This is a genomic window from Blautia massiliensis (ex Liu et al. 2021) (assembly GCF_052064225.1).
Lineage (GTDB): Bacteria > Bacillota > Clostridia > Lachnospirales > Lachnospiraceae > Blautia_A > Blautia_A fusiformis.
On the sequence record NZ_JBQHWA010000002.1, the window covers coordinates 1 to 57671 of the forward strand.

At 44.8% G+C, this 57671-nt stretch carries 47 protein-coding genes and 1 other annotated feature (1 of these 48 running past the window's edge); of the genes, 9 read left to right on the plus strand and 38 right to left on the minus strand.

The window, feature by feature from the left end:
• The 12 genes from tnpA to ACTNDQ_RS00770 form a co-directional block, all read right to left on the minus strand.
• Positions 1 to 389 (minus strand): IS200/IS605 family transposase (gene tnpA, locus ACTNDQ_RS00715; RefSeq protein ID WP_441063229.1); only part of this gene is annotated, 389 nt, incomplete at its 3' end.
• 682 nt (positions 390 to 1071) lie between these two features.
• A complete protein-coding gene (locus ACTNDQ_RS00720) occupies positions 1072 to 2520 on the minus strand; it encodes a uracil-xanthine permease family protein (RefSeq protein WP_044962082.1) in 1449 nt (482 codons plus the stop codon).
• A 206-nt stretch (positions 2521 to 2726) separates the two neighbouring features.
• Positions 2727 to 4103, minus strand: coding sequence for a radical SAM protein (locus ACTNDQ_RS00725; protein WP_021652466.1), 1377 nt, complete (start codon positions 4101 to 4103; stop codon positions 2727 to 2729).
• 56 nt (positions 4104 to 4159) lie between these two features.
• Complete coding sequence (locus ACTNDQ_RS00730; RefSeq protein WP_015526279.1) at positions 4160 to 4714, minus strand: HdeD family acid-resistance protein; 555 nt, start codon at positions 4712 to 4714, stop codon at positions 4160 to 4162.
• Positions 4715 to 4914: 200 nt separating this feature from the next.
• The gene (locus ACTNDQ_RS00735) at positions 4915 to 5475 is read right to left on the minus strand and encodes a TetR/AcrR family transcriptional regulator C-terminal domain-containing protein (RefSeq protein ID WP_278795458.1); all 561 of its coding nucleotides are present in this window, start codon (positions 5473 to 5475) and stop codon (positions 4915 to 4917) included.
• 155 nt (positions 5476 to 5630) lie between these two features.
• On the minus strand, positions 5631 to 6959 hold the full coding sequence (locus ACTNDQ_RS00740; protein WP_278795459.1) for a hemolysin family protein: 1329 nt from the start codon (positions 6957 to 6959) through the stop codon (positions 5631 to 5633).
• A 262-nt stretch (positions 6960 to 7221) separates the two neighbouring features.
• Positions 7222 to 8904 (minus strand): sensor histidine kinase, encoded by a 1683-nt coding sequence (locus ACTNDQ_RS00745; RefSeq protein ID WP_330684099.1) that lies wholly within the window; start codon positions 8902 to 8904, stop codon positions 7222 to 7224.
• A 193-nt stretch (positions 8905 to 9097) separates the two neighbouring features.
• Positions 9098 to 9511, minus strand: coding sequence for a cupin (locus tag ACTNDQ_RS00750; protein WP_118608888.1), 414 nt, complete (start codon positions 9509 to 9511; stop codon positions 9098 to 9100).
• A 27-nt stretch (positions 9512 to 9538) separates the two neighbouring features.
• Positions 9539 to 10426, minus strand: coding sequence for a fructoselysine 6-kinase (locus ACTNDQ_RS00755; RefSeq protein WP_279198783.1), 888 nt, complete (start codon positions 10424 to 10426; stop codon positions 9539 to 9541).
• Between the two features lie 26 nt (positions 10427 to 10452).
• Positions 10453 to 11463, minus strand: a complete 1011-nt coding sequence (locus tag ACTNDQ_RS00760) for an SIS domain-containing protein (protein ID WP_118512701.1) — start codon at positions 11461 to 11463, stop codon at positions 10453 to 10455.
• A gap of 69 nt (positions 11464 to 11532) precedes the next feature.
• Positions 11533 to 12348 (minus strand): sugar phosphate isomerase/epimerase family protein, encoded by an 816-nt coding sequence (locus ACTNDQ_RS00765; protein WP_279198763.1) that lies wholly within the window; start codon positions 12346 to 12348, stop codon positions 11533 to 11535.
• Positions 12349 to 12477: 129 nt separating this feature from the next.
• Complete coding sequence (locus tag ACTNDQ_RS00770; protein WP_279198764.1) at positions 12478 to 13815, minus strand: anaerobic C4-dicarboxylate transporter family protein; 1338 nt, start codon at positions 13813 to 13815, stop codon at positions 12478 to 12480.
• Positions 13816 to 14335: 520 nt separating this feature from the next.
• On the opposite strand from ACTNDQ_RS00770, the gene ACTNDQ_RS00775 reads away from it, so the two are divergent.
• On the plus strand, positions 14336 to 15052 hold the full coding sequence (locus tag ACTNDQ_RS00775; protein ID WP_279198765.1) for a GntR family transcriptional regulator: 717 nt from the start codon (positions 14336 to 14338) through the stop codon (positions 15050 to 15052).
• Positions 15053 to 15136: 84 nt separating this feature from the next.
• Here the strand turns inward: ACTNDQ_RS00775 and ACTNDQ_RS00780 are convergent, their stop codons facing one another.
• The gene (locus ACTNDQ_RS00780; protein ID WP_279198767.1) at positions 15137 to 15784 is read right to left on the minus strand and encodes an HAD family hydrolase; all 648 of its coding nucleotides are present in this window, start codon (positions 15782 to 15784) and stop codon (positions 15137 to 15139) included.
• A 316-nt stretch (positions 15785 to 16100) separates the two neighbouring features.
• Between ACTNDQ_RS00780 and ACTNDQ_RS00785 the strand changes: the two genes are divergently transcribed.
• A complete protein-coding gene (locus ACTNDQ_RS00785; protein ID WP_441063237.1) occupies positions 16101 to 16244 on the plus strand; it encodes a hypothetical protein in 144 nt (47 codons plus the stop codon).
• Between the two features lie 94 nt (positions 16245 to 16338).
• Here ACTNDQ_RS00785 and phoU read toward each other — a convergent pair whose 3' ends face one another.
• From phoU to ACTNDQ_RS00835, 10 genes are all read right to left on the minus strand, one after another.
• Positions 16339 to 17022, minus strand: a complete 684-nt coding sequence (gene phoU, locus ACTNDQ_RS00790; RefSeq protein WP_022427023.1) for a phosphate signaling complex protein PhoU — start codon at positions 17020 to 17022, stop codon at positions 16339 to 16341.
• Positions 17023 to 17026: 4 nt separating this feature from the next.
• Entirely contained in the window at positions 17027 to 17785 is a 759-nt protein-coding gene (gene pstB, locus ACTNDQ_RS00795) for a phosphate ABC transporter ATP-binding protein PstB (protein WP_021652472.1), read from the minus strand.
• 9 nt (positions 17786 to 17794) lie between these two features.
• Entirely contained in the window at positions 17795 to 18709 is a 915-nt protein-coding gene (gene pstA, locus ACTNDQ_RS00800) for a phosphate ABC transporter permease PstA (protein WP_148446276.1), read from the minus strand.
• Positions 18699 to 19556, minus strand: a complete 858-nt coding sequence (pstC, locus tag ACTNDQ_RS00805; protein WP_119239474.1) for a phosphate ABC transporter permease subunit PstC — start codon at positions 19554 to 19556, stop codon at positions 18699 to 18701. Before pstC ends, pstA begins: the two co-directional genes overlap by 11 nt.
• A gap of 123 nt (positions 19557 to 19679) precedes the next feature.
• Positions 19680 to 20543, minus strand: coding sequence for a substrate-binding domain-containing protein (locus tag ACTNDQ_RS00810; RefSeq protein WP_278795460.1), 864 nt, complete (start codon positions 20541 to 20543; stop codon positions 19680 to 19682).
• A 153-nt stretch (positions 20544 to 20696) separates the two neighbouring features.
• Positions 20697 to 21131, minus strand: coding sequence for an RrF2 family transcriptional regulator (locus tag ACTNDQ_RS00815; protein ID WP_114001811.1), 435 nt, complete (start codon positions 21129 to 21131; stop codon positions 20697 to 20699).
• Between the two features lie 453 nt (positions 21132 to 21584).
• On the minus strand, positions 21585 to 22517 hold the full coding sequence (gene cysK, locus ACTNDQ_RS00820; RefSeq protein WP_015526291.1) for a cysteine synthase A: 933 nt from the start codon (positions 22515 to 22517) through the stop codon (positions 21585 to 21587).
• A 230-nt stretch (positions 22518 to 22747) separates the two neighbouring features.
• The gene (locus ACTNDQ_RS00825) at positions 22748 to 23758 is read right to left on the minus strand and encodes a DUF4097 family beta strand repeat-containing protein (protein WP_288788099.1); all 1011 of its coding nucleotides are present in this window, start codon (positions 23756 to 23758) and stop codon (positions 22748 to 22750) included.
• Positions 23751 to 24464 (minus strand): DUF1700 domain-containing protein, encoded by a 714-nt coding sequence (locus ACTNDQ_RS00830; RefSeq protein WP_173745849.1) that lies wholly within the window; start codon positions 24462 to 24464, stop codon positions 23751 to 23753. The genes ACTNDQ_RS00825 and ACTNDQ_RS00830 overlap by 8 nt, the downstream gene beginning before the upstream one ends.
• Positions 24461 to 24781: a PadR family transcriptional regulator gene (locus ACTNDQ_RS00835; protein WP_015526294.1), complete on the minus strand. Its 321-nt coding sequence runs from the start codon at positions 24779 to 24781 to the stop codon at positions 24461 to 24463. Before ACTNDQ_RS00835 ends, ACTNDQ_RS00830 begins: the two co-directional genes overlap by 4 nt.
• 176 nt (positions 24782 to 24957) lie before the next feature.
• Between ACTNDQ_RS00835 and ACTNDQ_RS00840 the strand changes: the two genes are divergently transcribed.
• From ACTNDQ_RS00840 to ACTNDQ_RS00855, 4 genes are read left to right on the plus strand one after another with little or no spacing between them, the layout of a single operon-like run.
• On the plus strand, positions 24958 to 25983 hold the full coding sequence (locus tag ACTNDQ_RS00840) for an N-acetylmuramoyl-L-alanine amidase family protein (RefSeq protein WP_279198771.1): 1026 nt from the start codon (positions 24958 to 24960) through the stop codon (positions 25981 to 25983).
• Between the two features lie 21 nt (positions 25984 to 26004).
• Entirely contained in the window at positions 26005 to 27159 is a 1155-nt protein-coding gene (locus ACTNDQ_RS00845; protein ID WP_279198772.1) for a class A beta-lactamase-related serine hydrolase, read from the plus strand.
• A 42-nt stretch (positions 27160 to 27201) separates the two neighbouring features.
• Positions 27202 to 28308, plus strand: coding sequence for a CAP domain-containing protein (locus tag ACTNDQ_RS00850; protein WP_441063243.1), 1107 nt, complete (start codon positions 27202 to 27204; stop codon positions 28306 to 28308).
• 28 nt (positions 28309 to 28336) lie between these two features.
• Complete coding sequence (locus ACTNDQ_RS00855; RefSeq protein WP_441063245.1) at positions 28337 to 29719, plus strand: hypothetical protein; 1383 nt, start codon at positions 28337 to 28339, stop codon at positions 29717 to 29719.
• A 60-nt stretch (positions 29720 to 29779) separates the two neighbouring features.
• On the opposite strand, the gene ACTNDQ_RS00860 is transcribed toward ACTNDQ_RS00855, so the two are convergent.
• The 11 genes from ACTNDQ_RS00860 to ACTNDQ_RS00910 all read right to left on the minus strand — a co-directional run bounded on the left by ACTNDQ_RS00860 (position 29780) and on the right by ACTNDQ_RS00910 (position 47108).
• On the minus strand, positions 29780 to 31006 hold the full coding sequence (locus tag ACTNDQ_RS00860) for a hypothetical protein (protein ID WP_015526296.1): 1227 nt from the start codon (positions 31004 to 31006) through the stop codon (positions 29780 to 29782).
• A gap of 42 nt (positions 31007 to 31048) precedes the next feature.
• Positions 31049 to 31864 (minus strand): PP2C family protein-serine/threonine phosphatase, encoded by an 816-nt coding sequence (locus ACTNDQ_RS00865; protein ID WP_178818220.1) that lies wholly within the window; start codon positions 31862 to 31864, stop codon positions 31049 to 31051.
• Positions 31865 to 31894: 30 nt separating this feature from the next.
• Positions 31895 to 33844, minus strand: a complete 1950-nt coding sequence (locus ACTNDQ_RS00870) for a serine/threonine protein kinase (protein WP_441063248.1) — start codon at positions 33842 to 33844, stop codon at positions 31895 to 31897.
• A 98-nt stretch (positions 33845 to 33942) separates the two neighbouring features.
• Positions 33943 to 37641, minus strand: a complete 3699-nt coding sequence (gene rpoC / locus ACTNDQ_RS00875) for a DNA-directed RNA polymerase subunit beta' (RefSeq protein WP_278795468.1) — start codon at positions 37639 to 37641, stop codon at positions 33943 to 33945.
• A 17-nt stretch (positions 37642 to 37658) separates the two neighbouring features.
• Positions 37659 to 41516, minus strand: coding sequence for a DNA-directed RNA polymerase subunit beta (rpoB, locus tag ACTNDQ_RS00880; protein WP_021652198.1), 3858 nt, complete (start codon positions 41514 to 41516; stop codon positions 37659 to 37661).
• A gap of 225 nt (positions 41517 to 41741) precedes the next feature.
• Positions 41742 to 43184 carry a right-handed parallel beta-helix repeat-containing protein gene (locus ACTNDQ_RS00885; RefSeq protein WP_441063251.1) on the minus strand — a complete coding sequence of 481 codons (1443 nt, stop codon included), beginning with the start codon at positions 43182 to 43184 and terminating at the stop codon, positions 41742 to 41744.
• Positions 43079 to 44095, minus strand: coding sequence for a hypothetical protein (locus ACTNDQ_RS00890; protein WP_441063253.1), 1017 nt, complete (start codon positions 44093 to 44095; stop codon positions 43079 to 43081). Before ACTNDQ_RS00890 ends, ACTNDQ_RS00885 begins: the two co-directional genes overlap by 106 nt.
• 149 nt (positions 44096 to 44244) lie before the next feature.
• Complete coding sequence (rplL, locus tag ACTNDQ_RS00895; RefSeq protein WP_015526302.1) at positions 44245 to 44619, minus strand: 50S ribosomal protein L7/L12; 375 nt, start codon at positions 44617 to 44619, stop codon at positions 44245 to 44247.
• Positions 44620 to 44694: 75 nt separating this feature from the next.
• Positions 44695 to 45204, minus strand: a complete 510-nt coding sequence (gene rplJ / locus ACTNDQ_RS00900) for a 50S ribosomal protein L10 (protein WP_021652200.1) — start codon at positions 45202 to 45204, stop codon at positions 44695 to 44697.
• A 51-nt stretch (positions 45205 to 45255) separates the two neighbouring features.
• Positions 45256 to 45392, minus strand: a sequence feature (ribosomal protein L10 leader region).
• Positions 45393 to 45442: 50 nt separating this feature from the next.
• Positions 45443 to 46072 (minus strand): uracil phosphoribosyltransferase, encoded by a 630-nt coding sequence (gene upp, locus ACTNDQ_RS00905; RefSeq protein WP_278795501.1) that lies wholly within the window; start codon positions 46070 to 46072, stop codon positions 45443 to 45445.
• Positions 46073 to 46229: 157 nt separating this feature from the next.
• Positions 46230 to 47108, minus strand: coding sequence for a Cof-type HAD-IIB family hydrolase (locus tag ACTNDQ_RS00910; RefSeq protein WP_021652201.1), 879 nt, complete (start codon positions 47106 to 47108; stop codon positions 46230 to 46232).
• 331 nt (positions 47109 to 47439) lie between these two features.
• On the opposite strand from ACTNDQ_RS00910, the gene ACTNDQ_RS00915 reads away from it, so the two are divergent.
• The gene (locus ACTNDQ_RS00915) at positions 47440 to 48576 is read left to right on the plus strand and encodes an FAD:protein FMN transferase (RefSeq protein ID WP_278795470.1); all 1137 of its coding nucleotides are present in this window, start codon (positions 47440 to 47442) and stop codon (positions 48574 to 48576) included.
• A 5-nt stretch (positions 48577 to 48581) separates the two neighbouring features.
• Here ACTNDQ_RS00915 and ACTNDQ_RS00920 read toward each other — a convergent pair whose 3' ends face one another.
• A complete protein-coding gene (locus ACTNDQ_RS00920; RefSeq protein WP_044961921.1) occupies positions 48582 to 48833 on the minus strand; it encodes a hypothetical protein in 252 nt (83 codons plus the stop codon).
• Positions 48834 to 49391: 558 nt separating this feature from the next.
• Between ACTNDQ_RS00920 and ACTNDQ_RS00925 the strand changes: the two genes are divergently transcribed.
• Positions 49392 to 50765, plus strand: a complete 1374-nt coding sequence (locus tag ACTNDQ_RS00925) for a sodium-dependent transporter (RefSeq protein WP_320810461.1) — start codon at positions 49392 to 49394, stop codon at positions 50763 to 50765.
• A gap of 191 nt (positions 50766 to 50956) precedes the next feature.
• On the opposite strand, the gene ACTNDQ_RS00930 is transcribed toward ACTNDQ_RS00925, so the two are convergent.
• On the minus strand, positions 50957 to 54349 hold the full coding sequence (locus ACTNDQ_RS00930; RefSeq protein WP_441063257.1) for a DEAD/DEAH box helicase: 3393 nt from the start codon (positions 54347 to 54349) through the stop codon (positions 50957 to 50959).
• A gap of 202 nt (positions 54350 to 54551) precedes the next feature.
• Complete coding sequence (locus tag ACTNDQ_RS00935; RefSeq protein ID WP_441063259.1) at positions 54552 to 55982, minus strand: aspartate ammonia-lyase; 1431 nt, start codon at positions 55980 to 55982, stop codon at positions 54552 to 54554.
• 396 nt (positions 55983 to 56378) lie between these two features.
• Between ACTNDQ_RS00935 and ACTNDQ_RS00940 the strand changes: the two genes are divergently transcribed.
• Positions 56379 to 56825: an Lrp/AsnC family transcriptional regulator gene (locus ACTNDQ_RS00940; protein WP_021652217.1), complete on the plus strand. Its 447-nt coding sequence runs from the start codon at positions 56379 to 56381 to the stop codon at positions 56823 to 56825.
• A 313-nt stretch (positions 56826 to 57138) separates the two neighbouring features.
• Here the strand turns inward: ACTNDQ_RS00940 and thiE are convergent, their stop codons facing one another.
• Positions 57139 to 57671 carry the 3' portion of a thiamine phosphate synthase gene (thiE, locus tag ACTNDQ_RS00945; protein WP_015526321.1) on the minus strand. 109 nt of this gene lie beyond the right edge of the window, so the window shows 533 of its 642 coding nt (coding positions 110–642); its start codon lies off the right edge, out of view; its stop codon occupies positions 57139 to 57141.

Here is a 57671-nt window from a genome sequence, read left to right on the forward strand (position 1 = left end):
TCAATATAACGGCGGATATTTTCCTCCGATACAGATCCGATCGTTTCCACATAATAGGAATGGTTCCACAGCTCTCCCTTCCATAGCTGGTTTCTTATTTCCGGAAAACGTTCGAACAGTTTTCTGCCGGTGATTCCCTTCAGATACTTGACGATCGCTGTTATGGACAGTTTTGGTGGAGCTGATACAAAGCAGTGGACATGATCACCTTCACCACATTCAAATAAATGAACAGTAAAACCTTTATCCTCAGCGATCTGCTGCACCAGTTCCTTTAGGTATTCCTCAATTTCTGGGTTTAATATCTTCCGCCGGTATTTCACCGACCACACCATATGGTAATTAATATTACACACACAAGTCCTGTAATGTATTAGATTTTCTTTCATACATATAGTATAACATAACGAGTAAAAATGCGCAACAGAAATCGAACATATTTTCGAATGATTATATGCCGGTTACGGCATTAATATCAAGGGATTGGGAGATTATTATATTATTTCAATGTGCAGATATGCACAATCTTGCGCTTTCATCTCGGTAATTGAATTGCCGAGGATTCCCGCTTATTGTCCTAAAAATGTTGCTTCATCCATAGGTGTACGCATAAAATCACCTGCTTTCAATAGATATATATCATATTACTACAATCCAAGCTGAATTTCTATTATCTTTCTTATCCTTTACAAATAAATTATTTCAATCCTATTTGATGAATATAATTTCAGTCTAGCACAATATGGGCGAAATCACAAGAAGATTATTTCGACATTTTACCTCCCAACAGAGCGGCACAGCCTCCCCTCCTCAACACCCCCGAATCCCGCACCCTGTCAGAACATTCACGCCCACCATAACGTAGAACAGCGGCGTGGCCAGGAGGGGAAGAGTGCGAGAAGGGGAGACGGCCTTCGCAACTCCGAGTGCTTCCCCTTCTCGCAAATTACCGCCTTCCAAAAGGCCGAACCTTTATCCTAAAAATAAAAACATATAAAAAAAGAGACCGTCAGACCAATAAAGTCCAACAGTCTCAAAAAAGAAAAAAACTCTTTTTATTCTTACACTTTTTTATTTATTCTTAACTTTCTCCAGCATCTCCTCAGCTCTCTCAATCTCACTCTTCTCATCCTTCGGAAGAACAATATTAAGAATAATAGCAAATACCGCTGCCGGAACAATACCGGAACCGCCGAAGATCAGGCTGATCGCCTGTGGCAGATGCACCAGGATCGCTGTATTGGAGCCAAGTCCATAACCAAGACCAAGTGCTACGGAAACGATCGTAACATTTCTCGGTCCGATTGGCCACTTGGTGATTAACTGGATACCGCTGACAACAATGGATGAGAACATCATAACAGCAGCGCCGCCAAGAACGCTCTGCGGCATGATGGAGATCAGTGCAGCAAGCTTCGGGAACAGTCCGCATGCGATCAGGAAGATTCCTCCTGTAGCGATACAGAAACGGTTTACAACCTTATTCATTGCAACCAGACCAACGTTCTGGCTGAAGGATGTGTTCGGAAGCACACCGAACAGTGCTGCGAAGGAAGATCCAAGTCCGTCACACATAACACCACCGGAAAGCTCTTTGTCTGTAGCCTCTCTTCCAAGACCACCCTCTGTGATTCCGGAAATATCACCAACTGTTTCAACTGCAGTTACAATAAACATGATCAGGATCGGCACGATCGCACGTGCGTCAAACACCCATTTTACAGGCATCAGTGCCGGTACCGCAAACCATTTTGCCTGAGCAACCTTGTCCCAGTTGAGAACCCAGGCCTTTGTAGCCTCCACAGTAGCACCTGTGTCATCTACATATGTAAATGTTGTAGGAAGTACCATAGCCATGATACTTACCAGAACGTATCCCACGATAATACCGATGAGGATTGAAGAAAAGCTTGTGAAGCCTTTTGTTCCATGCTTCAGTACAATGATCACGATCAGAACTACAAAGCCTACGAAAAGGTTTTCAAGAGAACCGTAATCCTTTGCGGAGCTTCCGCCACCGAAAGAGCTGATTCCCACACCGATCAGTGAAAGACCGATTGAAAGTACAACCGTACCTGTTACAACAGATGGGAAAAATTTTCTCAAGGGCTTCAGAAAGCTTCCCAGAACAGTCTCAAAAAGACCGCCGATAAAGCAGGCTGCCATAATCGAACCATAGGCAACGACACCATTTCCCATGACTCCGGCAACACTCTGACATACGCCGATGAAGCCTGAACTTGTTCCCATAACGATAGGAAGCTTGCCACCGACCGGTCCGATCGTAAAGACCTGTACAAGTGTAACAATTCCTGCGATCAGCATTGCATTCTGAAGTAATGCAACCTGAAGATCCCCTCCTGCTTCGATCCCGCAGGCTGCCGTGATGATCAGAAGCGGGGTAAGGTTACCCACAAACATGGCAAGCACGTGCTGCAGTCCAAGGGGAATTGCCACCTTAAGAGGTGGGCGTCCATCCAGCTCATAAGGGCTGGCTGTGTTTTTCTCCTGTTTTTCCATAATGAATCCATCCTTTCTTTCCCTATGTCCTGACGATAACATAAAAAAGAAGGCAGTTATACCCACTGCTGAATATAACCGCCCTGTTATCTGTCAGTACACGTATCGTGTCTCTTCTGTTTCGACACTCTTATCTGAACTGTTATTTCAGACTCCTGAAAAACGGGTTCATTATACAGTATCCCAACATCTATATCAAGTGTTAATTAACAAGTTGTTGATTTTTTTGCAGCTTTTTTTGCCTGGCTCTCACTCCAGAGCTCATCGGCCTGTTTCTTCCATACCTCTGCATAGTGATCACATTTTGCACAGAGATGCTCCGCTGTTTCCGGAGACTGAAGATCTGTAGATTTCGCTCCTGCACGCTCAACCATCTTGCGGAGAAGCTCAGGATTTTCAAGCATCGGACATGGACGAAGCATGTTTTTGTTGAACGGCTGACCCTTGTGATACTCCATAAAGATCGGGCTCTTCAGCGCCTCAAGGAGTGTACATTCTTTAATGTTCGCATTGGAGAAATGAATGAATACGCAAGGATCCACGTCTCCGTTTGCATTGATATGGAGGTAACGACGGCCACCTGCGATACATCCGCCTACATACTCTGCATCGTTCTGGAAGTCCATAGTGAAGAGAGATTTTGTGGCACGGAATCTGCGGACGCTGTCGTACATTTTGATTCTCTGCTCCGGTGTGGGAAGGAGATCTGCTGCTGCATCATTTCCAACCGGCATATAGTGGAAGAACCATGCAAAATAAGCTCCGCACTCAATCAGATGATCAAAATACTCCTCACTGCTTACTGCATCTACGTTTGCGGATGTGTAGCATGTGGAAACACCGAACGGAAGGCCGTGACTCTTCAGAAGCTCCATGGCGTGCATAACCTTCTGATATACACCATCACCACGACGTCCGTCTGTAGTTGCCTCTGTTCCCTCAAGGCTGATAGCCGGAACGAAGTTTTTCACACGGAGCATTTCCTGACAGAATTCTTCGTCAATAAGAGTTCCGTTTGTGAAGGAAAGGAACTCGCAGTCCGGATTCATCTCACAGATCTTAATGAGATCCTTTTTGCGGACCAGTGGCTCACCGCCTGTGTAGATGTACATATAGGTTCCCAGTTCTTTACCCTGTTTTACGATAGAATCGATGGTCTCAAGATCCAGGTTCAGCTTGTGGCCATACTCTGCTGCCCAGCATCCTGTGCAATGAAGGTTACATGCGCTGGTAGGATCAAGAAGAATTGCCCACGGTACATTGCAGTCATTCTCTTCTGATACCTTTTCCTGCGTTGCGCTTCCCTTAAGACTGGCATTTACAATAAAGTTACGGAAAAATGTCTGGCGTACGCCGGCATCCAGCTGATACATACGAAGGATCAGCTGATACCAGTTGTCCTTTGCCTCGATGGAGTGACGGATCGCATTTCTCTGTCCTGCATACCAGCCATCCGGTGTTACTTTATCAACCATTTCCATGATCTTCGGTATGTTTGTCTCCGGATCCTTCTCAAGATAATCCAGTGCTTTTGTTACGGTAGCTGCGATCGCTGCCTGTTTTGCTTTGTCTACGATTCCCATACTCTATTTCCTCCTATGTTATTATCTAAAGTGATTGGTTATTTTTATGTTTATGTTTAAAGCCGACTCTTGATGATCTTGATCGTCAGGATCCCGACCCATAGATTGAGGATCCCTTCCAGTAAAATGGAAAATCCCACCAACACCATCATCATAGCTGCTGCTTCAAATGGTCTGATAAAAACCAGAACTCCGATCACTCCGGTGACCAGTGCGATCAGCAGGATCTGCCACCACAACGCCAGACCGAATCTCTTCGCATCTACAGACATCTGGATCTTAAACAGGGCATCTGCCAGGATCAGGATTCCGAACACGGAAAAAATAAGATCCACTGCGAAATTTTTTCTGGCTATCAGGATCACTCCCACTGCCATCAGCAGGATCCCGAAAGCCAGATCAAACTGAAATGCCAGACAGAAAGCATCTCGCGTGAAATATCCGCTGATCTTAATAGCTCCGTACAGGATCAGCATGATTCCCATGAGCACGCACAGCATTTTTACAGAGCTTTTGGGCCTTGCCATCAGAAAAATACCCAGCACACAGAACAGTAATGACATGACGATGTAGATGTTTTTTACAAGCTTCAGCTGTTTCAGGTCATCCATACGTTCCCTCCTTGATAATTTTTTCTCATTTATTGTACTGAATTATACATCACTGTGTCGTTTAAAAAAACAGACAAAAAAGAGCCAGTGCCTAAATTTCAGACACCAGCTCAAAATTAACCGTTTCTATACCTTAATAAAATTCGAGGACATTCCTGTTCTACAGTGAATGGATATTTTTAATCTTCATTTAGTTGAAATCATAGCTTTTCTTTCAGATTTTTGTACTGAATCTCAAGGCTCTTCTCGTAAATATACTCCAGCTTATGCATATCTGACAGGATATCATAATCCATATCATGCCGCAGCCAGTCCAGGATCACTCCCACAAATACACATTTATAATACCGGCTTATAAGATGCCTATCTTCCTGATCCATTTCAAAGTCTCCGACCGCCCTGTTGATCAGCTCCTCCACCACACGCTCTGCGGCATGATCCAGATAATCGGCAAATACATCCCTCTGGATCGAGCGGTACAGATGTATCATGGCTTTTTTGTTCTTCTGAACTGCATTGACAAGGATTTCCATACAGTCGCTGACTGATTCCGGTGCTTTCTGATCCTTCAGAATGTCATTCAGCTCTTCCCCTACCATTGCTTCCACCGCATCCGGAATATCCCTGAAATGATAGTAAAATGTATTTCTGTTTACTCCACAGCGTTCCACAATGTCCTTTACCGTAATCTTGGACAATGGTTTTTCGTTCATAAGTTCCGTCAGTGTATGCAGTATGATCTGTCTTGTAAAACCTGGCATTTTCTCTCCCCCATCACAAGCTTTCCTCGGGTTATTTCCTTATTATGTCATAAAAATAACATACTTTCAAGCAACAACATGTTCGAAAATGTCCATAAATCCCCGGAGATCTTTCTCCCGATAACTGTCCCATGACCTGGCTGAACAAGGTTTTGTCAGATCTCTTCTTTCTGTTCCTGCACTTTTTTCTCTGGCTGAACATGAACGATCCCCTCCACAACGGTATGGTTTCTGACCTGATTTACCACAATATCCAGGTTTTTCCAGCTGCATCGGAACTGTTCTCCGTCCTCCGGTACACGTTCCAGAACTCCGCAGACAAAGCCGCTGAAAGTATCATATTTTTCTACAGGAAGCTCCACATTTATGACCTCTGCCACATCATCCAGGATCGCTCCTCCCTGTATTTTCCAGATATGTTCTCCTGTCTTCTCAATATCATCCGGCTTCGGCAGATCTGTCCTGTCGTCAATATCTCCCACCAGCGTCTCCACAAGATCATGCAGAGTGACAATTCCTACAAAGCAGCCATATTCATCCAGCACTACTGCAAAATAATCCCGTTTCTCCCTCATTTCCCGGAAGATCAGGTTGGCACGCATGGATTCCGGTACAAAAAACGGTGAATAACAGGCATGATGCAGAACAGCTTCTCTGGATCTGTCATCCAGGCGGAAATAATCTCTGGTGTCCAGAATATGGATAATATCATCCTGATCTTCCCCGCATACCGGATAAAAGGTGTGACGGTTCTCTCTGATGATCCGTTCCCATTCCTCATCGGAGTCTTCCATATAGAGGACAACCACATCTCTTCTGTGTGTACAGATCTCATCTGCCGCAGTATCATCCAGGTCAAAAACATTCTGGATCATCTCGCTTTCTTCCTGCTGGATGCTGCCCTGTTCATTTCCCTCTGTAAGCAGCATACGGATCTCTTCCTCTGTGGCCTGCTCCTCTTTTTCTTCCGGTTTGATCCCCATCAGATACAGCACACCATTGGCAGTTACTGTCAGAAGTGCAGTAGCCGGCCAGACTGCGATCATCGCGATCTTAAGAAGTCCTGCCAGACGCAGAGACAGCTCATCCGGATTTTTCATTCCCAGACGTCTTGGCACCAGTTCTCCGAACAGAAGACTTACATAGGAAAGCAGTATGGTCACAATGATCATGCATACGATCTTCAGAACATTCTGTGGTACATCTATCCCTGTCTTTATCAGTGCCTCTGTCATCGGCTGTGCAAAATATTCTGCCGCAAAAGCGCTCTGCAGAAATCCTGCCGTAGTTACCGTTACACGGATCGCTGTCATAAAATGTGCCGGCTGTTCTGTAAGCTTTATCAAAATCTGCGCCCGGTGATCTCCCTCTTCTGCCAGCTCCCTCATCTTTGCTTCATTCATGGACAGAATCGCCATTTCCGCACCTGCAAAAACAGAGTTCAGAAAGATCAGTAACACCAGTAAAACAATTGCCTGTATCATATTTTTATTCCCCTCAGTATAGTCGTCCGGAATTATTCCGAACCAATTATAATACAGAAAGCGGACCGTTATCATCCGCTTTCCTGTTGCTTATTCTGATTATTATTACATAAGATAGCATAACCCTTCCGGTCTGTCAAACCATCAACCTCCAACCAGCAATATACTACGATATAAAAAACAGCAGATGCATACAACAGAACGGCCTTTCATCTTCCACTCTGCTGCATGCCTATGAACATCATCGCTGCACGACCTATGTTCACTCTGCTGCTTCCTCTTCCATATGATGTTTCGGAAATTCCATAATGATCTCGGTTCCCTGTCCCGGCTCACTGTTAAGCCACAGCCTGCCGTTCAGAGTTTTTACCCCGTGCTTCACAATGGAAAGGCCAAGACCGGTTCCGCCGATTTCCTTGGAATGGCTTTTGTCCACCCGATAAAAGCGTTCAAAAATGCGTTCCTGATTTTCCTTCGGAATACCGATCCCTGTATCCCGCACATTCACGCGAACTGCATCCTCGCCATCCTTCAGTCTCACAAAGACCTCTCCACCCCGGCGGTTATATTTGACAGCATTATCGCAGACATTATAGAGAACCTCTTCCATGATCGTCGGCACTGTATCCAGCACTGTACTTCCGCCTTCCATATACATATGCACTTCCTGCTTTTCGGCAGCTTCATGTAAGGTAGAAAAAATATCATGAGTCAGGCTGTAAAGATCCAGTTTTTCCCACTGATACGGCAATCCGCCCTCATCCAGACGGGAGATCCGGATCACATCCCCAACCAGACGAATCAGTCTCTGCGCTTCCTTATAGATGCGTCCTGCAAAAACCTTCACATCCTCATCCTTCACAAATCCGTCCTGCATGATCTCAGCAAATCCGGAAATGGAAGTCAGCGGCGTTTTCAGTTCATGGGAAACATTGGCGGAAAATTCTCTTCGCAGCTGTTCCCTTTCTACTTTTTCGGTCACATCCACCAGAAGGATCACCGCACCCTCTGTCTTATTTTCTCTTGTGACAGGATTGGCGATCACCTGAATCTCACTGCCATCCAGACGAAGGATCTTGTTCTCATGCTTTCCTTCAAGGACCTGCCCAACGACACCTCGAAACTCCTCCGAGCGGTTCAGAAGATATACACTTTCTCCTGTTTTGATCTCCTTTACCTTAAGAAGCTTTCCCACACTGGAGTTGACAGAAAGTACCATGGTATAACGGTCGATCACAAGAAGTCCCTCCTGCATGTTCTCCGTGATAATAGAAAATTCTTTCTGCTGTCTTCTGGCTGCCTCAAGCTGCAGACGGATCTGCCGGCTCTGTCTGCCGATCTTGCTGAGAAGCGGCTGTACCTCATCATAGGCATCATTCTCATCCGGATGCTCCAGATCAAGCCTATTAAGAGGTTCCACAACCTTCCCGGAAAGCCTGGATGCAAATACGCCAGACAGGAGCAGCATAAGTATCAGAACTGCAGCAAAAGGCGGAAGCAGCTGCAGGAGCAGCATCCATACAGAAGCCTGGTTACTGGAAACTCTCAGCACATTGCCATTTTCAAGGCGTACTGCATAATACATTGTTTTTTCGGAAAGCGTGGATGACATTCTTTCATCCGCACCTTCTCCGTTGATCTCTGCTTCACGGATCTCCTTGCGATGTCCGTGATTATCCATGCTTTCCACATTTGCCTCATTGTCGTAGATAACTTTTCCACTTTCATCCACATAAGTGATCCTGGAATCCTCATCATTCAGCTTCTTCAGATAATCTGTCCCGGTACTTTCCACACCTCTGGAAATATACACGGCTTCTTTCTTCAGCTCACCCATCAGCTGTCCCTGAAAATAGTGATAAAGGATCCCCACGACAAATGCCAGTCCCAGTACTGTGATCAGTGATGAAACCAGCATGATATACTTAAATATTTTTTTACTCAAAGCTCAGCCCTTTCCTTTCTCCGAAATCTATATAGCATTTTACAAAAGCAATGTAAAAATAATTATCCGGAAAAAGTTAAATCCTTGTAAATTTCATCTTATCATAAAAAACAGGGAGAATGTGCTTAAACAAAAGGCACATTCTCCCTGTCTTTTCATAAACGATCAGATACTGGCTCTGTTTTATCCTTGTTTATTTTGCAAAAAGTTTTTTTGCATTTTCCTGAATATACTTCACCTCTTCTGCAGTCAGATCCATAAAATCGCTGTTATCCATAGAGCAATTAGAATCCTGTACATACATCATCTTAGTATCTTTCTGAGTAATAGAATAGAACCATACTTCCTTTGGTACATTGTAAACTTTACCCTGCTCCATTAATGTAAGTTCGATATCAAATTTACCTTCTTTACGCTCTGCTGTAATAAGAATTGCTTTCCCCTCTGCCAGAATAAACTGTTCGTCTGTGGAATGATGGATCTCGAGATGTGCGATTCCTTCAATATCATTATCCGGTTTCCAATTCTTGATGCATACAAGCCATTTTTCATTTTTGTAAACACAGAGAATACCTTCTCCATTATTTTCATACATATCTGGTTTCATTGTACAAATCCCCTTTCATACATGTTTTTACAGTTCTGTCTTTCCTTCAATCGGAACTCCATAGCCAAAAGCACCTTCCATTGCACATACCTTTGCGGAAAAAGCAGCACCCTTATTCATTGCGGTTAACAGACGTTCTTTCATTTTCTCATCGCTTTCCTCAATAAGAATTCCATCCTTTGAAGTTTCCAGCAGGGAGCTTAAGAAAGCGGAAAAATAACTGTCTCCGGCGCCCATGGTATCAATAGCATTTTCTGCATATATAGCTTTTGTATAATAAAAATTATCTTTATAAAGCACCCATGAGCCATCTTCTCCGATTGTACCAAGAACGATCTTAACTCCGGCTGCCTGTGCTTTTTTCATCTCTTCTTCCCGTTTCTCTGAACTCAGATGTGCGCAGGACATGATTGCCACCGTTACATACGGACATATCTTTTCAAGATATTCATCTGTCCATCTTGTAGAAAAATCATAGGCAATCGGTACACCGGTTTTTTCTAATAAGGAAAGTTCTTCTTCAATATAAGAATTCAGATTCGTGTAAATAAGCTGAAATCCTTTTATATATTCCATGTCTTCTTCTGTAAAATCAAAGGCATGTTCCTTGGCGATTCCACCCTTATTTGATCCAAGAAATACACGATCATTTCCTTTTAATGTGACAAGGGCAAAACCGTTTTCTCCTTCAAAATATCTGCAATGGCTATAGTCAATTTTCAGCTCTTTCAATGTATCCTGTACACATTTCGCAACCTCATCGTTTCCAAATTTTCCAAGATATGCCGTTTTAGCACCATTCATTCCGGAAAATGCACAGGTATTTACGCACTGTCCACCTGGATACATTTTTCCCCTGGAAAGATATTTATCACATACGTTATCGCCTATTGCGATGATCCTGAAATCCTTCATCTGTACCACACCCCGGCTTTCTCTGATTAGTACTCTACTTTCCACATATAGCGACGGGTTGGAAGCGGATGCTCACGTTTCTCAGCCAGCTCATGATTGTAGATCGGGTACACGTTGTTGAACAGAGAATGATTGAAATAATCCACTACAGATGCATCAATAGTAGATAATCCAAGCTCTTTTGCATCCAGAACTTCGATACGTTTTCCATATTTGTTCAGGAATTTCAATGCTCTCTCATCAAGTTCTCTTGTAGTTCCCTCGGAAATCTGGATCATAAATGCGCGATTTGCATCTGTGATCTCAAATGGTCCATGGAAAAATTCACCTGTGTGAATGCTGCTGGAATCCAGCCACTGCATCTCCATAAAAATACAGATACTTTCCATATATGCTGCGCCATAACCTGCGCCGCTTCCCATTGTATAAATAACAGTATCATCTTTATACTCTTCAGCAAATGCCAGTGCTCTCTCTTTTACGTGCTTTCTTGCATTTTTGATAATATTGCTGATCATTCCAACGCCTGCATAGAATTTGTCATAATTCTCATATCCTGCAGTCTGCTGTAAAGTTTCTACTGCAACAAGAAGTGCACACATTGTTTTCTCACCTGCATAATCAATATTTCCTTCCAGATGATCCGGGCTTGCATCAAACTCATACTGAACAATATAGTCACCAAACTCTACGATTTCAGACTCTGCCAGCCATGTAAGAATGATAACGGAAGCGCCCATCTCTTTACCAAGCTTTGCAGCTGCAATTGTTTCCGGTGTGTTTCCTTTATGACAGGAAAGGCAGATGATAGAATTCTCACCAAAATCTTTCGGTGTGCAATGTACAAACTCGTTACTGCTGATCAGTGCACATTTAATATCTGCACTTTCTGTCTCCATGAATGTTTTTGCAGGATAAAGTGCTCCGAGAGAACCGCCGCAGCCTACAAAATATAAAGATTTTACTCCTCCTTTTTCTTTTTTGTCCTCAATAATCTCTGCAATAATGTTTTTAATATCTGTACTTCTGTATCCCATTTTTGTTCTCCTTTTCTTTTTAATCTTGACTTTTTAGTTTCTATATAAAGTGGAAAGATATCCACCTTATTAACTTAATTCTGTTGTGTTACTCCTAAGCCATTCTGTAATGTCATCAATTACCTTATCCGGATCACAATAATAACGACGGTCACATATTTCAAAAGAAATTGTCCCCTTATATCCTCTGCGCTTCAGATCCTCATAATGCTTTTTCATTGGAAAATCTCCATCTCCGGGAACTGTATGTCCCCGATCGTTAAAATGCACATGAACAAGCTGAGCACCTAAATTATCCATATAATTATCTATGCTTTCTTCGGCATAGGTCATCTGATCCAGATCTACCATACCATGTATGTGAGATGAACCTGTTTCTTCTATCATTCGTTTCAGATCTGAACTTTTTATCAGCACATTCGTTGTTGTTACCTTCAACTCCTCCAGCATCAGTTCCACATTCTTTTTCTCACAATAAGCCCCCAACTGTTGCAAAGAATCCCTGCAGTACTTCCATGCCTCTTCCGGTGACTGATCGAAATATCCAAATCCGGTACTGATCTGGACTTTGTGACAGCCAAGAAATTCAGCCGTATCAATAGCTCGCTGATAATAACGAATACTGGACTCACGTGTTCCTCTGTCCTGTGTGCAGAAATTAACCGGGTATGTACAATTCTCCGGTGTCATTGCCATAACACTTAGGTTTCTTCTCCTGATCTCCTTTTCCAATTCAAGTAATGAAAAAAGAGAATAATCAAATATGTTAAACTGTGGTGCACTACAATACAAATCAATACTGTTAAATACTGACTGCTCTACCTTGTCCAGAAATTTCTTCAGAGGATATCTCAAATAATGATAATTCATTGGTGCAAATTTCATTTTTTCCTCCTATATTCTCTATGATGCTTTGAAAACACTTCTCTTATATTGGATAGTCGGATCATAAAGAAGGGAAAACACTACACAAAGTCAGGATTATAAAAATCTCCGACTATCCAATCAATTAAATCAGAAAATTACTGCTCCAAGTGCAATTGCTACTACTACAGAGACTACGGTACAAACAAGACCCGGAAGCATGTAACTATGATTCAGGACAAATTTACCGATTTTTGTAGTACCTGCTGAATCAAACGCAATAGCTGCTACACACTGGCCAGAAGCAGGAATAAAATAATTGGATGAGCATGCGATCCAGCCAGCCACAATAATGTTCACCGGAAGCCCAAGCGCAATTCCGATCGGAACCATGATCATAGTAGTAGATGACTGACTGGTTGTAATAGCTCCTACAATAAACACTGCAACGATATAGATCCATGGATGCTGATTTGTCAGCGCAGACATATTATCTGTAATAAAGGAAGACTGATCTGCGATGAATGTATTTACCAGCCAACAAAGACCGAATGCTAGAACTACTGCAAACATACCTGTACGAAATACTGGCTGATCCAGAAGCTTGTTACTGTCTGTTTTTGTAAGAAGAACCATAAGTGCTGCTGCAACCAGCATGAAAATCTCAATAACTGATGTCAGCGGAAGGCTTGTTTCATCTGCAAATACCGGAACAAGAGATTTTACTGCACCAAGTAATACGATTCCAACCATTGCAATAAGAAAGATTGCTACGGAAATCTTTGCCTCTTTTGTTGCCTGGAATTTTGTTTCTTTTTCGTTTCCCTCTAATGTTTTTTTTGCAAGATCTTCAATCTCACCAGCTGCAACTCTTCTCTGAAACTCCGGATCGTCCTTCAGTTCTTTACCTTTTTTCAGAACAGAAAATGCTGCTGCAACTGTACCGATCAGAGTTGCCGGAACACATACCAGAAGCAATGTGAAAATATTTACAGATGTGTACTGTGATTCTGCAAGAAACGCCAGTACACTGACAGTCGCTGCCGAAATCGGACACGCTGTGATTGCCTGCTGTGATGAAATAATAGATGCGGAAATCGGTCTTTCCGGACGAACTCCTGTTTCGATGGAAATTTCATTGATAACCGGAAGAAGACTGTAAATAATATGTCCTGTTCCGCACATAAAAGTAAAAATATAAGCAACGATCGGCGCCAGAACCGTTACCATTTTGGGGTTTTTACGAAGGATTTTCTCCGCAATCTTTACAAGATAATCAAGTCCTCCACAGGACTGCATCATTCCAGCTGCACAGATTACTGCGATCATGATTAAAATTACAGTTACAGGTGGATCTGATGGTTTTACATGAAGCCCAAATGTCATGATCAGCATTCCAATTCCACCTGCAAATGCTAAAAACGGTCCACTAAGGCGAACACCCACAAAAATAATCGCCAGGACGATCAAAAGTTCTATCCAAAACATAAACTCTACCTCCCAATTTTCATTTGTTTTGATAGTATCTAAAGATCATGCGCATATCTTTATTAGTAGTACATACAATTGTAATTTCATATCTCATGTTTGATATGTATTACTTTGTATCTGCTACAATAGTATATCTGTAAAACTCCTTTGTCAATCCCATTTGTTTTTTTCGCTTAATTTTACAATTTTCCCTACTTGTTTTTGTTGTATCTGCACAATAAAAATACATTATAATACATATTCTATTTCGAAATATATCTTTTTCGCACTTATAAATGCACCCATAGATGTATTTATCAATATCATCCAACTCATTCTCTGTATTATATTGTTATATTAGAATCATAAAAGTTTGTATTTTATTTTTCAATATTTTTTTCTTTTTTTGCTTAAAAAGAACAAATCTTCATATACAAACAGTTTTAAATGTATTATCATATATATACAAAAAAGTATTTAACTATAAAATCAGATTACAATATCTGTTTTTTATTTATCGGAAAGGAGTTTTCATTAAATGGAACTTGATAATGCCATAGCCACACCACTTTATAAACAGCTTGAAGAACTGATCCTAGACAAGATCACCAGTGGAACACTTACTCCCGGCAGTAAACTCCCGACAGAAAATGAACTAAGCGAACAATATCATGTCAGTCGTGTTACTGTAAGAAAAGCCCTTGCTGCACTGGACAGCCAGGGATACCTGGAGAAGAAATCAGGAAAAGGAACCTTTATCGCAGAAAAAAAAATGCAGCGTTCTCTTTCTCCTGCTGTTGTAAGCTTTTCTCAAATGTGCCAGCGCATGAACAAAAAACCCGGAGCAAAAACCATAAAAATTGCCATTGAAGATCTAACTCCTCATGAAGCAGAATTAATGGGACTTGATGAAACCGAAAAAATTTTAGTAATAGAACGTATTCGCTATGCGGATGATAAGCCTATGCTTCTGGAAATCAATAAATTCCCAGAGTCCTTCTGTTTCCTGTTCAGCGAAAATCTGAATAATACATCTTTATATGAGCTTTTGAAAAATAAGCATAATATTGTCTTTGATCATTCTTCCAAAACCATTGACATTACCTTTGCTTCTTCAAGAGATGCCAAAATACTGGGAATCACAAAGGGTTATCCGCTTCTTCGGATCGACAGCATTATACATGACTCAACTTCTGCCTATACACAGCTTTGTCTGCAGCTGTGTATTGGAGATAAATACAAATTGATCGTCTAAATACCAACATGATCAACATTAAAAAATCCCCGGGAGGGGCAATTTTGAACCCCCCGGGGATTTTTTCCTAACAGCTATCCATACTCACTGTATCTTTTTCCATTTTTCTTCAAAAAGAGCATAATCATTCCACAAGGTATCTGCTCCTGTAGTATCTTGCTGTACTTCCGCTCCTTTATATCCTATCACATAAGCTCCTGCTGCTTTTCCTGCCCGGATTCCAGAAGGAGAATCCTCTATGATCACCGTTTCTTCCGGCATAACTTCCAGATACTCCATTGCTTTCCTGTACCCCTCCGGGCTGGGTTTTTTCTTTGTTACCATATCACCGCAGATCAGAACCTCCGGAAAGCTCATAAGCTTCATCCGATTTAACGCCGTTACAATAAGTCTGGTGCTGGTAGATGATACAATACCAATTTTATACCCTGCCGTTTTCAGCCAGACGAGAAATTCTACCAGTCCTTCCATAGGCTTCAGATCCTGACTGTTCTCATATACATTACCAAGTGTCCTTCTTTCTTCCAGAAATTCCTCTGCTGTTTTACAGATTCCATTTTTTTCGAGCAATTTTCTTGTTGGTTCTTTTCCATCTGTTCCTATATATGAAATTTTTTCTTCCATACTCAAAACCGCACCGTACTTAAAAAACAGTTCCTCTGTATAAGCAAGTGTCTTCATTTCCGTATCTGCGATCACACCATCAAAATCAAATAATACTGCCTTTTTCATTTTTACCTCTTTTTGTGATTGTTTATAACTCATCAATAACATATATTAATACATTTATTATCATGCGTCAATTATTTTTCCTATACTATCTTTTATTTTCATCCAGTGTTTTCTTGTTAAATATATTTATATGTGTATTTTATACAATTTTTATCTTATATTTTTTTATATTATGCCGAAATATACAATGCCCATTGACATTCCATATAATTTTACACATAATTGTATTAAATACATTTTAATACTTTAAAAATAAAGATCTGTGCACAATCTTTATATAGCAACTCAAAACTAACGATGAAAGAGGTTAATGCTTATGAAATCATACAAATTTCTGGCAGCCATAACTGCCGCAGCTATGATCAGCACCATAACACCAACCATGATATTTGCACAAGAACAGGAACAAAAATCCGAAAACAGCAGCCAGACAAGCGATGAATATTCTTTATATGTTTGATAAATATTAAAGAAAAAAGTGCTGTGATATCCTTTCAATACCACAGCACTTTTTTACAATAATGCAACTCTTTGCAATCTGCTCTTACTTATTTCTATTCCTCAACAAAATAGTTATCTGTATGACTGGAACCGCTTCTGTGGTTTCCTGTGATAGAATATTCCACCCACTCTGCAATGTTCACAGCGTGATCACCGATACGCTCGAAATATTTTGCAGCCATAAGGATATCCAGACCGATGCTTGCATCCGGCTTTCCGTTATTCAGGACCTCGGCCAGCTTTTCCTTAATATCATTGAAGGCATCGTCCACCTTATCATCATCGTCAATAACCTTTCTGCAAAGCTCAAGATCACCCTTTACAAAGGCATCGATGCTTTCTGTAACCATCCGGACAGTATCCTCTGCCATCTTCCGGATATTAATGATATCTCCGGTAACTGCTTTGTCCTCGATATGCTTGGACAGATCCGCAATATCTGCTGCCTGATCACCGATGCGTTCCATATCGGAGATCATCTTCAGCGCTGCGGAAATGGATCGCAGATCTCCGGCTACCGGATGCTCATGAAGAAGAAGCTTCATGCAGAGATTTTCAATCTCTTTTTCCTGTGCATCGATCTCTTTTTCCGTCTCAAAGATCTTGCCAATGAGAGTCATCCCGCCTTCACCCTGAATAGCTTTGGCAGAAAGTGAAATTGCTTTTTCGCAGAGACTTCCCATGGTGATCAGTTCCACGTGAAGCTCTTCCAGCTGTCTTACAAAACGTTCTGACATAATATCAACCAAACCTTCCTGTAATATAATCCTCTGTACGCTTATCTGCCGGCATGGAGAACAGCTTGTCTGTATCCGCAAATTCCACAACCTCACCAAGAAGGAAAAATGCTGTCTTGTCGGAGATACGGGTTGCCTGCTGCATGTTATGTGTGACCATAACAATGGTGTAATCCTTTTTAAGCTCTACTGCCAGATCCTCGATCTTGGAAGTGGAGATCGGGTCCAGGGCAGATGTGGGCTCATCCATAAGAAGCACCTCCGGCTGTACTGCCAGGGCACGGGCAATGCAGAGACGCTGCTGCTGTCCGCCTGACATTCCAAGAGCACTTTTTTTCAGGCGGTCCTTGACCTCATCCCAGATTGCCGCATCACGGAGAGATTTTTCCACGATCTCATCCAGTTTTGCCTTGGAACGGATACCGTGTGTTCTCGGACCGTATGCAATATTATCATAAATGCTCATCGGGAACGGATTGGGCTTCTGGAATACCATTCCCACACGTTTACGCAGAAGATTCACGTCCATATCTCCGTAAATATCTTCCCCGTCAAGCTCTACCTTTCCTGTGATGGAACAGCCTTCCACAAGGTCGTTCATACGGTTTAAGGATTTCAGAAGTGTGGATTTACCACAGCCGCTTGGTCCGATAAATGCTGTGATCTCTTTTTCCGGGATCTCCATATTGATTCCCTTCAGGGCATGAAAGTTTCCGTAATGGAGATTCATATTGTCAATTGAAATTTTTGTATTTTCACTCATGATCGATCATTATCCTTTCGCAATTTTTCTGGCTACCAGACCGGACAGTCCGTTGATAACAAGTACAAATGCCAGAATGACTACTGCTGTTGCAGATGCCTGGTTTACATGAAGTCCCTCACTGGAAAGCACATACATGTGAAGTGCCAGGGTACGTCCGGAACCCATCAGGCTGTTTGGAACTGCCGCAACAGTACCGGAGGTATAAAGAAGTGCTGCAGTCTCACCTACCACACGTCCGATGGCCAGGATCACACCTGCCAGGATTCCGGGAACTGCGGAGGGAAGTACAATCGTAAAAATAGTACGGAGCTTGCCTGCTCCAAGTCCGAAGCTTGCCTCACGGTAAGAATCCGGAACAGATTTCAGTGCTTCCTCAGCGGTACGCATGATCAGGGGAAGTACCATGATCACCATGGTCAGGGCACCGGAAAGAAGAGACATGCCCCAGTGCAATGCAGTTACAAAGAACAGCATACCGAACAGACCATATACGATGGATGGAATACCGGAAAGTGTCTCTGCGGTAATACGGATCAGCTTTACAAAACGGCTGCCTTTTTTTGCATATTCCACAAGGAAGATCGCTGCAAAGATTCCTACCGGAGCGGCAATCGCCAGAGATACCAGTGTCATGATCAGGGTATTGATCAGTGACGGGAGAAGGGAAACGTTCTCTGAGGTATAGGTAAGGCTGAACAGACTTGCATTCAGATAGGGAATACCTTTTACAAGCACATAGCCGATCAGGAAGAACAGCAGTGCAAAAGTGATCACTGCTCCCAGCAGTGTAAGAAATGCCAGGACTCCTGCACCAGGATGTCTTGCATAAGACTTCAGCTGGTCTCCTATGGTAAGTGTATTTCTTTTTTTCATGGTTGTTTCTGCCGCAGGATCTGCGGTCACTGATACATTAGTTTGCATTCTCCGCCCTCCTGTTCAGCAGTGAAAGACTTAAGTTGATGATCAGGATAAATACAAAGAGTACAACTCCTGTTGCGATCAATGCTTCTCTGTGAAGTCCTGATGCATATCCCATCTCTGTTACGATGTTTGCAGTCATGGTACGGACACCCTGAAGAAGTCCCTTCGGCATACGTGGCTGGTTTCCGGCTACCATGATCACGGCCATGGTCTCACCGATGGCACGTCCGATCCCAAGGACAACGCCTGCCAGGATTCCTGACTTTGCTGCCGGAAGCATAACAAAGAAAATGCTTCTTTCTTTTGTTGCGCCAAGTGCAAGTGATCCTTCATAGTAGCTTTCCGGAACGCTTCGTACTGCCGATTCCGTAACTCCGATGATCGTCGGAAGGATCATGATTCCCAGAAGGATACATGCTGCCAGCATACTGCTTCCGGTTCCTCCGAACAGCTGGCGGATCAGCGGTACCAGGAGAACCAGACCAAAATAGCCATATACGATGGATGGAACGCCTGCCATAAGCTCAATACCGGATTTCAGTGGTTTATAGATTTTTTTCGGGCAATATCTTGCCATGAATACGGATGTAAAAAGTGCGATCGGAACTCCGATAAGGATTGCTCCTGCAGTTACATAAATACTTGCCACGATCATTGGCAGGATTCCGAATTTATCGTTTGTTGGTCTCCATTCTGTTCCGAAGAGGAATTTTAAGGGACCAATCTTTCCCATTGCAGGAAGGCCGTTTGCAAAAAGGAACACACAGATAAGAAATACTGCGAGAACCGATGCACAGGCCGCAATGAGAAAAACGACCTTCATGGCCTTTTCTCCTAAATGATTCATAAGACACCTTTCTCTCTGTTCCAGTGGATATCCACTGTGCTGATATATAACGGAGCGGCTTTCCTGACCTTGTCATGATCGCCGCTCTTTGTAAGATACTTCAATCGTTTTTTACCTGGGAATTTATTTGGTCACGTCTTCCCAGTCTGTGATATCACCTGTGAAGATGGATTTTACCTGGTCACTTGAAAGCTCCTCAAGATCATTGTCGTTGTTTACGATGACTGCGATACCATCTTTTGCGATCTCTGTAGCTTTAACACCTTTCTCTGTTTCCTCGTCCTTCAGCTCACGGGATGCCATTCCGATATCACATACACCCTCTGTTGCGCTATTGATTCCTGTTGTGGAGTCGCTGACCTGAACCTCTACTGTGATGTTTTTGTTTGTTTTCTGATATGCCTCTGCAAGCTTCTCCATTACAGGTCCTACGGAAGAAGATCCCATAACTACGACTTTGCCTTTTGCATCTCCGGCTTTGTATGCCTCTGCTTTTTCATCTACTTTGATGTAGCCTTCTTTTTCGATGATGTCCTGTCCGTCAGAGCTCATGATGTAGTTGATGAAATCCTGTGCTGCATCGCTGAACTTGTCGCCTGTTACGATGTTGAACGGACGTGCTACCTTGTATGTATCATCTGCAACGTTCTCTGCTGTTGCCTCTGCTCCGTCGATCTTTACTGCTTTTACTGTATCGTTGAGGGAACCAAGGGATACGTATCCGATAGAGTTCTCATCGCCTGCTACTGTGGTAAGCATTACATCTGTGTTGTTTGTGATGCTTGCTTCCTGTGTTGTCATATCTACTTTCTCTCCGTCTTTTTCTTCTTCGATCCCAAACAGCTCTACGAATGCTCCACGTGTTCCGGATCCGTCCTCACGGGAAATTACGTCGATCGCTCCGGATGGTGCTGCCATTACAACGGTTCCCATTACTGTAGTTCCGATAAGTGCTGCTGTTAAGATACCTGCGATTCTTTTTTTCATGATTTTTTCTCCTCATTTCTATGATCATTTTTACTTGCTTACTGCTTAAATACAGGTGTTATTATAGGAATGGAAGGTAAAATATAAAATCGCGGTTTTGTAAAATGTTAGTAAAAAAATGTGATATAAAAAAAGCTGCTTGCGCAGCTTTTTTTATATGATATATTCGTCCGCCTTCACGGATTGCCAGTTCATCAGGTCTTCCAGTGTTATATGATCTACCACACCTTTGATGGCATCGTCCAGCTTTTTCCAGAGGATCTGGGTGACGCAGTTCTCCTCACGGTCACAGATGGCTCCGTTGTCGTCCAGACATTCCACAGGGGAAAGGCTTCCTTCTGTGAGACGAAGGATCATTCCGACCGTGTATTTATCCGGGGTCTGCTGCAGTGCATAGCCACCCTGAGGGCCACGGACACTGCGGACAAAGCCTGCTTTGTTCAGAATGGAGATGATCTGCTCCAGATATTTATCGGAGATCTCCTGGCGCTTCGCCACATCCTTCAGGCGGATCGGTTTTCCTGTATAATTTGTAGCAAGATCCAACATCAGTCTCAGCGCATATCTTCCTCTTGTAGAAATCCTCATGTAATATTTACCTCCAATATTTCAGTATTCTTCTGATTTATAGCATTTTGCTCTTTCTGTTATTGTGCAGCTGTTCAGCCGGAAATATTCCTCTGTATTCCATGACCGGCACCCTTCTCTGTGATGCACAGGCAGCTTCCTGTATCTTCTTTCATAGGAAGCAGAATCTGCTTTGCAGACTTTATTCTTTATATTGTTAATAGGTTTTATTCGTTTTCTCTATTATACCTGAAAAAGCTACAAGATACAAGCAAGTCCACACACACTGCTTATTGCTTTTCGCGGAGCCTTACCAGTGAACAATAACCACAGCCCCACAGAGGGCTTACTTAATTCGATGAAATCAAGAATAAAACCGGCGCTCCGGCAGCCTGCTTGGACAGGCATTCAGGAGCGCCGTAAATAATCCCGCAGAATCACGCTTCAGGGCAAAAGAAGCGGTCTTCGGATCGATTATTTTGTAAACAGTGGTGTGGAGTAGTAACGGTCTCCACTGTCCGGAAGAAGTGCTACGATCACTTTCCCCTTGTTCTCCGGGCGTTTTGCAAGCTGAATCGCAGCATAGAGAGCTGCACCGGAGGAAATTCCTGTAAGGATTCCCTCTTTCTTGGTAAGGAGTTTGGATGTTTCAAATGCATCCTCGTTCTCTACCGGGATGATCTCGTCATAAACCTTGGTGTCAAGTGTGTCCGGAACAAAACCTGCGCCGATACCCTGGATCTTATGCGGGCCTGCTTTTCCCTCAGAAAGTACAGGAGAAGTTGCAGGCTCAACAGCAACTACCTTCACATTCGGGTTCTGGCTCTTCAGGTACTCACCTGTACCTGTGATCGTTCCGCCTGTGCCGACACCTGCCACAAAAATGTCTACCTTTCCGTCTGTGTCATTCCAGATCTCAGGACCTGTTGTTGCTGCATGTGCCTTCGGGTTAGCCGGGTTCTCAAACTGTCCCGGGATGAAGCTTCCCGGAATCTCCTTGGCAAGCTCTTCTGCCTTGGCAATGGCCCCCTTCATTCCCTTGGCTCCGTCTGTGAGAACCACCTCTGCACCATATGCCTTCAGGATGTTTCTTCTCTCAACACTCATGGTCTCCGGCATGGTAAGGATCGTCTTATAGCCCTTGGCAGCTGCGATGGCTGCAAGCCCGATTCCTGTATTGCCGGATGTTGGCTCAATAATGGTTGCGCCTGGTTTCAGAACGCCTTTCTGCTCTGCATCTTCGATCATTGCCTTACCGATTCTGTCCTTAACGCTTCCTGCCGGGTTAAAATACTCGAGCTTGGCAAGTACTGTAGCCTCAAGTCCCTCAGACTTCTCTACGTTCTTAACCTCTACAAGCGGTGTGTTTCCGATCAGTTCCAGTGCGCTTCCGTAAATTTTACCCATGATGATATCCTCCTTATTTCCTTTATGTCCATTTCCTTATTTCCTAGTAACTATATATGTTTTCTGTGATTTGATTGAATTATATCATAGTACAGGGATTTGTCAATACATTTCAGCCAAAAAACGCAGGAATTTTTCTCCGGAAAAACCCCTGCGCTTCATATAATTTCATTTATTCTTTTTTAGGATTTTTACAAACAGATGCATAGTCAGGCGGATATTCATATTCTTTATTTTTCAGATTCTGTTAATGTAATATCCCCATCGCTGCATTCCACATTTAAAGTCGGTGCTGAAGCACCGGCCTTGTTCTCATAAACAGAGGTGTCTTCCTCATTGTCGGTTTTTCCCCTGGAAAGCCCCTCCGTGTCCACATCTCCGTCTGCAGCTTTCAGATAAATATTGGTTTTCTCTGCACTGCCGTTCTTCATTTCTACAGAAACATCACCGCAGGAGCTATTGATCTTCATATCTCCGTTAAAGCTGCTGTTGTCTATCTGAATATCTCCGTCGCTGAGAGCTATCTGCCCATCTGCAAGCTCTGCCTTTTTTATGGTCACATCTCCGTTTCCGGATTTCAGCTGCATGTTATCTGTACATTGAAGTTCTTTTACATTCAGATCCCCGTCGGAAAGCTTTGCATCAAACTTTTCGAACTCGCCCTTATCCAGCATCAGATCTCCATTGAGAAGTTCCAGGGTCATTTCTTTACACAAAAGCTGATCGGCAGCAAGATCCCCGTCGGAAAGCTGAAGCTCCGCTTCGGAAAGCTGTGCCTTCTCCGGAATATAAAGAACCACCGTATTCAATGCATCTTTCTTTTCTGTCAGATCCGCATGTGTAGAGAATATCCCCAGATCATAGGTTATATAATAACTTCCACTGCCGCCTGCAGACTCCTCAAGCGTGAGCTCTCCATCCTTATCCTTCCAGGTCAGAGGATTTTTCCTCCCGTTTTTCTCAAGCTTATATTCCATATAATAATGGTCATCATCTGAGGTACGGATATCCAGATCAAAATCCTCAAAATCCACATTCAGCTTCATAAAATCATCAATCTGTTCTTTTTTCATTACTGTAAGATTTTTACGACTGGAAGAATTTCCTCCGGATACATACATATGATCTGAAGTATATGTGAAATCTTTTCCCCCTGCAAAATATCCTGCTGTGGAAAGAACAACTCCCGCTGCACAGAGTGCTGTACCTGTGATCAGCACTGTTTTTGCAATCTTATTCATTTTTATGCACCTTCTTTCTTGCAAGTCTGTTAACCAGACGGCCGATTCCCATTGCACACCATTTACATATATATATGGTAAGTACTCCAACGAGGATTCCCGCACCTGCCATCAGGAATCCACTGCCGACCATCATGCAGGCTGCTGCCAGAGATCTTGCGATCAATGTCACGCCGAAACCTGTGAGCACGATACCTCCGGCAATTGCTGATACACCTGTAACTGCCATGGAAAAGATCACTGCTGCGATGACAATCACCACTGCTGCCAGTACTGCAAGGCCTGCAAACAGCAGCGCAATGCTCACCGGCGATGCACAGATCACCAGAAATGCGAGAAGAATGATCTTTCCGGGGGAACGCTTCTTTCCTGCGGATGTACTGTACCCTGTTGTACTCAGGTTTCCTGAATCTGTCCGGCTATGTGCATGGGAGCTCTCTCCGTAATATGAACCTGCTGCCGGCAAAGCTGCTGTTTTTTCCTCGGTGATGTCTTTACTGTCACCAACACTCTCCTGTAAAAGGTTCAGAAGCAGTTCCCTTGCCGCCTCTTTAGGCTGTCCCAGTTCTTCCATAACCTGCTGTTCATTCTCAGGTCCAGCCTCATCGAAGTATTCCGAAAAATACTCAATGGCATTGTCATAATCTTCTTTTGGAAGCCGCTTCAGATATTTCTTCAGCTGCTCCATATACTCTTTTCTTGTCATTTTCGAAGTCTCCCTTCCACAATATCGTCTATAGTATCGCGGTATTCTCTCCACTCTTTCCTCAAATATTCCAGCTGCTTCCGTCCGTCTTCTGTGATGGAATAATATTTACGTTTCCGTCCCTGAAATTCCTCTGAATAAGTTGTCAGATAACCATCCGTCTCCAGTCTGCGAAGGATCGGATACAATGTGGATTCCTTGATAGAAGCTACCATCTTCACTGTCTGGCTGATCTCATATCCGTAAGAATCCTGCTGCTCTACAACAGAAAGGATCAGGCATTCCGTCAGCACTGCAGACACCGGATAATAATACATAGGCATACCTCTTTATATAATTATTTTATATATAAAATTTTTATATATAATTATTTTACATATATAGTACCACACTTTTTCCTGTTGTCAAGCACAATTTCGCAATTGCTTTTTCCAGACTCCTTCTTTATAATATTTACAAATATAAAATACTCACCCAGAAAGGACTTGAGCTTATGGAAAAAAAGCCCCATCTGATGGCGATCGTCCTGTTTTTAACGGGTCTTATCTGTATTGGATTACTTTTTGGACTCAGCTATAAAACCTACCGGAAGATCGATGCCGTTGACCAGAAAATGGCCTCCGTGATCAAACCGGTCCAGAAAAAGCAGAAATCCATGAAAGAGGATATCGAACTTTATACAGCTAAGATCGAAAAGAAACAGGCAACCGACAAATACCTGCGGCAGCGGGCACAGACAGAAAAAGCTGTCAAAAACAACACCGGTGAACATGAACGGGCACCGGAAGCCGAAAACAGTCAGAAAACGACCAAACCCTCTGTTTTCAGTGAAGCCGGTGGTGAAGGATTCACCGATGGCGGTAATGATACCTCTTCTGCTTCCAACAACGGCCATATCGTCGGGATCGATCCCGGACATCAGAGTGAAAATGTTGATATGAGCGCCACAGAGCCGAACGGCCCCGGTTCCTCCACCATGAAAGCCAAGGCTTCCGCCGGAACCAGAGGTTCCTTCAGCGGTCTCCCGGAGTATCAGCTGAATCTGGACGTTTCTCTTCTGCTTAAGGATATCCTGGAACAGCGTGGATACCAGGTAGTAATGACAAGGACAGACAATGATACCGCTATCAGCAACAAGGAGCGTGCAGAACTGGTCGCTTCCCAGGGTGCGGAGATCTGTGTCCGTATCCATGCAAACGGAGATGATTCTGCAGATGTCTCCGGTGCTCTGACCATGTGTCCGTCCCAGCAGAATCCTTATGTTTCCAGTCTCTATGACAGTTCCGACAAACTATCCAAATGCATTGTGGATTCCTACTGCGCAGCTACCGGCTTCCAGAACCGCGGGATCATCTACACAGATTCCATGACAGGTATTAACTGGAGCACGATCCCGGTGACGATTGTGGAAATGGGATTTATGACCAACCAGAGCGATGATCTGAAAATGGCGGATTCCTCCTTCCAGCAGACTATGGCAGAAGGGATCGCCAATGGAATCGATGCTTATTTCCAATAATAAAAAGGAGTTTGTTTATATATGAAAAAAAATACATTTCTATATATTGTGATCGCAGTGCTTGTCATCGCACTGGCAGGACTTGGGGCACTGAATGTACGCTCCCTGGACAAGCTTGCATCTCTCCAGACAAAAGTTAACAAGCTGCAGAAAAGTGTGCAGGAGGTTTCTGATTCTGCCGCTGAGCTCAGCAGCAAAGCCGATCAGCTGGATGCTCTTTATCCTGATGATCCTACCGTTTCCAGCGCTGCTGCCGCAGCATCTTCAGCTGAGGTCCAGGGTCCTTCCGCACAGGAAGAATCCACAGATACATCTGCAGCCTCCGATTCTTCCGAAGCTTCTGGCAGCAAGGACAGTTCTTCTTCCAGTCAGGAAGAAGGAACTCTTTCCCCATCCAGCGGAAGCACTTTCACAGACAATTCGGATTCCAGCATGGACAACCTTCTGAATCAGGTACAGTCTCTTCTTCCCACCGATAACGGAACCTGGTCCGTATATGTATGCAATCTTGCAAAAAATACCGAAGGTACCATCAACGATCAGCAGATGCAGGCTGCCAGCCTGATCAAGCTCTATATCATGGGTGCTGTATATGAGGATTATGACAGTCTTTCCTCCAAATACAGCAAGGATCAGCTGGACAATGCACTGAACTCCATGATCACAGTCAGCGACAATGATGCTGCCAATACACTTGTCAATTATCTTGGCGGCGGGGATGACGCAGCCGGAATGGCCCGTGTGAATAAATTCTGTCAGGATCACGGATACACCAGCACTTCCATGGGACGTCTTCTTCTTGCAGATAATTCCAATGGGGATAACTACACTTCCGCAAAGGATTGTGGAAAATTTCTGAAGACCATCTATCAGATCGACAAGGGTACTGCTACCGATAACAACGATACTCTGGCAGGAGCCGAATATATGTATCGTCTTCTGAAAATGCAGACCAGGAAAAACAAGATCCCGGCTCAGATGCCTTCCGAGGTAAAGGTTGCCAACAAAACCGGTGAACTGGATCACGTAGAAAACGATGCCGGCATCATCTATGACACAGCAAAGGGGATCGACCTGGTAGTCTGTTTTATGTCACAGGATCTTAACGATACCTCTGCTGCACAGAACACCATCGCACAGGACAGCCGTGCGATCTATGGATACTACAACGAATAACAAAAGAAAATATCTTTATATTATATTGGGAAGGAAAACATCATGAATCAGACAAAAGAGAAAAAAACAAGATACTTATTATGGCCTGCGCTGCTGCTTCTGCTTCTTCTGCTGGCGCCGGGCAACATTGTCCGTGTGCAGGCTGCCTCTGACCAGACTGCTGTCCAGCTGAAACTCAGTCAGGGTATCCGCCGCTATGATTATGCTTACCAGGTCCTTGATCTGGTAAATCAGGAACGTGCCAAAAAGAACCGGAATCCTGTCACTATGGATAAGAACCTTCTGGAATGCGCCATGACCAGAGCAGAAGAACTGACCGTTTGCGCCAGTCATACCCGTCCCAATGGTTCCATCTGTTTTTCAGCCTTTCCTTATTTTGAGGATCCAAGTGAAAATCTTGCGATCAACCAGGGAACTCCTGAAGAAGTTATGGAATCATGGATCGAATCTTCCGGACATTACACGAACATCATGAATTCCAAAAATGTTTCTGCCGGAATCGGCTGCTACTCACAGAACGGTCATCTCTACTGGATCCAGTGCTTTTCTTCTCACGCAACAGAAGCCTGCACACAGCCTGCCAATCAGACTGTGTCACCTGTTATTTCCGTGCTTCCAAAGCTGATAAATATCCATTTCAACGAAGCTTCTCCGATCACATTCACAGAAGAACAGAAAACACTGGCTATCTATATAACCTGTAATGGATTCAGCTATATGAGTTCCAGCCTTGACCCAGCTTCTTTCACATGGTCAACCGGAGATCCTTCCATTGCCACTGTGGATCAGAGCGGTGTTATCCGACTGAAAAGCAGAGGAATCACTACGGTTTCTGCCACACTGAAATCCTGCCCGGACAAAACACTGTCTGCAGATCTCAATGCATACTATGATCTGGAAAATTCCAGAGAGACTTCTCTGCGCTATACAAGTTCCTGGAACTATACCGGAAGTCCCATTACTTTTTCTCCTGAACTAAAATTCCATGGTCGTACGCTGACTGAGGGAAAAGATTATACGATTTCTTTCTCCAACAATCAGAACAGCGGTGTGGGAACTTTCACGATCACAGGTCTTGGCCTTTATTCCGGAACTCTGACGAATAATTTCGGTCACATTAAATGGTGTTACTTTAAAGAAAGATGTTGATTATACCCTTTCTTATTTTGATAACACCATGGCAAGTTCCAGAACCAACAGACCTCGTGTCCATATAACCGGTATCGGCATTTACAGAAGCGGTTTTTCCAAATACTTCACCATCAATCCACTGAAGCTCTCCGGTGAGACCATCCAACTGGCAGATTCAAACTGCAAAAGTGAAAGTGTAACCTCTTATCTGCGAAATAACCTGGTCATCACCTATAATGGCACACAACTGACCTCTGATGATTTTCGTATTACTTCTGTATACTATTCCTCCAGCAATGAGATCCTGGATTTTTCACTTTCCTATAAGCAGAATTATTCCGGTTCAAGGCATATGACATCTGTAAAGCTTTGCGATCTTTCGGATATTCCGGAACAGATCTTCAACGGCAATGCAGTAACTCCGAAGCCTACTGTAAAATACGGCCCGGACACGCTTCAGGAAGGCACGGATTATATCCTTACCTGGAAAGATAACGCCAAAACCGGCACTGGCTCCGTAACGTTTACAGGAATCAACAATTATTTTTCAAGTCAGTCCCTGACCTTTAAAATATCTGCTCCGGCACCAACGAGCACTCCAACGCCAAAGCCTACTGCTACCCCGACTCCGAAGCCTACTGCTACTCCGACTCCGAAGCCTACTGCTACTCCAACTCCGAAGCCTACTGCTACTCCAAAGCCGAAGCCCACTGCCACTCCAGTTCCGAAGCCATCTACTACCCCGGCTCCAATGCCATCTGGCACTCCGGCTCCGAAGCCATCTACTACCCCGGCTCCAATGCCATCTGGCACTCCGGCTCCGAAGCCATCCACTACTCCGGTTCCAATGCCATCTGGCACTCCGGCTCCTGTGATCACGAAATTAACTGCACCGTCAATTAAGGCCTCTGCCTCCTGGAACAGCTGTACGCTCCGCTGGAACCGTATAAACAATGCCCGGAACTATATTCTCTACAGAAAAACAAATTCCGGAAAATACGCAAAGATCAAAACTTTAAACGCAAATACTACTTCATACAAAGACACAAAGATCACTATCGGAAATAAATATTCTTACGTGATCCGTGCAAGCAAAAAAACATCCTCCGGTTATATCTACAGTCCAGCTTCCAAAGCAGTGACTGTGAAACCAAATCTGCTCCGTCCGTCCACAAAGCTTAAAACCCTCAAAGGAAAACAGACACTTTCCTGGAAAAAGATTTCCGGAGCAACCGGCTATGTCATCTATCAGAAAAAAGGAAATGGTTCCTTCAAAAAAGTAAAAACTATTTCTTCCAAAAATACCAGCTATACATTTAAGACAGCAAAAAATGTTACATATAGCTACAGACTGGTTCCATACCGCACAGTAAATAAGAAAGTAAAGACCGGACCTGCAAGTGCGGTAAAAACCGGAAAAGCAAAATAACAGACTTACCGGATCGGACAAAAAAAGGATGATGCGTCACCGAAACGCATCATCCTTTTTTCAGTTCTTTTCTTCTCCCTCTTCATAGGATTTTTCCCAAATCTCGGAAAATACTGCCAGCGGACAGTCTGTCAGCAGGCACATCAGAAGAAAGCACTCATATGGATTCACTATGTAGATCTCACTCATTTCGCAGCGGGCCAGGATCTCCTGGATCTCCTCCAGAAAATGACGGTATCTCGTATACGGATCATCCTCTGCCATCTCCTGAGAGATCACAAAAAACTCCAGCGTGATCAGATCGAACCGCTCCACCGGAAATTTATGGTTCAGGATATTGTTGATCCTCTGGCGGCTGAAGCGCTTCTGGCTGAAATGCTTTGCCAGAATGGATGCGGACATCTTTTTGAGATTTCCCATTTTATTAATGGGGATCCCGCTGCAGATAACCTTTTCCAGATCCGAAGCACTGATATTCTCAGGCTTCCAGATCTTTTTGCCACCGTTTTCTTCCTCATCTTCCTGATACATGGCTGCAATGATCTTCCTTGCCCGCTCCAGAAGGATCATAAATTCCTGAAAAGCCTGGCTCTTCTCTGATTTCGGATCATCATGTCTTCCTTTCAGAAAAGCCAGATATTCCAGAAGCTTTTCCTCACTGTCCAGACAAAGCCCTGTGCCATACACGATTTCTCCGGTCTTTTTTTCCACCGGAGTCATCTGTTTGTAGGTTTCTTTATATTCCTCCGCTTTATAATAGCCAAGATGATTCCGGTAACAATACCAGTAGATCACTTCTTCCGGATTATGGAAATCAAAATCCTGCTCACGAAGCACCCGGGTCAGAAAATCTGAAACATCCTCTGTACTCATCCGAAGTCCGAACCCCAGCAGAAAAACTGTTTCACGCTTCACAGATGCCTGAGTCAGCCAGTTATTCACCAGAGAACTCAGCTTGGCTGATGTAGGTGACATGGATTTCGGTGTGTAGGTTTCCTTGAAGGATTCCACAACAATCTCCCTGTAGACTTCCTGCGGCACCTGGGAAAAAGGCTCCTCAAGCTCTGCACGCTCATACACATATCGTTTCAGATAGTCACCAAAGGAAACCAGTTCCATCTCCTTGTAAAGATAATGAAAAATAACATCTGCATCCTCATCCTCAAAGGAATCCAGACTGACAACCTGGCGGAACTTCTGTGCCGCCTTTCTTGTAAATTCAAAGTCCTTCACTGAATCGAAGGCAACTGTCTGTTCAAAATCAAGATCCTGCATTCGATTTCTCATCGCAAATTTTCTCCTTATCCCTTTTCTTACTCCCCGGGTTTATTACCGTCCGGTACTGTGGCGCTCTGCCCAGCGTTTGAGAATATTTTTTTCTTCATAGCCGCTGATCTGTGCAAGGACCAGTGTCACATTATCTCTGCCGCCTCTTTCCAATGCCTGTTCCAGGATCTTACCTACTTTTTCTTCTGCGGTTTCTGTCCCGTCAAGGATCTTCTGAAGCTCCTGATCAGAAAGCATGTCTGTCACTCCATCTGAACAGATCAGATACGAGCTTCCCGGCTGATAACCGATCTCCACGATAGAAGGCTCCAGTGCCATGTTTTCTTCCTGGAAGCCCAGATACTGCGTCAGCGGAGCTTTTCCCAGCATTTTTCCGCCGATCACATGGTCCGTGGAAATCTGCTGGAACTTCCCCTGAAAATGACGGTAGATACGGCTATCCCCAAGGTTGCAGGCATAGATTGCCTTTTCGCTGAAAGACAAAAGTGCCATGGTTGTTCCCATGCTTCTGATACAGTTTTCATTGCTGTAGCGACATACTGCCTCATTCATATTTTCGCAGGCTCCTGTCAGAAAAACCACAGGCTCTTTTTTCAGGGTCTTTTTGTTTTCTTCATAGAAGCCTCCCAGCGCTTCCACAGCTGCAGAAGCTGCCATTTCACCGCAGCTTTCTCCGCCCATGCCGTCAAAAACAGCCAGCATTGGAAGCTGCCAGTGCTGTGTATGACCTGCCAGGATTCCGTCAACCCCCTGGTTGTGCACCGGCAGGCGCACTCCGCAGCACCAGAAATTATCCTCATTATTTGTCCTCACCTTTCCGGTGTGACATGTATACGCATAATCAATCTGATAGGCCATTCTTTTTCCTTTCGTAAAAACCCTTCGACATTACTGCTGAAGCTCCACTACAGAATTACTCCAGTATTTGTCTCCCAGTTCTACATATTTGTCGTTATCGCTCTCTTTATCATGAACCTTACCATCTGCATCGATCCATCGGATCAGAAGGCCGTCCTGATAATAAAAATACTGCTTCTCATCTCCGTCCCATACATAAGTATAAAACATCTGCTCGCCCCAGTAAAAATATTCCTCATAAACGCCATCTGCGGAACTGCCGGGATATACAAGTACTTTGGCGATCTCTCCTGATCCGTTATAAAAGCGCAGGCAATCCCCCTCTGTACCTTCACGTCTATAGCTGTCCAGAGCATTTTCTATGGTTGTCGCATGGTCACGTATCGTTTCCATTGCCTGTGCGAAGCTTTTATCCGAATTGTCTGCAGTACCGAAATTTCCTTTGTTCAGAGCATCAGAATCATCGGAATCTGTATACGAAGGTTCCCCGTTATCCGCAGGTTTCCGTATCGTTCGTACCGCAAGGATCCCGCCGATCAGCACAACAAGGATACCGGCTGTTATAAGCATTCTGAAAATACCTTTCCGTTTCCTTCTGTCATCGTCATTTCCGTCATTCTCTGGCACGGATCCTTCCCACTCCTGGAGATTCTGGTCACGGTCGTCTTCCAGATCTGTGATAGAGGTAACTCTGGGCTTTACAGCTCCGGTTTTTCTTATACCGGGATCTGACTGACGGGAACGTCCTGACGGATAACCGGACAGGCTATCCTTTTCGGATGCTGTTTTTCCGGATGCAGATTTCTGAGGCTTCTGTATTGTGCTCTGAGCCTTTGGCGTATTCCGGGCTGCATTTTTTGCTATTTCTCCGGCTGTCGGTTTCTCCAGCTGTATAGATACCGGCACAGGATTTTTACGTGCCTGACGGATCGCATCCGTATTCAGCTGACTCGTTCTTGCCAGCTGTCTGGCTGCACCCTCCTGGAGAAACTTCGGCATGGACTCCGGAACAGGTCTTTCCTCCACTGGTTTCGGTTTCTCATGAACTCCCTGTTCTCTGTTTGCTGCTCCATACCGGATTTCTTCCAGTGCTTCCCGAAACTTCTCAGGAGTCTGATATCGTTCTTTTGCATCATAAGCACAGGCTTTTAAGATAACGGAGCCGAAAGCCTCTCCTGCATCCACAGGTAGTGGCGGTGTTTCGCCTGACATCCTCCTCGTGAGTGCGTTTTCCTTATCTCTGTATGTGATCAACTGTTTTTCAAGATTCAGAAACGGAAGCCTGTTATGATTCATCAGTTTATATAACACCAGGCCAAGTGCATAAATGTCCACTCTGCTGTCGTACTGTTCTCCCCTGTACATCTCCGGCGCCATATAGGAATAAGTTCCCTTTTTGGAAAGGGTACTCATGGTTTTTTCCAGTTCTCTGGCGATTCCAAAGTCCCCCAGCTTGAAATCCCCGAACCTGGATACAAAAATATTCTCAGGTTTGATATCCCTGTGGATGATGTGAAGCTGCCCACAGTATTCCAGTGATCTGCAAAGATCGATACCCAGCTTCATCACTTCTTTTTCTGTGAGATTTTTTCCCGCATAATATTCCATGAAGCTTGTGAGATATTCCATGCGGATAAAAATATCCCATCCGATCTCGTCCAGATATTCCATCACCTTGTAATCTTCTACAGATACAATATGGGAATTTCCCCGGAAATACTCCATGGTGCTTACTTCCTGAATGCACTCCTCCACCAGATTTTCAAAATAACCGCGGACAGATTTTTCATCACCGGATTCTGAGCGCACACTGTCCAGCTCCCCTTTACTGGCGGGGATTGTGATTATCTTAATTGCCGAGTAAAAAGAACGTCCCTTCTCAGTTCTCTGAGCTTTATACACTCTTCCAAAAGATCCTTCCCCGATCTTGCTTACGATCTTCCATTCCGGCCACGGGGAAATTGGCAGTTCCTTGTCCATCGCAATCCCTCCTCTCTCAGAAAATCCCTGCTTATAAACAGAAATCTCCCTCCGGATTTCCGGGGGGAGATTTATTTATATTAGCAAGGTATATCGACTTATTCTTCTACCGGTGCAGTTTCCTCTGCTGTCTCTTCAACAGCAATGGCCTCTTCCTCCGGAGCAGTCTCAGTCTTCTCTTCCTCTACGGAAATTTCCTCTGTATCCTCAGGCTCCTCGGAAGCTGTTTTTACCTCCGGCATTCCTGTGTCAAGACTGATCTCACTGTAACGCTTCATACCTGTACCTGCAGGAATCAGCTTACCGATGATAACGTTCTCTTTCAGACCGATCAGCGGATCGACCTTACCTTTGATAGCAGCCTCTGTCAGGACTTTTGTTGTTTCCTGGAAGGATGCTGCTGACAGGAAGGAGTTTGTAGCAAGGGATGCTTTGGTAATACCAAGAATAACCTGTTTTCCCTCTGCCGGCTGTTTGCCCTCTGCCTCAAGTTTCTCGTTAACTTCCTCAACATCAAGGACATCAACAAGTGTTCCTGGCAGGAACTCTGTATCTCCGTTATCCTCGATACGGATCTTCTTCAGCATCTGATGAACGATAACCTCGATATGCTTATCGTTGATCTCAACACCCTGCAGACGATATACACGCTGAACCTCACGGATCATGTAATCCTGAACTGCACGCACACCCTTGATTCTCAGGATATCATGCGGATTTACACTACCTTCTGTCAGCTCATCGCCGGCCTCAAGAACCTGTCCGTCAAGGACTTTGATACGAGAACCGTATGGGATCAGGTAAGTCTTGGAATCGCCTGTCTCCGGATCGTTTACGATGATCTCACGTTTCTTCTTAGTGTCGTTGATCGTGGCAACACCTGGGATCTCTGTGATGATCGCAAGACCTTTCGGCTTTCTTGCCTCGAAAAGCTCCTCGACACGAGGAAGACCCTGTGTGATATCTCCACCGGCAACACCACCGGTATGGAAAGTACGCATAGTCAGCTGTGTACCTGGCTCGCCGATAGACTGTGCTGCGATGATACCAACAGACTCACCAACCTGTACCGGCTCACCGGTAGCCATGTTCGCACCATAACATTTTGCGCAGACACCAACCTTGCACTTACAGGAAAGGATGGTACGGATCTTCAGTTTGTCGATCGGTCCGCCTGTCTGGTTGCTTACGCCCTCTTTCATGATACGGGCTGCACGCTTCGGTGTGATCATGTGGTTTGCTTTAACAAGGATTTCTCCATCTTTATTCTTAACTGTCTCACAGGAGAAACGTCCTGTGATACGCTCCTGAAGGCTCTCGATCTCTTCTTTTCCGTCCATGAATCCACGAACGACCATACCGGAGATCTCTGCTCTGTTCTCACAGCAGTCCGCCTCACGAACGATCAGATCCTGGGATACGTCAACAAGTCGTCTTGTCAGGTATCCGGAATCGGCTGTACGAAGAGCGGTATCAGAAAGACCTTTACGAGCTCCATGAGCGGACATGAAGTACTCCAGTACGTCAAGACCTTCACGGAAGTTTGACTTGATCGGGAGCTCGATGGTATGACCGGTTGTATCAGCCATCAGTCCTCGCATTCCGGCAAGCTGTTTGATCTGCTTATCGGAACCACGGGCTCCGGAGTCAGCCATCATGAAGATGTTGTTGTACTTATCAAGACCTGTAAGAAGTGCCTTTGTAAGCTCATCATCGGTCTTCTTCCAGGTATCAACAACCTCTTTGTAACGCTCTTCCTCTGTGATAAGACCACGTTTGTAGTTCTTTGTGATACGGTCAACAGTATCCTGAGCCTGCTTGATCATCTCCGGCTTCTGCGGCGGCACGGTCATATCGGAAATAGATACGGTCATGGCTGCACGTGTGGAGTATTTGTAACCCATAGCCTTAACGGAGTCAAGTACCTCGGCTGTCTTTGTTGCACCGTGAGTATTGATAACCTTTTCAAGGATCTGCTTCAGCTGTTTCTTACCTACAAGGAAATCAACCTCAAGAAGCAGTTCGTTTCCAGGTACGCTTCTGTCCACAAATCCAAGGTCCTGCGGAAGGATCTCGTTGAACAGGAAACGTCCCAGTGTGGACTGAACATTGCCGCTTAAAACAGTTCCGTCCGGCATTGTCTTATGACAATGGACAATGATCTTTGTCTGGAGTGTGATGACCTTGTTCTCATATGCAAGAATTGCCTCGTTGACACTCTTAAAGAACTTGCCCTCACCCTTGTTTCCAGGTCTTTCCTGTGTCAGGTAGTAGATACCAAGGACCATATCCTGTGAAGGAACGGCTACAGGACCACCATCTGACGGTTTCAGAAGGTTGTTCGGTGATAACAGAAGGAAACGGCACTCTGCCTGTGCTTCCTGGGAAAGCGGAAGATGTACAGCCATCTGGTCACCATCGAAGTCAGCGTTGAACGCGGTACAAACAAGCGGATGAAGCTTAATCGCCTTACCTTCTACAAGGATTGGCTCGAATGCCTGGATACCCAGACGATGCAGTGTAGGTGCACGGTTCAGCATAACCGGATGCTCCTTAATGACGTCCTCAAGGACATCCCATACTGCCGGCTCAAGCTTCTCTACCATTTTCTTGGCATTTTTGATATTGTGGGAAGTTCCGTTGGCAACAAGCTCTTTCATAACGAAAGGTTTGAACAGCTCGATAGCCATCTCCTTCGGAAGACCACACTGATAGATCTTCAGTTCAGGTCCTACGACGATTACAGAACGTCCGGAATAGTCAACTCGTTTACCGAGAAGGTTCTGACGGAAACGTCCGGATTTACCCTTCAGCATATCGGAAAGGGATTTCAGTGCTCTGTTTCCAGGGCCTGTTACAGGACGTCCACGGCGTCCGTTATCGATCAGGGCATCTACAGCCTCCTGCAGCATACGCTTCTCGTTGCGGACAATGATATCCGGAGCACCAAGCTCCAGAAGTCTTTTCAGACGGTTGTTTCTGTTGATGATCCTTCTGTAAAGATCATTCAGGTCAGATGTTGCAAAACGTCCTCCGTCCAGCTGTACCATAGGACGAAGATCCGGCGGGATAACCGGGATAACGGTCATGATCATCCACTCAGGACGGTTGCCGGACTCACGGAAGGACTCCACAACCTCAAGACGTTTGATGATCCTTGCACGCTTCTGGCCTGTTGCGTCCACAAGCTCTGCCTTCAGTTCTTCAGAATCTTTTTCAAGATCGATAGCCTGAAGGAGCTCCATGATGGACTCGGCACCCATACCTACACGGAATCCTTCTCCGTAAGACTCACGTGCTTCCTGGTACTCACGCTCGGTGAGTACCTGTTTGTACATAAGTCCGGAATCTGCAGGATCCAGAACGATATAGTTAGCAAAGTAAAGCACTTTCTCCAGTGTTCTCGGAGAAATATCAAGGATCAGACCCATACGGGACGGAATTCCTTTAAAGTACCAGATATGAGACACCGGAGCTGCAAGCTCGATGTGTCCCATACGCTCTCTACGAACGGCAGATTTGGTTACTTCAACACCGCATCTGTCGCAGACAACGCCTTTATAGCGAATTTTTTTGTACTTTCCACAGTGGCACTCCCAGTCCTTGCTCGGTCCGAAAATCCTTTCACAGAAAAGACCATCCTTCTCAGGCTTCAAGGTTCTGTAGTTGATCGTTTCAGGTTTTAAAACCTCACCGTGTGACCACTCTCTGATCTTCTCAGGGGACGCCAGTCCGATCTTGATGGCATCGAAAGTCATTGGCTGATATGTTTCATTGGCGTTGGTTGTTTCTGCCATGTATTCTTTCCCCTTTCTTATTCCTCATCATCAAAGGACTCTTCAAACTCGATCATATCATCTTCGTCTTCCATGTCCTCATCTTCTTCTACATTGACAAGCTCTTCTCCGCTGAACTCCTGCTTGGTGTAGCCGTGTTTACCGAAGGACTCCTCATCTCTGCGTCCTCTGGAATCGCCCTCGATGACATGACGAAGATCAGTATCTCCGTAATCAGAGGTTTCCATAATGTGTACCTCTGATCCGTCCTCGCTGAGCACACGTACATCCAGACCAAGAGACTGAAGCTCTTTAAGAAGTACCTTAAAGGACTCAGGAATACCTGGCTCAGGAATGTTGTCACCTTTGATGATCGCTTCATAGGTCTTAACACGTCCGATCACATCATCAGACTTCACTGTCAGGATCTCCTGCAGTGTGTAGGAAGCACCATATGCCTCCAGTGCCCAAACCTCCATCTCTCCGAAACGCTGTCCACCGAACTGAGCTTTACCACCCAGAGGCTGCTGTGTTACCAGGGAGTATGGACCTGTGGAACGTGCATGGATCTTATCATCTACCAGATGATGCAGCTTCAGGTAGTGCATGTGACCGATAGTTACAGGGCTGTCGAAGTACTCGCCTGTTCGTCCGTCACGAAGTCTTACCTTACCGTCTCTGGAGATCGGAACGCCCTTCCAGAGTGCTCTGTGAGCTTTATTCTCATCGAGATACTGCATAACATCCGGTGCAAGGATGTCTTTATATTTCTCACGGAATTCCTCAAAGTCTTCCGTATTAACGTAATCGTTGGCAAGCTCCAGAGTATCCTGGATATCAACCTCGTTTGCGCCATCGAATACAGGTGTTGCAATATTGAAGCCAAGTGCTTTGGCAGCAAGGCTCAAGTGGATCTCCAGGACCTGTCCGATGTTCATTCGGGAAGGTACACCCAGAGGATTCAGCACGATATCAAGAGGACGTCCGTTTGGAAGGAATGGCATATCCTCAACCGGAAGTACACGGGAAACGACACCCTTGTTACCATGACGACCAGCCATCTTATCACCAACGGAGATCTTTCTCTTCTGTGCAATATAAATACGTACTGCCTGATTTACTCCAGGGCTCAGCTCATCGCCGTTCTCTCTTGTAAATACCTTGGCATCTACGATAATACCATACTCACCGTGCGGTACCTTAAGGGAAGTATCACGTACCTCTCTTGCCTTCTCACCGAAGATAGCACGAAGGAGACGCTCCTCAGCAGTAAGCTCAGTCTCTCCCTTAGGAGTAACCTTACCGACAAGGATATCACCGGCACGTACCTCAGCACCGATACGGATGATACCGCGCTCATCCAGATCCTTCAGAGCGTCATCGCCGACACCCGGAACGTCACGTGTGATCTCTTCCGGTCCCAGCTTGGTATCACGGGATTCTGCCTCATATTCCTCAATATGGACAGATGTATAAACATCATTCTGTACCAGTTTCTCACTAAGAAGAACAGCATCCTCGTAGTTATAACCCTCCCAGGTCATAAATCCGATCAGCGGGTTCTTACCAAGTGCAAGCTCACCATTGGATGTAGACGGGCCATCCGCGATAACCTGTCCTGCCTCAACATGCTCACCCTGGAACACGATCGGTCTCTGGTTGTAGCAGTTGCTCTGGTTGCTTCGCATGAATTTAGTCAGATGATAATCATCTTTTGTTCCGTCATCATTCTTGATAGAGATATCTGTAGATGTGGAACGAAGTACTGTACCTGCTTTTCTTGCAACAACGCATACACCGGAGTCAACAGCTGTCTTGGTCTCCATACCTGTACCAACAACCGGAGCCTCTGTTGTAAGAAGCGGAACGGCCTGACGCTGCATGTTGGATCCCATCAGCGCACGGTTCGCATCATCGTTCTGCAGGAACGGGATCAGGGCTGTAGCAACGGAGAATACCATTCGCGGAGATACATCCATGTAATCGAACATATGCTGCTCGTACTCCTGTGTCTCCTCGCGGTAACGACCGGAAACGTTCTTATGAATGAAGTGTCCCTCTTCATCCAGCGGCTCATTCGCCTGTGCTACATGGTAATTATCTTCCTCATCCGCTGTCATGTATACAACCTCATCGGTTACACGCGGGTTGGAAGGATCTGTTTTGTCGATCTTTCTGTACGGAGCCTCTACGAAGCCGTACTGATTGATCCTTGCATAGGATGCAAGGGAGTTGATAAGACCGATGTTCGGTCCCTCAGGGGTCTCGATCGGGCACATTCTTCCATAGTGGGAATAATGTACGTCTCGAACCTCGAATCCGGCTCTGTCTCGTGACAGACCGCCAGGTCCCAGTGCGGAAAGTCTTCTCTTGTGAGTCAGCTCTCCAAGCGGGTTGTTCTGATCCATGAACTGTGACAGCTGGGAAGAACCGAAGAACTCTTTTACTGCTGCAGTTACAGGTTTGATATTGATCAGGGACTGCGGAGAAATACTCTCTGTATCCTGTGTTGTCATTCTCTCACGTACCACACGCTCAAGTCTGGAAAGACCGATGCGGTACTGATTCTGAAGCAGCTCACCGACAGCACGGATACGACGATTGCCCAGGTGGTCGATATCATCATCGTTACCAAGGCCATACTCCAGATGCATATTGTAGTTAATGGACGCAAGGATATCTTCCTTGGTGATGTGTTTCGGGATCAGGTCGTGGATATCACGTTTGATCGCATCACATCTGTCCTCAAATGTGTCATTTTCTTCCAGAATTTTTTCGAGCACCGGGTAGTATACTAATTCTGTAACACCCAGGGACTTCGGATCCTCAAGCTCCGGCAGATAGTGACGGATATCAACCATAAGGCTGGAAAGAACTTTGATCTCTCTCTCCTCACCCTGGATCCATACGTACGGAACTGCGGAATTCTGTAATGTATCAGCAAGCTCTTTTGTAACAAGTGTCTCAGCCTCAGCAAGGATCTCACCTGTTGTTGTATCTACAACATCCTGGGAAAGCTTGTGGCCTACGATACGTTTATTGAAATGAAGCTTCTTATTAAATTTATAACGTCCGACTTTGGCAAGGTCATATCTTCTCGGATCGAAGAACATTGCCATGATCAGGCTCTCTGCGCTCTCTACTGCAAGCGGCTCGCCCGGACGGATCTTCTTATACAGCTCAAGGAGACCTTCCTGATAGTTTGTGGAGGTATCCTTTGTAAAGCTGGCAAGGATCTTTGGCTCTTCACCAAACAGATCAATGATCTCAGCATTGGTTCCAATGCCCAGTGCACGGATCAGAACAGTGATCGGAACCTTTCTTGTTCTGTCTACACGTACATAAAATACATCATTTGAATCTGTCTCGTACTCCAGCCATGCACCTCTGTTCGGAATTACAGTACTGGAAAACAGTCTCTTACCAAGCTTATCATGAGCAATCGCGTAGTAGATTCCAGGGGAACGTACTAACTGGCTGACAATAACACGCTCAGCACCATTGATAACAAAGGTACCCGTAGCTGTCATCAGCGGTAAATCTCCCATGAAAATCTCGTGTTCGTTGATCTCTTCTGTTTCCTTATTGATCAGCCTTACTCGAACCTTCAAAGGTGCGGCATAAGTCACGTCACGTTCTTTACACTGCTCGATGGAATATTTTGCATCTTTTTCATCGTATGTGAAATCGATGAATTCCAGACTGAGCTTTCCGCCGTAATCTGCGATCGGAGAAATATCATCAAATACTTCTTTTAAACCTTCGTCAAGAAACCACTGGTAGGAATCTTTCTGAACTTCGATCAGGTTTGGCATTTCCAGGACTTCTTTTTGTCTCTGGTAGCTCATACGCATGCTTTTTCCAGTTTTTACAGAACGAATTCTGTTTTTTTCCATTGACGTTTCACCCCTGTTTTTTTATTATTTATTACAACATGATCCCGCCTGGCTTTTAGGCAGGCATATCTAGCCATAATATAGCATCCTCCACTTTAACATAAGAAAAAAATCGTGTCAAGCACTTTTTTTGATTTTTTTACATTTTTCAAAAAAAAGATTCTGTTTCTTCTATACATACGATGTATGGATATCCGGAACAGAATCTTTTTTTATCACACATACTTACTTCACAACAGTATTTACTGTTACTGTATTTCCGTATTTATCTTTTGAGACAAGTTTCAGAGCAGTATTCTTTTTTTGCTTCTTTATTTTAATAACGTACTGTTTCTTTTTGTTTACGGATGATACACCCAGCTTTGTCTGTTTTCCGGAACGCCGCGCATAGGCAATAACTGTCTGGCTACCTGATGCAGTTCCGCTTATAGCTGTACTTCTTGATGTAACAGCTCTGCATGAAGGACGGTTGATGCCGGTCCATCCTTTGCAGCTTTTTACATATACCGCCTGAACCTTTCCGTTTTCACAAAATGTATTCTTTTTCATGACCGGTATTACAGATGCATATGCATAAACACCATTCCCCCTATTTTTCTCCGCACGGTTTCCTGATACTTCGGATACTTTTGATTTCCAGAGCAAAATACCACTTTTTGCATTTGATGTCACACGATTGCTTTTTACCCTGACTCTGCCGACCACATACTCAATTTTCACGCCATGATTTTTGTTGGATAAACAGGTATTACCAAGAACATTATTGTTCTTTCCTGCATTTACACGTATTCCCGAGCCGGCCGCTGATTTAACAGTATTCTTCTGTGCAGTGGATGAAGTATTTACAGATTGCAGATAAATTCCATCTCCGCCTGCTCCGGAAACAGTATTCTGCTCTACAAGATTTCTCTGTTCTGATCCTGCTGCATAGACAGAACCGGAGAGATAAATTCCCGTATTTGCAGTTCCGGACACTGTATTCCTGCTGATAACGCTTCCTCTGGAATCCTGGGCATAAATCCCAAAATTGGAATATGAAGAAGTTTTTTTCATTGTTACCTGATTATCTGTTACGGTATCTGTGTCAGTAAGAGACATGCTGATTCCGTTTCCATATCCGCTGATCTGATTATCTTCTACAGTCACACCTTTCACCGGATATATCTTTTTAGGGAGCACAGCTCCATCTTTTTTCATATTATAGCCTGAAACTTTTATACCACTGCAGATCCATGCAATTCCACCAATGCTGGTAGTTCTGGCAAGACTGATGTAGTTTCCTGCCACACGAAGATTCCTGTTTTTCAGCATGTCCGGCCCATCATCATAGCCTGGCGTCTGGTGTGTATTGCTGCTCACAGAAGAAATGTCCACTCCATTTCCCACATTTACCATGGTATTATTTTCTGCTGTAGAATCTTCATAATTCATAAACCTTATACAGCGTTTTTTTACATTATGGAAAGTATTATTCGTAACTGTGATCCTTTTATATGTTTTTCCGGACATCATACTGTGCGTTCCCAGCCCTGTAAAGACATCTTCGAACACATTTCCATCGATCACAAAATCTTCACAGGTCGTTCCATCATAAGGTCTGTACTGCGGAAAAACATTGCTCTCATCTGTACAGCAGTCGATCTGAATACATTCCTGTCCGCCTTCCACATAATTCTTATAATAGCCACTGAATGTACAGCCTGTGATCTTGGCATTTTCACTCCGCCAAATTCCAGAAAATGAGATTTCAGATTATTAAGAAATGTAGCATTTTTAATCGTAACATTCGTAGCATGTCCAATGTAAAATCCCACAAATCCGCCTTCTGAATCTTTGGTATTTCCAAGACGGAGGATCAGATGTTTGGTGGTAGACGTTTTTGTAATATTAGCGTCTCTTGCATATAAGTACATATTACTGTACATGCAAAGTGTACCTGTCAGTTCATAATTTCCCGGTGGAATTATGATCTTGCAGGGATTTTCATCTGTGGCCTGATCTTTCAGTTCAAGAAACAGTGTGTTCCAGGGCGCTGTGATATCCTGTCCTTCCTCAACTTCCAGAGTCACAGTCTGATAAGTTCCAAGTTCTCCATCTGAAGCATCTCCTGCGGAAAAATCCCCAGCAGCATTGGCATCATCTGTAAAATCAGTCTGTGCCTGACCTGCGCCTTCATCAGCTTTATTATTATCCGGCTCTGCGACGTTTTCTACATTACCGTTTTCCTGCTGAAGCTGAAGTTCTTCGGAACCGTTATCGCCGTTCTCCGTTCCTTCGGAAAAATCTGCCGGCAATTCTCTGCTGATACTGCCATCTGCTGTCTGAATATCCTCACTGCCATCGTTATCCAGCACAAGCGGATCCAGATCCTGTTCCGGCATATTTTCCTCTTCTTCAAGCTCCTCCTGCTGCTGCATTGCAGCTTCCTGAGCCCGAAGTTCATCCAGAGGATTTTTCACGTTTACAGTTATATTTTTTACATTTTTTCCGACAGACACTGTCTTGGCTGCCGCCGGAAAAGAAACTCCTGTGATTCCCAACGCAGCAGCAAGGATACAGGCCATTATTTTTCGTTTCATATTCCATCCACCCTTTCCTGTCTCCTTTATTCTCCTTTCTTTTTCTTCAAAAAGCAAGATTTACCCTGGATTTTTTCACTAAAAAAGGCTGCTGTGCCGCCGGTAAACCGGCAGGCACAACAGCCTTTAAAACTTCTGATCTGATCGGATTATTTAAGTGTAACCTTAGCTCCCTCAGCCTCAAGTTTAGTTTTGATGTCCTCAGCCTCAGCTTTGGATGCGCCCTCTTTAACAACCTTCGGAGCACCATCAACGATAGCTTTAGCCTCTTTAAGTCCAAGACCTGTAACCTCACGAACAACTTTGATAACTTTAACTTTGTTAGCGCCAACCTCTGTAAGCTCTACGTCAAACTCATCTTTCTCCTCAGCTGCCTCGCCTGCTGCACCTGCTGCTGCTACAACAACACCTGCTGCTGCGGAAACGCCGAACTCTTCCTCACAAGCTTTTACAAGGTCATTTAACTCTAATACAGATAATTCTTTGATTGCTGCAATAAATTCTTCTGTTGTTAATTTTGCCATTTTAATTTCCCTCCATTTATAAATTTTAATTAATAATCATGCGGTCGTTATGCCGCCAATTGCACGTTGCTGGGATTACTCAGCAGCTGCTGCGTCAGCTCCGCCGTTCTGCTCTGCGATCTGATTAAGCACACGAGCGAAGTTTGCGATCGGAGACTGCATGCTTCCAAGCAGTTTTCCAAGAAGTTCCTCTCTTGAAGGAATTGTGGACAGTGCCTGAATTCCGGCCTGATCATTGTAGTTACCTTCAACTACACCTGCGATCAGCTCCAGTGCCGGGAACTGTTTTGCATATTTAGCAAGGATTCTTGCCGGAGCAGTTGCGTCTGTCTCGGAGATAGCGATCGCATTTGTGCCATGTAAATGATCACTGAGGCTCTCAAATGCTGTACCCTCGAATGCACGACGCATCATGGTATTTTTGTATACCTTGTACTGAACACCAGCTTCTCTTAACTCTTTACGAAGAATTGTATCCTGCTCAACTGTAAGACCGCTGTAGTTTACAAGTACAACAGACTGTGCGTCTTTAATGCTGTTAGAGATCTCTTCTACGATTGGTTGTTTCAGTTCTACTTTTGCCATGAAATGGTACACCTCCTTATAGATTTTGTATACCGCCGTCGCAATAAGTCAATCTGTTTAAAAAAAGACCTTACTGCTTCGCAATAAGGCCTTGTGTAATCTTAACTCAGAATACTTGGACCTCGGTAGGCGTTTTGATCCTTATGCCTTACGGCACCTACTGTCTTCGGCAGCGTTCTTAGGTACAATACCATAACAGTGCCGGGTGTGTCAAGTATTTTTTAAGATTTTTTCAAAATTATTTAGTGCCAAAAATACGGTCTCCGGCATCTCCAAGTCCCGGGCAGATGTAAGCGTTCTCATTGAGCTCTCTGTCAAGGGAACCACAGTAGATCTGTACATCCGGATGTGCCTCGTGAAGTCGTTTCAGTCCTTCCGGTGCTGCAATGATGCACATGAACTTAATATTCCTGCCTCCCTGTTTCTTAACAAAATCAATAGCAGCCTCGCCGGAACCGCCTGTTGCAAGCATCGGGTCAACGATTACTGCAATACGCTCATCAATGGATTCCGGAAGTTTGCAGTAGTACTCATGCGGCTCATGAGTTACAGGATCTCGGTAAAGTCCTACATGGCCGACTTTTGCTGACGGAACCAGTGTCAGGATGCTGTTTACCATTCCAAGGCCTGCACGGAGAACAGGGATAATGGCCAGCTTCTTTCCGGAGATCATTGGCGTCATACATGTCTCGATTGGTGTCTCAACCTTTACTTCTTCTGTAGGAAGATCTCGAAGTGCCTCATATCCCATCAGGATACCGATCTCCTCTACCAGTTTACGGAACTCGTTTGTTCCTGTATTTTTATCACGGAGCATTGAAATTTTGTGTTTGATCAGCGGGTGATCCATAATATAAACATTTTTCATTTTTTCCATCGTGATTTCCTCTCTTTGTCTGTGTTTTTTGTAAAGCGAAACTTCTCATTCCACTCTGCTTCATACACCGGAACGCAAGCCTTTCGCTTTTCTGTATTCATCTTTCTACATTATAATATATATGACACTTTTTCAAAAGGGGGAAAAACTATTTTCCCTGGCGTTCCAGAACCTGATCAATAGCATAGGCCACACCAAATTCATTGTTGTTCTTTGTGATGTATTTTGCTGCTCTTTTAATCTCCGGAACTGCGTTTTCCATTGCAACAGTTGCGCCGAAATCCATGGAAATCATGGAATAATCATTAAGACTGTCACCAAGGACCATCACCTCATCCATGGTATAACCCAGAGACTCGATATATTCTTTCAGCACCGGGCCTTTCTGCGCCTCTACTGCTGTAATCTCCTGATTATATATAAAGGAAGAAGCCACTGCAACGGCTGGATTTTCTTTCAGCTCATCGCTGAGTTTCTCCAGCTGCTCCACATCTGCCGCAAAAATGAAGATCTTATATACCGGCGCACCGCTGCTCTCCAGGGAACGGATATCGGAAATCCCTTTCGTGTTTCCGGCGATCCTGCGGTACTGCGGGGATTTCCGTACAATCTCCTCGCTGGTATCTATGTCCATATTGAAAAGACGGATCTGCTGAATGATCCCGTCTTCAATTTCTTTCTTTGTTCCAATACGGTAATCATAGCGATCCGTAAAAAATGCTACAGATACCGGGTATTTTTTTGCCGTATTGTAGACCTCCTCACACAGCTCAATAGAGATCGGTGTACTCTTTACAACCTCCTGCTGCGGATTCCGTACTTCAGCACCGCTGCTCACCACATAATCACAGGTCAGCTCTGTTCCCTTCAGTTCCTCCATGGCACCGGGGAAATTCCGGCCGGTGGCAACCATAAAGCGGATTCCCGCATCGCAGGCACGTCTGACCGCCGCAAGGGTTTCCGGTGCGATCCTGTGGTCATCACCAAGAAGTGTGCCGTCCATATCACTTGCAATTACTTTTATCATGAAAAATTTCTCCTTTTATCTGTAAAAATTCCGGTCAATCATTCGGATCCATAGCATCCATAGCAAATATGTCCTTTTTTCGGAGAAATTATATCTTATATTATTGCAAAATACAATGATTTTTGCGGCAGGCATAAGCCTTTCTGGTTTCAGAAATACATGGTATAATGAGATTTCATAAATCTGTCCGATGTCGGTCAAGCGGATATCCGCAATCCGCATCGCTACTTGATCCGGTCAAGTGAATGACCCCATCCACATGTACTACATAGATTTGCATCAAATAAATGCTCTTCAGTTAAGTCAGTCAATCAGAAAGCAGGAGAATATTATGTCAACTTATTTTTTTCATTCCAAAAGAAGCCGCTCGCATTCCCGTTTCTTCTATTTAATATTGTGCACAGTTCTTGTCTGTCCAATGCTCCTTTTCACAGGCTGCGGAAATATCACGGATGCAGATACATCCACCACCGGAAATGAGCCTATCAGTATCAGCAGTATCAAATTAAATACAGCTGTACAGATCACAATTTACGATTCTCAGGATAAAGCTCTCCTGGATGACTGTCTGGCACTGTGCGATAAATATGAGCTGGTCTTCAGCCGGACAAATGAGAAAAGCGAGCTTTATAAATTAAATCACCGCAAAGATACATCGGATAAAGATCCCAATACCGACCGGCAGACTACTCCATATCCGGTCAGCGGCACAGCAGACACCTGGCATATATCTGAAGACCTTGCCTCTCTGCTTTCCGAAGGACTCGATATCACCAGGGAGTCCGACGGTGCCTTTGACATCGCCATTGCGCCTTTGACCTCTCTCTGGGATTTCACAGCAGAAGATCCGAAGGTTCCGGATGATGCAGCTATTCAGAAAGCACTCCCTCTGTGCAGCTCTGATGGTGTTACCATTGATGGTCAGGATATCACACTTCCCTCTGATGATATCCAGTTCGATGTCGGCGCCATTGCCAAGGGCTATATCGCAGACCGCCTGAAAGATTTTCTGGTAAAAAAAGGTGTAAAGAGTGCCATCATCAACCTTGGAGGCAACGTCCTCTGCATCGGTTCAAAGCCTGACGGCACTCCCTTCAAGATCGGCATCCAGAAGCCTTTTGCAGACCGCAATGAAACCGAAGCCGTTATGGATATCACCGGAAAATCCGTTGTATCCTCCGGGATTTATGAGAGGTGCTTTAAGCAGGGCGGTAAATTATATCATCATATCCTGAATCCCAAAACCGGCTATCCATATGACAATAGTCTGATCTCTGTGACGATCATCTCCGACCAGTCTGTGGACGGCGATGCCTTAAGCACCACCTGTTTCGCCCTTGGTCTGGAGGACGGACTGAAATTTGCGGAGAAAAAAGGCGTGCAGGCTGTATTTATCACAGAGGATTATAAGCTGCATTATACGGATGGATTCCGGGATGAGATCAGGGTCACTGATGTGGAATCCTGAAATATTCAGTTGTTTATCATATCCGGCCAGGAAAGGATCTCTGCGGAGATCTTTTCCTCATAATCTCCGTCAATATCCTCACTTCTTCCTGCCGCATAAATGTTCGTCTCAGCTCCCCAGCCGTTGTCCTCATATTCCCATACATGGAACTTCAGTCCACGGAACATGAAATCCAGGCTTCCGCAGCCGTCCTCCTCTGTGTATTCGAATTTAATGTTTTTTTTATTCAGGGCATCCTGTACTTTCTGTAAACGCATGCTCCACGATCCTTTCCGGAAAAATCCTCCGTGTATTTTCTGGCAGATATCCTGATCTGCCAGTCTGTATTCCAGTATACCACGAAGCATTTTTTTCCACAAGAAAAGGGCGCGGGACAAGTTATTTTTATTGTGCAGAATCATGAAATATGGTAGAATAAGCTTCGTGACTTTAGCGTATTACTTGAAAGAAACTCAGCGACAGTTATGGGGGAGCAAATCGGTAAGTCCTGCTGCCATGAAGTAATTTTTCTGCCGGATAATACCGGTATGTCAGACTCCTTAAATTACCGACTGCTAGTACAGTGAAAATTAAGTATCTGTTATATTGACGTAGGATGATTTTCTCATATGCAAGTCGGAGGAATGAGGCGTAGCGGTGGCTACGGCGATTGACGACAACGCAGCATATGAAAAATCAGACAAGTCAATATGGCGGTTACTTAATATTCGCTGTACTAAAGCATGTTTGAAAAAAGCTCTCTGTAAGATGTGCGTCACAACAGGAATGATTTTTCAAACACGCTCTAATCTATACATATTTATATGAGGTGAGTTATGAAAGAAAGAGAAAAACTTGGATCCCGTCTGGGATTCATTCTGATTTCTGCTGGCTGTGCCATCGGAATCGGAAACGTCTGGAAATTCCCTTACATGGCCGGACAGGGCGGTGGCGGCACATTCGTACTGTTTTACCTGATCTTCCTGGCCCTTCTTGGACTTCCTGTTATGACTATGGAGTTTTCTGTTGGACGTGCCAGCCAGAAGAGTCCTGTCAAAGCATATTACGCACTGGAAAAACCAGGACAGAAATGGCACATCCATGGATATATCACTCTGATCGGATGTTATCTCCTGATGATGTTTTACACCACTGTTACAGGCTGGATGCTGAATTACTTCTATATGACAGCCACCGGTAAATTCCAGGGACTTGATTCCGACGGTGTTGCAGGACAGTTTACCAACATGCTTGGCCAGCCCGTTACTATGGGATTCTGGATGATCGTTGTTGTTATTGCAGGTGTTTTTGTCTGCTCCCGCGGTCTTCAGAACGGCCTTGAAAAAGTTACCAAGGTTATGATGATCTCTCTTCTGGTAATCATGGTTGTTCTTGCCATCAACAGTTTTACCATGGATGGTGCCAAAGAAGGACTGAAATTCTACCTGATCCCGGATTTCGAGCGTATGAAAGAGATCGGTATTATTTCTACCATTACCGGTGCTATGAACCAGGCATTCTTTACCCTCAGCCTTGGTATCGGTGCTATGGCTATCTTCGGAAGCTACATCGGAAAAGATCATGCACTGCTTGGTGAATCCATGAATATTGCGCTTCTGGATACTTTTGTTGCGATCACCTCCGGACTTATTATTTTCCCGGCATGTTTCACATTCAATGTTGACCAGACTTCCGGACCGAGCCTGATCTTCATCACACTGCCGAATATTTTCAACCACATTCCGCTTGGAAGACTGTGGGGAAGCCTGTTCTTCATCTTTATGTCATTTGCAGCTTTCTCTACCATCCTGGCTGTATTTGAAAATATTATTTCCTGCGGTATGGAGCTTACCGGCTGGAGCCGAAAAAAATCCAGTCTTGTAAATGCCACCGCCATCATCCTTCTGTCTCTGCCATGCGTACTTGGATACAATGTATGGTCCTGGGACTGGCTCAAGGTATTCGGCGGCGCAATTCTCGACCTTGAAGATTTTCTGGTAAGCAACATTCTGCTCCCGCTTGGTTCTCTTGTATACCTGCTTTTCTGTGTTTCCAAACGGGGCTGGGGCTGGGAAAACTTCACAGAAGAAGCCAACACCGGAAAAGGCCTGAAGATCCGGAAATGGATGCGCGGATATATCACTTATATCCTGCCGCTGATCATTCTGTTTATCTTCTTCTTTGGTCTGTACGATAAGTTTTTTGCATAAAATAAAACTTTAAATAAAACACCCCTGACGGATATCGTATGTGATTTACACACGCGATTTCCATCGGGGGTGTTTTTGTTGAGTCAGGCGGATATTCACAGCCTGCATTCTTCCTGATACAAGCAAGTCCCCTCACCGCTTATTGCTTTTCGTAATTGAAGCAGGGAACTTACTTGATTCAGTTAAGAATTTTACCTGCCTAGCAGCTCCAGTACTTCCTCTCTGCTGATCAAAGCCTGGCCGATTCCCTCTCCGCTTAAGATCTCGTCAGCCAGTTCCCGTTTTCTTTCCTGAAGAGCCCGGATTCGTTCTTCTATAGTGTCTTTCATAAAGAGGCGGTAGACACTGACAACATTCTGCTGACCGATGCGGTGGGCACGGTCTGTTGCCTGATTCTGCACGGCAAGATTCCACCAGGGATCGTAGTGGATCACAATATCAGCTGCCGTAAGATTCAGGCCTGTTCCTCCTGCTTTCAGAGAAATGCAGAAAACAGAAGTATCATCCTCATTAAATGCATGTACCATCTGCGCCCGTTTTTCCTTGGAAGTCGATCCGGTCAACATATAAAAAGAAACTTTTGCTTTTTTCAGACGGACAGCCAGCACATCCAGCATGGTAGTAAACTGGGAAAACAACAGGAGCTTATGTCCGCCATTCACCGCATTCTGAACCAACTCCATGCACATCTCCAGCTTGGAAGAATTCCCTTTGTATCTTTCATATACCAGTCCCGGATAACAGCAGATCTGCCGCAGCCTCGTGATCTCTGCAAGGATCTGCAGCTTGGAGGTACGGAATTCCGCATCAGACTGCATTCCCAGCATTAGCCGGAGCCGTTCCGTATGAGCCTCATACAGTTCCTTCTGCTCGCTTTCCAGCGGGGAAAACATATCTTTTTCCAGCTTATCCGGAAGATCCTTCAGCACATCCCTCTTCAATCTCCGCAGCACAAAAGGACGGATCATTTTCTGCAGACGCTCCATCGCATCGGAATTGCTGTACTGCACAGCTGGAAGCTCTATTTCCTTGCGGAATTTCTCATAAGAATACAAAAATCCCGGCATCAGAAAATCAAAAATACTCCACAGCTCACTGAGCCTGTTCTCCACCGGTGTACCGGTCAGCGCAAGCCTGAATTCCGACCGGATCTCTTTCACAGCCTTTGCCACCTGAGTTCCGTGATTCTTGATATACTGCGCCTCATCAATGATCTGCACAGCAAAATCCAGGTTCTGATAAGCCTTCAGATCCCGTTTCAGAAGGTCATAGGAGGTGATCAGAACCTCCCGTTCTCCCGCGTTTTTGATCAGTGCTTTCCTCTCCTTCACATCACCAGTCACAACGGTAGCCGGAAGTCCCGGCGCAAAACGTTCAATCTCGTTCATCCAGTTAAACACCAGCGAAGCAGGCGTTATCACAAGGGCACGTCTGTTTTCTCCCGGCGCAGATTTCTGAAATTCTGACCAGAGAAATGTGATCACCTGGAGGGTTTTTCCAAGTCCCATATCATCTGCCAGGATCCCTCCAAACTGATTATGCTTCAGAGTTTTGATCCAGTAAAAGCCCTCTTTCTGATAGCCCCGGAGGATTTTTTCCTGCTCCCTGGGAATCTGAAATTTATGTTCTTCCATTGTCTGCATGTTCCGGATCAACGCACGAAAGGCATTATCCTTCTCTACCTTGATCAGATCGCCGCCCTTCAGCTGACTGTCCAGATACATAGCACGATAGGCCGGAACCTGAGTCTTTCCTTTTTTCAGTTCACGATCACTGATCTGCAGTCCATTTTTCAGAGCAGAAAGTTCCCTGAGCTGACCATCGGAAACATCCAGAAAGCTGCCATCCTTCAGGCGGAAATATTTTTTCCTGCGATCGTACCTGGAAAGAATATCAAAAAGCTGCGCCTGATCCATCCCCTCCACATCCAGATCCAGGTTCAGAAGTCCGGCTGACAGAGAAACGCCAAGACGGATGTTTGGCAGCTTTGTCACCCTCATCTGTTTGATAGACTGGGAAATATAGACAGCTGCAACTTTCTGCATGGCGGGGATCCCTTCAGTAAGAAGCTGGTAGAGCTTTTCTTCGGAAGCTTTCACACTGTCGGGCTTCCCCGAACCTTCCCTGCACAAAGATTCCAGTTCCTCGGCACGACAATCCAATGCCAGCTCCATCCGCTGGTCATCATATCCGTTAAAATATTTTGACAGCAGCGCAAACACACCAAGCTCTCCCGGAATATCCCTGGTGCGGGCAGACACATCTCGGTCAAAAACCGAAAATTTATCCTTCCCATAAACAGAAAATGCCTTACAGGTGATCCAGTCACGCTCCGGCGCATCCAGATAGATCTCATATGCAGCCTTGTAGCATTCAAGACCTGTTTCTTCCGGGAAATCCCTGAGATCACAGTGAAAAAATTTTTTCAGGGAAGGAAGCAGCTCACGCACAAACGCAGGCACATCCGGTTCATCAATAAAGCCTCGGCCTGCAGGAAGCCGCTCCAGACAGGCAACAAATTCCTCCACTGCTCCAAGCTCCTGCCTGGAAACCAGATATACCTTCGCATTATCAAAATACATATGATACCGTATGCCTGTCACACTGTATACCGGCGCGATCTCAAGAGATAACCCCTGATCCTTCTTCCGGATCATCAGCGTCCTGTCCGGAATTTCTCTGACAGAATGCCATGTTGTCTCCGGATCATTGTTCATTTTGAACTTGAAACTTTTTTCGCCAAGTATAAGAAGAAGATCCTCAAGTTCTTTTCTGTCAACGGTAAGATCCCTCACCTTTTCCACAGCTATATTCTTCAGCTGTTCATATCTGGACATGTAAGTGCCGTGATGATTCTCGACCCATTCCCGGATAAAGGCCAGCACGCTTCTGGATCCTTCTGAAAAGGCTTCATCTGAATGGATAAATTCCAGATTTTTTCCATAAGAAACCTTCTCATTATGATCCAGATTCCACACAAAGGCCAACACATCCTTGAGGATATATTTTTTCTCACAGCCAACGCGGAATTCCACGGTAAAACAATTTCTCACAGAATTAAATTTCAGGCAGGTTTCCAGCTCCACCCTGCCAAAATACGGATCCCCGGAAAACGGAAGCATACGGCTGTATAGCTGGCGATTAAGGAGGCTTTTCAGCTCAACGGTGGTTTTCGTTGCAGGCTTCCCTGATCCGGATAAAGTAGCCGGAAATGCTGTTCCGCAAAATAGCTCTGCCCTCTTCTGTTCCTCATCCTGCTGTCTGCGGATTTCCACACGCTCATAGGCCTTACGGTCTCCATATTCCAGAAGCACTGCCACGCAATGCTTACAGATTCCGGAATAGCTGCGAAAGGCCGGGCAGTCACAGTATGCTTCTTTTATGCGGTCCGCTTCTGTATCATACTGAAAGCCTGTATTGTATACATTACGCCCACTTCCCTTCACTGCTGCAGATATTTTATCCACAGCTCCTTCCGACTTAATATCCAGCGACTGGATCCTCTTTCCGGTACGGTAAATATCAAGACCTCTCTGATATGCCGTTGTATTACAAAGTGCCCGTATGGCTGTTCGTTTAAGCATGCATCTTTCCCTTCTTTTCTTATCGCGTTTCTTCCATTATAAAAGGAGACCTGCACTGTGACAAGTCTCCTTATAGTACTCATTGATATCTCATTCCTGATCTGCCTATAGCATTTCCATAAAATCCCGCATCAGGTTCAGCTGCTCTGAAATGAATTGCTGCATCAGACGTTCCCGTCATACGTTGGTACAGATAACTTTCTCAGCAGGCTTTCCTTCTTGCTTCATCCTCTTTCCGCTCTTCTCCGACTTCTGTCATCAGATACGGATCAAGAACCTCTTCCAGCTCTTTCTCAGTCATGATCCCTTGTTCCAGAACAAGTTCCCGGACAGACTTGCCAGTTTTTACTGCAGTTTTTGCGATGGTTGCAGACGCCTTGTAGCCAATATGCGGGCAGAGAGCCGTTGCGATTCCTGCACTGCTTTCCATCAGGTCTTTGCAGTGTTTGCGGTTTGCGGTGATTCCTGTGATGCAGTTTACGATCAATGTATCCACTGCTTTTTCCAGAGTCGTAATGGATTCAAAAAGATTACAAAATACAACCGGCTCAAAAGCATTCAACTCCAGCTGTCCGGCTTCTGCCGCCATGGTAATGGTGGTATCATGTCCTACGATGTGGAAAGCAACCTGGCTTACTACCTCCGGAATGACCGGATTTACCTTACCTGGCATGATGGAAGACCCATTCTGCTTTGCCGGAAGATTGATCTCACCAAATCCGGTTTTCGGGCCGGAAGACATCAGTCGAAGATCATTGCACATCTTGGAAAGATCCACCGCACAGGTTTTTACTACACCGGATACGGCAACAAAGCCGTCCAGATTTTCTGTTGCGTCAAAAAGGTCCTCGGCCTGTTTCAGCGGATAGCCTGTAAGCTTTTCCAGATTTGGCACGATCTTATAAAAATAAGAATCGGAAACGTTGATAGCAGTTCCCACTGCAGTTCCTCCAAGGTTTACGGTGTACATTTCCCTGTGAGCCTTTTCGATACGTTTCCGGTCTCTGAAAACCATAGATGCATAACCGTGGAACACCTGACCAAGACGGATCGGAACTGCATCCTGAAGCTGTGTACGTCCCATAGTGATCACATCATCGAACTCCTCTGCCTTTTTTGCAAGCTCCTTCTCAAGTCTTACCAGTGCTTTTTCCAGAGGTGCAAGAAGATCCAGAATGGTAAGCTTACCGGCCGTCGGGATCACATCATTGGTGGACTGCGCCATGTTTACATGATCATTTGGATGGACCATTTTATAGCTCCCCTTCGGACATCCGAGGATCTCACCGGCTCTGTTTGCGATCACCTCATTCATATTCATATTTGCGCTGGTTCCGGCACCACCCTGAATGGCATCTACGATAAATTCCTCAGCCAATTTTCCTGCGATCACTTCATCACAGGCTCTGACAATGGCGTCTGCCTTATCCTCCGGAAGAAGCCCTGCATTATTATTAGTGATAGCTGCTGCTTTTTTAATCTGTGCCAGGTTCCTGATAAATACCGGATGAAGCTTTGTACCTGTAATAGGAAAATTCTGTTTTGCCCTTAAAGCCTGAACTCCGTAATAAGCCTCTGCAGGCACTTCCATAGTTCCGATCGAATCTGCTTCCAGTCTTGTTTCTGTTGTCATTTTATCATCCCTCTTCTTTCTTCTGATCCTGTGCACATCTGATTTGCTCCGCCCTCTGATCTCATTTTTTCAGTCCGACGGATATTCGCTGTTTACAAATCATTCTGTTATTTTCATTTTTATCAGCAGCTGTTTTCTGATGCCTAAGAAACTAACACTTTCTTTGTGGCTTGTAAATACTTTTAAGGGAAAACCATGATTATCCGTGTTTTTCAATAGTTTATATTAATCTTTTTAAGAGTTTCTTTTATTTTTCTTATTTTTATTAAGTCGTTTCTTGTGTTGTGATAACACACGCAGTATAATCAATACAGAAATACCTATTTTCAATCCACTTCCCTACGCAGCTCTGTACCAGTTACAAATAACATTTTTCATCGAAAGGAGACATTCTACATGGAACACAAACTCGACAACATCGACCGAAAGATCATCGAAATGCTTCAGAAAAACGCCCGCACCCCGGTAAAGGAAATCGCAAAAGAAGTCTTCCTCTCATCCCCCGCTGTTTCCGCCAGGATCGAACACCTCGAAAAAAACGGGCTGATCACAGGCTACCATGCCCAGATCAACCCGGTATTTCTCGGTTATCATATAAAAGCATTCATCAACCTTGAAGTAGAACCCAACCAAAAAAAAGACTTTTATCCCTTCATCCAGTCCATCCCAAACGTCATCGAATGCAACTGCGTCACCGGCGATTACTCCATGCTCATCGAAGTAGCCTTCCGCTCCACCATGGAACTGGACCACTTCATCAACGAACTCCAGCAGTTCGGCCGCACCAAAACACAGATCGTATTCTCCACCAGCGTAGAACACAGAGATCTGCCGGTGGAGTAACCCCCTCCCCTGCCACCTTGAAAAACCAGCCCGTGAGGCGTGTGCTGCCTGTCGCCGGACTCTGCAGGAGGGGAGCTGATTCTTGGCTGGCGGAAATCTGCGTTGTTTTTCAAAAGTCCGCTGTCTGAGCGGCTGTAAGACGCGAGTTCGGACTTTTGGAAAACGGTTTTAGCAGAATTCCGGCAGCCTAGAAGCCAGCCCCCGACGAAGCCCCGGTGACAGGCAGCACACGCCTCACGGGCGTCCGTATTTCAACAAAAAAAGAACAGCAATGAACCTCAAATCCACCACTGCTCTCCATTCATTTCCTAAATCACTTTCCCATCAAAGCAACAATCTTCTCCTTCAGCTCCCGCGCATTCTTCTTCGGATCCTCCGCCTTCATGATCGCAGAAACAACCGCCATACCACTCATACCGGCGCCCTCAAGCACATCCATATTCCCGGCATTCAATCCCCCGATCGCAACCGCTGGAATCGGAACCGCCTCACAGATATCCTTCAACGTAGAAACCTTGGTAAGGATCGTCACCACCTTAGTAGTAGTAGGATAAATCGCCCCCACACCAAGATAATCCGCACCATCCTCATAAGCCTTCACAGCAGCCTCCACCGTCTTGGCAGTAGCCCCCACGATCTTATCCGGTCCCATCAGCTTCCTTGCCACAGCAACCGGAATATCAGAAGCTCCAACATGCACACCAGCCGCATCACAGGCCAGCGCCACATCCACACGATCATCAATGATCAGCGGCACATTGTAACGATCTGTGATCTCCTTCACCTTAAAAGCCTTATCCAGATACTCCCGTCCACCCTTATTCTTCTCGCGAAGCTGGACCAGAG

Excerpts from the sequence above, each read along its gene's own strand:
- ACTNDQ_RS00915 (WP_278795470.1), top strand. The coding sequence starts at position 47,440 with ATGTCAACTTATTTTTTTCATTCCAAAAGAAGCCGCTCGCATTCCCGT.
- ACTNDQ_RS00815 (WP_114001811.1), bottom strand. The coding sequence starts at position 21,131 with ATGAGGATTTCTACAAGAGGAAGATATGCGCTGAGACTGATGTTGGAT.
- ACTNDQ_RS00850 (WP_441063243.1), top strand. The coding sequence starts at position 27,202 with ATGAATCAGACAAAAGAGAAAAAAACAAGATACTTATTATGGCCTGCG.
- ACTNDQ_RS00925 (WP_320810461.1), top strand. The coding sequence starts at position 49,392 with ATGAAAGAAAGAGAAAAACTTGGATCCCGTCTGGGATTCATTCTGATT.
- phoU (WP_022427023.1), bottom strand. The coding sequence starts at position 17,022 with ATGTCAGAACGTTTTGTAAGACAGCTGGAAGAGCTTCACGTGGAACTG.
- ACTNDQ_RS00770 (WP_279198764.1), bottom strand. The coding sequence starts at position 13,815 with ATGTTTTGGATAGAACTTTTGATCGTCCTGGCGATTATTTTTGTGGGT.
- ACTNDQ_RS00810 (WP_278795460.1), bottom strand. The coding sequence starts at position 20,543 with ATGAAAAAAAGAATCGCAGGTATCTTAACAGCAGCACTTATCGGAACT.
- ACTNDQ_RS00840 (WP_279198771.1), top strand. The coding sequence starts at position 24,958 with ATGGAAAAAAAGCCCCATCTGATGGCGATCGTCCTGTTTTTAACGGGT.
- rpoC (WP_278795468.1), bottom strand. The coding sequence starts at position 37,641 with ATGGCAGAAACAACCAACGCCAATGAAACATATCAGCCAATGACTTTC.
- ACTNDQ_RS00780 (WP_279198767.1), bottom strand. The coding sequence starts at position 15,784 with ATGAAAAAGGCAGTATTATTTGATTTTGATGGTGTGATCGCAGATACG.
- ACTNDQ_RS00855 (WP_441063245.1), top strand. The coding sequence starts at position 28,337 with ATGGCAAGTTCCAGAACCAACAGACCTCGTGTCCATATAACCGGTATC.
- ACTNDQ_RS00920 (WP_044961921.1), bottom strand. The coding sequence starts at position 48,833 with ATGCGTTTACAGAAAGTACAGGATGCCCTGAATAAAAAAAACATTAAA.
- ACTNDQ_RS00760 (WP_118512701.1), bottom strand. The coding sequence starts at position 11,463 with ATGGGATACAGAAGTACAGATATTAAAAACATTATTGCAGAGATTATT.
- ACTNDQ_RS00930 (WP_441063257.1), bottom strand. The coding sequence starts at position 54,349 with ATGCTTAAACGAACAGCCATACGGGCACTTTGTAATACAACGGCATAT.
- ACTNDQ_RS00935 (WP_441063259.1), bottom strand. The coding sequence starts at position 55,982 with ATGACAACAGAAACAAGACTGGAAGCAGATTCGATCGGAACTATGGAA.
- pstA (WP_148446276.1), bottom strand. The coding sequence starts at position 18,709 with ATGCAAACTAATGTATCAGTGACCGCAGATCCTGCGGCAGAAACAACC.
- upp (WP_278795501.1), bottom strand. The coding sequence starts at position 46,072 with ATGAAAAATGTTTATATTATGGATCACCCGCTGATCAAACACAAAATT.
- ACTNDQ_RS00725 (WP_021652466.1), bottom strand. The coding sequence starts at position 4,103 with ATGGGAATCGTAGACAAAGCAAAACAGGCAGCGATCGCAGCTACCGTA.
- rplJ (WP_021652200.1), bottom strand. The coding sequence starts at position 45,204 with ATGGCAAAAGTAGAACTGAAACAACCAATCGTAGAAGAGATCTCTAAC.
- ACTNDQ_RS00845 (WP_279198772.1), top strand. The coding sequence starts at position 26,005 with ATGAAAAAAAATACATTTCTATATATTGTGATCGCAGTGCTTGTCATC.
- ACTNDQ_RS00750 (WP_118608888.1), bottom strand. The coding sequence starts at position 9,511 with ATGAAACCAGATATGTATGAAAATAATGGAGAAGGTATTCTCTGTGTT.
- ACTNDQ_RS00755 (WP_279198783.1), bottom strand. The coding sequence starts at position 10,426 with ATGAAGGATTTCAGGATCATCGCAATAGGCGATAACGTATGTGATAAA.
- ACTNDQ_RS00910 (WP_021652201.1), bottom strand. The coding sequence starts at position 47,108 with ATGATAAAAGTAATTGCAAGTGATATGGACGGCACACTTCTTGGTGAT.
- ACTNDQ_RS00785 (WP_441063237.1), top strand. The coding sequence starts at position 16,101 with ATGAAATCATACAAATTTCTGGCAGCCATAACTGCCGCAGCTATGATC.
- ACTNDQ_RS00870 (WP_441063248.1), bottom strand. The coding sequence starts at position 33,844 with ATGGACAAGGAACTGCCAATTTCCCCGTGGCCGGAATGGAAGATCGTA.
- rpoB (WP_021652198.1), bottom strand. The coding sequence starts at position 41,516 with ATGGAAAAAAACAGAATTCGTTCTGTAAAAACTGGAAAAAGCATGCGT.
- ACTNDQ_RS00740 (WP_278795459.1), bottom strand. The coding sequence starts at position 6,959 with ATGATACAGGCAATTGTTTTACTGGTGTTACTGATCTTTCTGAACTCT.
- ACTNDQ_RS00890 (WP_441063253.1), bottom strand. The coding sequence starts at position 44,095 with ATGAAACGAAAAATAATGGCCTGTATCCTTGCTGCTGCGTTGGGAATC.
- ACTNDQ_RS00860 (WP_015526296.1), bottom strand. The coding sequence starts at position 31,006 with ATGAGAAATCGAATGCAGGATCTTGATTTTGAACAGACAGTTGCCTTC.
- ACTNDQ_RS00730 (WP_015526279.1), bottom strand. The coding sequence starts at position 4,714 with ATGGATGACCTGAAACAGCTGAAGCTTGTAAAAAACATCTACATCGTC.
- ACTNDQ_RS00765 (WP_279198763.1), bottom strand. The coding sequence starts at position 12,348 with ATGAAATTTGCACCAATGAATTATCATTATTTGAGATATCCTCTGAAG.
- ACTNDQ_RS00865 (WP_178818220.1), bottom strand. The coding sequence starts at position 31,864 with ATGGCCTATCAGATTGATTATGCGTATACATGTCACACCGGAAAGGTG.
- ACTNDQ_RS00940 (WP_021652217.1), top strand. The coding sequence starts at position 56,379 with ATGGAACACAAACTCGACAACATCGACCGAAAGATCATCGAAATGCTT.
- ACTNDQ_RS00720 (WP_044962082.1), bottom strand. The coding sequence starts at position 2,520 with ATGGAAAAACAGGAGAAAAACACAGCCAGCCCTTATGAGCTGGATGGA.
- cysK (WP_015526291.1), bottom strand. The coding sequence starts at position 22,517 with ATGGGTAAAATTTACGGAAGCGCACTGGAACTGATCGGAAACACACCG.
- ACTNDQ_RS00825 (WP_288788099.1), bottom strand. The coding sequence starts at position 23,758 with ATGAATAAGATTGCAAAAACAGTGCTGATCACAGGTACAGCACTCTGT.
- ACTNDQ_RS00775 (WP_279198765.1), top strand. The coding sequence starts at position 14,336 with ATGGAACTTGATAATGCCATAGCCACACCACTTTATAAACAGCTTGAA.
- pstC (WP_119239474.1), bottom strand. The coding sequence starts at position 19,556 with ATGAATCATTTAGGAGAAAAGGCCATGAAGGTCGTTTTTCTCATTGCG.
- ACTNDQ_RS00830 (WP_173745849.1), bottom strand. The coding sequence starts at position 24,464 with ATGACAAGAAAAGAGTATATGGAGCAGCTGAAGAAATATCTGAAGCGG.
- rplL (WP_015526302.1), bottom strand. The coding sequence starts at position 44,619 with ATGGCAAAATTAACAACAGAAGAATTTATTGCAGCAATCAAAGAATTA.
- pstB (WP_021652472.1), bottom strand. The coding sequence starts at position 17,785 with ATGAGTGAAAATACAAAAATTTCAATTGACAATATGAATCTCCATTAC.
- ACTNDQ_RS00735 (WP_278795458.1), bottom strand. The coding sequence starts at position 5,475 with ATGCCAGGTTTTACAAGACAGATCATACTGCATACACTGACGGAACTT.
- ACTNDQ_RS00835 (WP_015526294.1), bottom strand. The coding sequence starts at position 24,781 with ATGTATTATTATCCGGTGTCTGCAGTGCTGACGGAATGCCTGATCCTT.